The organism is Chitinimonas sp. JJ19 (assembly GCF_036961565.1).
Classification (GTDB): Bacteria; Pseudomonadota; Gammaproteobacteria; order Burkholderiales; family Chitinimonadaceae; genus Chitinimonas.
In genome coordinates this window covers 226,065-283,220 of record NZ_JBAMDD010000002.1, presented here as the reverse complement: position 1 = coordinate 283,220, position 57,156 = coordinate 226,065, and the positions used below count along the sequence as shown (strand labels likewise).

Genomic DNA, 57,156 nt, shown 5'->3' with positions numbered 1-57,156 from the left:
TGGCGGCCATGGCCCTTGCCCTGGTGGCGGCTGTCTATCATGAAGCGGTAGATGGCGTAGTCGCCTGGCTGGCCTTCTTCGGCCAGTGAGACATACATCAGAAAGCCTATCGCTTCCTCGCCCAGATAGATAGCCCGGGTATGGTAGTTCGGGTAGAAGCTGGCCTGAGCGATCGAATAGCTATTGCTGGCGAGATAGTCCTTTTGGTGATCCAGCAGTTGCAGATCGATGATGTCGTCAAAGTTGTCGCGGGTGACTGCGTTAAGGGTAATGGGCATGCTAGGTGTGGTGGCCTGGTACGGTAATGGGTAGGGAAATTCGACAGCAGGCATGGCTGCTGAAATAATGCTGATGGAATTTTTCGTGTGCCGCCTAAGAGCGGTGCGGTTCGCGGTCACACCCATACGGCGGGCATATTCTGCCCGAGCGCTTTCGCGCTGCTAACAAAACCCGGCAAAGCGGTCTGGCTAGGCGTGTATGCGCAGACAGTACCTGGGTACGGCAAGCTTGCGCAACAACGTCAGTAGGGTTTTGTTAGCGGTGCCGGGTGCTGAATAAGATTGCCACAAAGGCGTGCCTACTGATGAAAGAACAACCGGAGATACGCCGCCAGCCCAGCCAGGCTCGCGCGCAGATGAAGGTGGCACTTATATTCGAGGCGACCTTGCGCATACTGGAGCAAGAGGGCCAGGCGGCGCTCAATACCAATCGTATTGCGGCAGTGGCGGGTATCAGCATAGGCACGCTTTACCAGTACTTTCCGGACAAGGATGCTGTGCTGGTGGCGTTGGTGCAGGACGAGATTGGCCGTTGCTGCGATGCCATCCGCGCTGGCTTCGCCCAACTGCCTGCCAGCGCCCGCTATGGCGATGGCCAACGTGCTGATGTGCTGGTCAGGGTGCTGCTGGGCGCGTTTGGCGGCAAGATAGGTGCGCGGCGTGAGCTGGTCAGGGCATTGCACGCGCGCCAGCTGAGCTTTGCATTTGACCAGTACATCATTGAGCAACTGCATGGCATCCTTCCCACTCTGCCTTTGCCCAGGGCGGTACTGGCCATATTGATTCGTTCCCTGTTGCATACGGTGGACGCCACCCTGCTGCACGATGAGGGCATGCTGCAGCGGCCAGGGCTCAAGCTGGCCCTGATCAAAACCGTGCAGAACCTGACGCGCGAGGGCCTGGGCCTGCCGACCGCGCGTGCGCGGGGTCGGCAGCAAGCCCTTACTGCTTGATGAAGTCCAGCAGATCCTGATTGAGCCTGTCCTTATGGGTATCGGTCAGGCCATGGGGCGCGCCTGGGTAGACGATCAGCTTGGCCCCCTTGATCTGGCTGGCAGCGGCCTTGCCTGCCGCGTCGATGGGGACGATCTGGTCGTCATCGCCGTGGATGACCAGGGTGGGGATATCGAATCGCTTCAGGTCTGGACGGAAGTCGGTGGCCGAGAAGGCGGCGATCGAGTCATAGGTGTTCTTGTGGCCACCTTGCATGCCTTGTACCCAGAATGATTGGATCAGGCCCTGCGAGGGTTGGGCGTTCGGGCGGTTGTAGCCATAGAAGGGGCCGGAGGCGATATCGAGATACAGCTGCGAGCGATTCTGCAGCGACGCCTTGCGTATGCCGTCGAACACCGCAAGCGGCAAGCCGCCAGGATTGCTCTCGGTCTTGAGCATCAGGGGCGTTACCGCGCTGACCAGCACGGCCTTCTTGACCCGGCTGGTGCCGTGACGGCCAATATAGCGTGCCACCTCGCCCCCGCCGGTTGAGAAGCCTACCAGGGTGACATCCTTGAGCTTGAGCGTATCGATTACGCTGGCCAGGTCATCGGCATAGTGGTCCATGTCATTGCCGTCCCACGGTTGGCTGGATCGGCCATGGCCCCGGCGATCATGGGCCACTACCCGATAGCCTTGCGATGCCAGGAACAGCATTTGCGATTCCCAGCTATCCGAGCTGAGTGGCCAGCCGTGGCTGAAGGTCACGACCTGACCGTTTTTCGGACCCCAGTCCTTGTAGTAGAGGCGAACACCATCTTGGGTGACGATGTAGCTGGAGGTCTGTTCCAGGCGGCTTGCTTGTTTGGTACCCGTGTCTATGGGAGTGGCGGCCTGCACAGAGAAAGTGGTGGCAAGCAGGGACACGGCGAGGGTGCGGTGTAGCAGGTTCATGGTGTTCCTCTTCGCATGGTTGATGTCGTGTAAGGCATTGCCTGTTGGCAGGAGGAACTGTACTGCTTGCGACAATATGAATGATCACGCAAAGTATCAGTAATTTGATCAGGAGTATTGCTGTGGCAGATAGACTCGCCGCCTTGCTGACCCACTTTGCGGTGACGGCCAAGGTATTTCATACCGGGGTGCTGTGCGGTATCCACGATCTTGCAGATGAGCAGGCCGTTGGCTATCTGCACCTGATCCGGCGCGGACGCCTGGTGGTCAGCCACGCCCAGGGGGCTACCGTGCAGGTAAGCGAACCCAGCTTGCTGTTTTACCCGCTCCCTATGGCGCACCGTTTCATCAGCGATGGCGATCAAGGCATAGACACGGCCTGCGCCCGGCTGCACTTTGATGGTGGTGCGGCCAATCCCATCGTGGCCGCGCTGCCGGCGTTTTCCTGCCTGCCGCTGGCCGAGCTTGAGGGGGCTGAAGGCATACTGGATCTGTTGTTCAACGAAGCCGCCAGGCAACACTGTGGCCGGCAGACGGTGCTGGACAGATTGTTTGAAGTGCTGTTGATCCAGGTGCTCAGGCATCTGATGGAGCACGGGCAGACGCAAGCGGGCATGCTGGCGGGCATGGCGCATCCACGCCTGCGGCACGCCTTGGTGGCCATGCACGAACAGGCGGCTGGCGATTGGTCGCTGGAGGCGTTGGCGGTACAGGCGGGTATGTCGCGCAGTGTGTTTGCCCATACTTTCCGCGAGGTGGTGGGCTGCACACCGGGCATTTACCTGCAGCGCTGGCGCATGGCGCTAGCCCAGAAACTGCTGCTGCAGGGGAGCCCGCTCAAACTAATAGCGGGCGATACCGGCTATGGCAGCGAGGCGGCCCTGTCGCGCGCCTTCAAGGCGCAAACCGGTCTGTCGCCCAGGCTGTGGCTGGGCCAGCGGAATCCGAAGCAGTCCTCTCCTCCGGCAGTTCCGTAGCGCAATGCGGCGACAAACCTGAGCAAGCCACGTCGTTAGCGGGTTCAGGTAATCCGTATTTTCATGTATCTAATTGATATTAAATAGTTTTATGTCTTGTTTTTCGCTCTGGCGAATGCGAGTAGACGAGTACCTTTCCGGATTCTAGATTATGCCTTCGTCATTGCTCGTGCCACGGGCTTGCCGATGCCATCGTGCGTTCCGGATTCGCCGGGACGAAGGGCAGATTGGGCGCGTTATCTCTTCAACCGGGTGCCGCTGGCCGGCACAACAAGGAATTCGTCATGATGCTTTTCAAGAAATCTTTAATACATGCCTGTGTGGCCGGCCTGCTGGCTGCCACCCAAACCGGCGCGCTAGCGGCCGATACGGTGCCGGAGAACAAGGCGCTGGCCCGCCAGATGGCCATCAGTGAGGTACAGGCACTGGAGGGAGCTGGCCGGTTTGATGAGACTCAGGTGCTGGTCAAGTTCCGCCCCGGCGCCAGTGCGGCGGAGCGGGAACGGGTGATCCGCTCATTTGGTAACGGTGCCCGGCGCCTGGGTGGTCAGGGCAAGCAGGTGATGGCTGCGGGTGAGTTCTACGTGGTCAAGCTTGGGCGCCGCTGGTCGGTGGCATCGGTGATGTCGCGTATCGCAGAGGATGACAGCGCCGTCGACTATATCGTGCCGGACTGGATACTGAAGCTGCAGGCAGAGCCTGCCAATGACCCGGACTTTGCCAAGGTATGGGGGGTACAGGGGCGCAATACGTCACCAGCCAGCCCCTTTGGTACGGGCGCGGCCGAGATGTGGGCCAAGGGCTATGTGTGCAAGTCGGCCGCGCCAGCCTATGTGGCCGTGCTGGATACCGGTGTACGGACCACCCATCAGGACTTACGTGACCAAGTGTTTCTCAATCCGAACGATGCCGTGGTGGACCAGCGTGACGACGACGGCAACGGTCTGGTGGATGATGTGAAGGGCTGGAATTTCTACGCCAACAATAGCAATGTCGAAGACGACCACAGCCACGGCACCCATGTGGCGGGCACCATTGCGGCAAGGCGCAACAATGCCTTGGGTTCGGTTGGCATGTGCGGCGACGGTGGGGTGAAAATCATCCCGGTCAAGGTGTGCAGCAGCGGTGGCAGTTGCCCCACCAGTGCCGTGCTGGCGGCTATGAACTACGTGGTTGATTTGAAAAAGAATCGTGGCATCAATGTGGTGGCGGTCAATCTTTCGCTGGGCGGGCTCACCAGCACGCCCAACCTCGCCGGCATAGAGTATTTCCAGGCGGCGCAGGAGGCCGGCATCATGGTGGCGGCGGCTGCCGGCAACAATGGTGTCAATACCGACGACCGCTTTATGTGGCCGGCCAGCCTGCCGGTGGACAACATCATCTCGGTGGCCAATCTGAAGGCGGATGGCCTGCTGTCGACCTCTTCCAACTATGGTGCCAGCTCGGTGGATATTGCGGCGCCCGGTTCGAGCATCTATTCCACCGTGCATGCCTCGGATAGTGCCTACAACTGGAAATCGGGTACCTCCATGGCGGCACCCCATGTGGCTGGCGCCATAGGCTTGTACCGGGTGCTGCACCCGCAGGCAGGCGTGGTGGAGACCCGCAATGCACTGTTTGGCACGGCTGCGGTAGAGAGCACCCTGCAGGGCAAGGTGGATGGCGCCCGCCGGCTTGATGTCTCTGGCTGGCAGTGGAATACCGTGACCACCAGCTATGTGGCCCGTTGCGGCCTGAATGCCAGCAAGACCGGCTTCTGGTTCCTGGTGAACGCCTATACCGACGACAGCCGCCGCACGGTGCTGCGCTATATGGGGATCACCTACAAGGCCTATGACCCGACGGGCAAGCTGCTCAATACCTATATCGGCCGCACCAACAACAACGGTGCCGCGCTCTGGGCATTCAACCGTAGTGCCCAACCCTGGGGGCAGCAGTTCACCGTGCAGGTGCAGACCGATGACGGCGGTAGCCGTACCTACAGTAGCAGCGAGTTGAACTGCCCCGTGCCTTGAGCCATTGGCCGGCCATGAGTGGCGACCCCGTTAGGATATGACAGTGCCGCCATGGGCGGGCGCGACATGGATGCGACATCCATTTGCGGCAACGCAACAGCCTATCAAACGATTGTTTGAAATCCGAACGGCTGTGCTACATTGCGTCCTGTAGTCGCAGTGCAGCTCGCTACGAGTTGCCCTGCGAGGCCGCCGGGCTAGCCCGGCCGGTTTGCCTACGCTTGGGTACTTAGGGCACGTCGGTCATCACCGGCGTGCTTTTTTTCTTTGTGCGCTGCCTGGGCGCATACAAGGTAAAATCTCGCGGTTTACTCATCCATAAGCGCGTATAGGTAATGGCCAAACCCACCAAGCCCGCCAGTTTCGAGGCGGCCATGTCCGAACTGGAAACCCTGATAGCCGAGATGGAGCGTGGCGACGCCCCGCTGGAGACAGCCTTGCTGTCGTACAAGCGCGGCGGTGAGCTGATACGTTATTGCCAGGAACAACTGGCTGCTGCCGAGCAGCAGATCAAGGTACTGGATGGCGATAGCCTCAAGCCTTTGGACCTGGAGGAGGCAGAATGAGCGCGCAGCACGATTTCCAGACATGGTCGTTTGCCATACAGCAACAGATGGAACTGGCGCTCGGTGGTTTGCTGCCACCTGCCAGCCAACTGCCGCAGCGGCTGCACGAGGCCATGCGCTATGCCGTGCTGGGTGGCGGCAAGCGGGTCCGGCCGCTACTGGTGTTTGCGGCTGGCGAACTGGTCAACGCACCGGTCGAGCGCTTGCAGCATGCCGGCAGCGCGGTGGAGATGATCCACGCCTATTCGCTGGTGCATGACGATATGCCCTGCATGGATGATGACGTCCTGCGCCGTGGCAAGCCCACCGTGCATGTGGAGTTTGACGAGGCCACGGCCTTGCTGGCCGGCGATGCCCTGCAGACGGCGGCGTTTGAGGCCTTGACCATGCAGGCCTTGGCGGATGAGCCGGCCGATCAGTTGCGCATGGTCAAGCTGCTGGCCAATGCATCGGGTGCTGCGGGCATGGCTGGCGGCCAGGCCATAGACTTGGCTTCGGTGGGGCAACCCTTGAGCCTGCCCGAGCTGGAGCATATGCACATACTCAAGACCGGCGCCTTGATACGGGCATCGGTATTGCTGGGCAGCTATTGTGGCGAGCCGCTGGCGCCGGCCCAGCGCGACAAGCTTGATCGCTTCGCCAAGCTGATGGGCCTGGCCTTTCAGGTGGTGGATGACATCCTGGATGTAGAGGCCGATACGGCGACCCTGGGCAAGACGGCGGGCAAGGATGCGGCGCATGACAAGCCCACCTATGTCTCGCTGCTGGGGCTGAAGGAAGCCAAGCTGCGTGCAGCCGAGCTGGAGACCGAGGCCTTGGCCTGCCTCGATGAATTTGGCACGCGCGCAGCCAGGCTGCGCGAACTGGCGCACTTTATCGTGCACCGGGCTTTTTGATTTCGAATCACTACAGGCGGCCCATGTGTACCCCGGTGCCCGCCGCCTTACCTAGTTGAACGTCATGGCTTATCCGCTTCTCGACAATGTCAATCTGCCTGCCGATCTGCGCGGCTTCGACCAGGACCAGCTCAAGCAGTTGGCCGGCGAGCTGCGGGAGTTCCTGCTGGATTCCATCAGCAAGACCGGTGGTCACTTTGCTTCCAATCTGGGCACCATAGAGCTGACCATTGCCCTGCACCATGTGTTTGAGACACCGCACGACAGGCTGGTGTGGGATGTGGGCCATCAGACCTATCCGCACAAGGTGCTGACCGGCCGCAAGTCGCGTATGGATACCATGCGCAAGTACCACGGCCTGGCGGGCTTTCCCAAGCGTGAGGAAAGTGAATACGACACCTTTGGCGTGGGCCATAGCTCTACCAGCATAGGCGCGGCGCATGGCATGGCCGAGGCCAGCAAGATACAAGGCCAGCGCCGCAAGGTCGTGGCGGTAATAGGCGATGGCGCCATGACGGCGGGGCAGGCATTCGAGGCGCTGTTCAACGCCGGCGACAAGGATACCGACCTGCTGGTGGTGCTGAACGACAACGAAATGTCGATCTCGCCCAATGTGGGCGCGTTCAATGCCTATCTGGCCAAGCTGCTGTCTGGTCGCTTCTACCAGGGCTTTCGCTCCACCGGCAGCAAGGTGCTGGAGAACGTGCCACCTTTGCACGAGCTGGTGCGCCGTGGCGAGGAGCATGTCAAAGGCCTGTTCTCGCCCTCTACGCTGTTTGAGGAATTTGGCTTCCATTATGTGGGCCCGATAGACGGCCACGATCTGGATGCACTGATACCGACCTTGCAGAATCTCAAGAGCCTGTCTGGGCCGCAGTTCCTGCATATCGTTACCAAGAAGGGGCAGGGCTACAAGCTGGCCGAGGGCGATCCGGTGAAATACCATGCCGTGACCCCCTTTACGCCAGCCGACGGCATGGCAGCCAAGGCGGCCAGCAAGCCTTCCTATACCCAGATATTTGGCGACTGGCTGTGCGATATGGCGGCCCAAGATGCGCGCCTGGTGGGGATCACCCCGGCCATGCGCGAGGGTTCGGGCATGGTGCGCTTCGAGCAGTTGTTCCCCACGCGCTATTACGATGTGGGCATCGCCGAGCAGCATGCGGTGACGTTTGCCGCTGGCCTCGCCTGCGAAGGGCTAAAGCCGGTGGTGGCCATCTATTCCACCTTCCTGCAACGCGCCTACGATCAGCTGATACATGATGTCGCGCTGCAGAACCTGCCCGTGGTGTTCGCCATAGACCGCGCCGGCCTGGTGGGGGCAGACGGTCCCACCCACGCCGGTAGTTTTGATATCACCTATCTGCGTTGCATACCCAATATGGCCGTGCTGTGCCCGGCCGATGAGGATGAGTGCCGCCAGATGCTGTACACGGCCTTCCAGCTTGATCAGCCCAGCGCTGTGCGGTACCCGCGTGGTACCGGGCCGGGCGTGGCGGTGAACCAGGCCTTCACGGCACTGCCCGTGGGCAAGGGTGTGGTGCGCAGGCAGGGCAAGCGTATTGCCATCCTGGCATTTGGCTCCATGCTCACCCCTGCCTTGCAGGCAGCCGAGGCGCTGGACGCTACCGTGGCCAATATGCGCTGGGTCAAGCCGCTGGATGTGGAACTGGTCAAGCAGCTGGCAGAAACCCATGATCTGCTGGTGACGGTGGAAGAGAACGCCATCATGGGCGGTGCCGGTTCGGCGGTGATCGAGGCCATGGCGGCACAAGGTCTGCTTAAACCCGTGCTGCAACTGGGCCTGCCAGACCGTTATGTAGACCATGGCGACCCGGCCTTGCTGCTGGCCGAATGTGGCCTGGATGCAGCGGGAATCACCGCCAGCATCCGCCAGCGGTGGGCGATTTAAACCCGCTGCCTGGTGCCATCGCCCTTGTTGTCCCATTGCGGTGGACGAGGCGATGGGGCTGTCTTTTTTACCCCACTTTTTTTCTGACAGATAGCCGGGGGTATGCGAGCTGTGACGATGGCGCGGGATTCAGCGCTAGAATCGTCACCTCGCCCGAAGGCCGTCGGGTTTTATTTCACGAGGTGCATGTGTTTCTATCCCGCTTCCAATCCCTTTATGCCTTGACGTTGGCGCTGCTGCTGGCAACCCCGCTGGCCAGCCAGGCGACGACTGTTCGCCTGGAAACCTCGCTGGGCCCGGTGGATATCGAGTTGTATGACACCGAGGCGCCCAAGACGGTGGAAAACTTCCTGGGCTATGTGAAGCGGGGCGATTACAACAGCAGCTTCATGCATCGCAGCGTTCCGGGTTTTGTCGTGCAGGGTGGTGGCTTTGCCTGGCGTAACAGCACCAACGCCGTGGATGCCATTCCTACCCAGCCTGCCGTGGTCAATGAGTTCAGCACTGCCCGCTTGAACAAACGGGGCACTGTGGCGATGGCCAAGCTGGATGGTCAACCCAATAGCGCCACTTCACAATGGTTCGTCAACTTGGCTGACAATCCTAGCCTGGATAGCCAGAATGGTGGCTTCACCGTGTTCGGCAAGGTGAAAGACACCAGCATGGCGGTGATTGATGCCATGGCTAAACTGCAGCGTGTCAACGCAGGCAGCCCTTTCAATGAGCTGCCCATTACCAGTATGCCTAGTGGCTATCTGGGCCGCAGCAACCTGGTGATGGTGAACCGGGCAGCTGTCTACGATGCCAACTACGATGCAGACCGGGTGTTCGATTACCTGGAAGCGACTTACCCACAGTATCTTGGCACGGTTAAATCGACCTCGGCTTCGGCTGCCGGCTACTACCTGCGTTACTACCCTGGCAAGGAAGCCTATATTGGTACAGCCAATGGCACGCTGTATTACCTGGTGCCCAGCATCAGCCCCAATGTAGAGTCTTTGGGCTCGATGGCAGACTGGATCAAGGCGGTTGCCGCCGCCGGTTACTGATACCAACCGTTCTAGCTGCGTAATCGAGAAAAGCCTGCTTGATGCAGGCTTTTTTTTTCATGCTGCGTGGCAAGTATGTGGGGACACTAGCAAGGATGACAGGCCATGCGCTGCGGGCTGTAAAACAGCTTGCAAATAGAAATGGTTATCATTATCATAATTTCAACTTGCTCAGTTAGCCCGGCGGTTGCGATCGGGAAGCGAATGGCCATGCTGATTGAGAAGTGCGAGGCGACATCCTGCTGCCTCACAGTAGGTTGCTGCAACGTTTGTCACCACCCAGTACGGACTGAAGGCCCCACTTGTGGGGCCTCTTTTTTTGCCCATGACAAAGCAGGGGCGGAGGGTGGGGATGCAATCAGGTGGCGCTGACCGCCAGAGCGAGGGTTGCCCCGGTGCCTGCTTGGTCTGTCATCAACCGGCTATGTCTGGCGTCCATAGCAGGCGCTCACTCACCGGGGTAGCGCACGCCAATCTGCGCGCGGATGGTGTCCAGGGCCTGCAGGGTGGCCAGGGTGTCCGCCAGGGGCATGTGTGGGCTTTCCAGCAGGCCCAGGCGTAGGCAGCGGTGGACTTCTTCCAGCTCGTAGCGATAGCCATTGCCACTGATGGGCACATTGATAAGGCGCGGAGCTTGCCCTTGCTGCTGCAGGGTCAGTTGCGACGGGAAATAGAACGGTGCGTGCAGGCGTAGCGTGCCCTGCGAGCCCAGCAGGATGGCTTCGGTAGGCGAGGGGGCGCGTAGGCTGCACCAGCCGGAGGAGAGTCCGCCGCCGGCATGCTGCAGGGTGAAGGCGGTCTGTTCGTCAACGCCGGTCATGCCCAGTTCGGCCATGCTCTGTATACGGGCTATCTGGCCCAGGAACAGGCAGGCCAGCGACAAGGGATAGATGCCGATGTCCAGCAAGGCGCCGCCGCCCAATGCCGGATTGAATACCCGGTGGGCGGCATCAAACGGTTGCCGGAAACCAAAGTCCGCCTGCACCCCTTGCAGCTCGCCTATGGCGCCCCTTGCCACCAGCGACTGGGCTTCGATGATGGCAGGGATGAAACGCATCCACATTGCTTCCATCATGAAGACCTGCTGTTCGCCGGCCAGTGCGATGGCCTGTGCCGCCTGCTGGGCATTGAGGGTGAACGGCTTCTCGCACAGCACGGGCTTGCCTGCGGTGAGGCAAAGCTGCAGGGCATCAAAATGCTGGGCGTGCGGGGTGGCGATGTAGACAGCGTCCACCGCTGGGTCGGCGACCAGCTCGGCATAGCTGCCATAGTGCCGTGCCGCGCCAAAGGTCTGGGCAAAGCTGGCGGCCTTGGCCGCCTCGCGTGAAGCGACCGCGTATAGCCTGGCGTCATCCAGTTCGGCCATCGCCCTGGCCAACTGGCTTGCAATGCCGCCGGTGCCGAGTATGCCCCATTGCAGGATGGTCATGATGGGTGGGTGGCCTGTCTGATGAAAGTGTTCGTCATATCGGTGGGGTACGCCATTCTGCCGTTCAGGCTGTGTTGTGGCCTAGCACAGGGTATCAACAGCGCCTGCGCAGGCCTCTCCCACCATCCATGATCTGAGTTCATAACCGGCGCTATGCATGGCTATGGGTACGCAGGAAGGCCAGCAGCCGGGGGAAGATGTCGGTGGCTACATTCTTGCCCATGAAGATGTCCTGGTGGCCATAGCCGGGGAAGACATGCAGTTGGTGGCGGCCGGGGACGATTTGTTCCAGCCGCTGATGGCAAAGGATGTTGGAATCGGCGAACACCCGGTTCTCCTGCCCCTGTACCAACAGCATGGGCGTAGTGACCTTGCTGGCCTGTGAGAAGTAATTATCGGGCAGGGCTGCATAGCGTGGATTGCCGGGCTCGAACTTCACTGCGTCGTGGTTGGCGTTCACCATCTTGAGCACATGGCGGTAGTAGTTGACGCTGATGCCGCCAAACAGATCGCCCAGCCTGTCGTGGGTCTCTTTGGCCATGTTCTCGTGCATGAACAGGGCGGGTTTGCCGGCGCCCCACATAAAGCTCAGCATATGGCATTCGGACGAATCGCATTCATGGTGGAACCAGTCCACGCCCATGGCCAGCAGTTTGCCGGCCGACCAAGCCGGCTGGTGCCGCCAGCGCGGATTGACATATTCCACCCCCAGCAGCCAATCACAGGCAAATGGCCCCAAGCCCAGTTTCAGCTTGGAAAAGGCAGGCACGCGGGCGGTCAGGGCGATGCTGTTGAGGATCACGCTGCTGACGCCGCCCACCTGGCCGGCGAACAGGCTCATGCCGAAGGTGAGGGCGCCGACGCAGTGCGCGATCACATGGATGCGCTTATGTGGGCCGACCAGCTGGCGCAGGGTGGCGATGGCTGCGGGGTGGTCGTACAGCGCCAAATCGTCCAGGTTGGCGCTACCCCGGACCAGGTTGTAGGGAAAGCGGTTGCTGCCCCGATGATCGAGTGTGAAGACATCCCCATAGCCCTGATCCAGCAGGTGCTGCACCAGGTTCTCGTGCTCGGGCATGATGAACATATCGGACGAGGTGGTCAGGCCGTGGATGATCAGGACCACATCATCACAACTGGCGCGCTGGAAACGGGTCAGCGATAGCCCAAGGCCGTCGCCGGTGGTGAAGGCATGTTCGCTGATGCTGGCGCCTTGTACTCCCTCCGTGGTGTAGCGCGGGTAGAGCCGGGGTGCTTCATAAGGCCTGGGGGGCAACGAGGGGCCGTAGATTTGCCAGAGCGAACCGGCGAAGAATTCGCCAAAGGCAGCCAGCCCGGCCAGGCTGTTGTTGCCTGCTGCATCGGTCGCCCGCACGGTGCGTAGCACCTTGGCAAAGTCCACCACGCCCAGGCTCAGTATGCCGGTGGCCAGCAGATCGCTCTGCGGCGCCTGCTCGGGCGTGACATGGCCGACAAACAGGTTGGTATAGAGCGTGGTGGTGTCGTGCCACAGGTCAAAGCCGAAGTGGTGCTGCACTTCCTTCTCACCTGCCAGGGTAAAGCGTTCGCCATCTTCGTTGCGGCAATAGACCCGGTAGTTCATCACCTTGCGGTCACGGTCTGCCGTGTTGGGCATCAGCATGAAGCGGCCAGACTCCACCTCGGCCCTGCCACCCACCAGCGGGCCTTCGACATAGCCGGTCAATTGCGCTGCGTGCTCGGCCGTATCGAGAAAGGTTTTCAGGTCATCGACATCGACGTTGACATGCAGGGACAGCGGCAAGCCGGCAGCGCGTCCTTCCTCGAAGCCATCGCTGAAGCTGCTGCCGCCCAGGCTGGCGTAGCCGCTCATGGTCTCGGCAAAATGTATGCGTATGCCGCTGAGATGTTCGTTCATGCCTCTCTCCTTCTGTTCTTATGCTTGGGGCCGCTAACAAAGCCCAGCGAAACGGGTGCCGGCCAGGGTGGCAGCGCCTGCGCTGCATGCATCGCTACAACAGGCTGTCTGTCGGCGCTTGGCCGGTAATGCCATGGGCTATCCATTCTGACAGCGCGGCAATGGTGGCGGCAGGGTTGGCACCCAGTGCGGTAGGCATGATGGCGCCATCGGCAACATACAGTCCCTGGTAGCCGAACACCTGGCCCCGATCGGCCTCGGCAGCGCTGACCACGCCTGCCTCGGGGCTATCGGCCAGGGTACAGCCCCCCAGCGGGTGGACGGTAACATTGTTGCGCATGGGGCGCAGCCAGGTGGGCAGGGGCAGGAACACCTCTCCGCCGATAAAGCGATTGAAGCGCGCCCCCAAGGCCAGGATGGCGTCGTATAGCGGCTGGCTGGTCTTTTGCGGCCAGTCCAGGTCCAGGTAGCCTGCCGGGTTCAGCGAGAAACGGCCGTCGGCCTGATCCTGCCCCATGCACAGCAACACGGCGCTGTACTGGGTGATATCGTGCTGTAGCAGGCGATTGAGCAGAAAGCCGACCTGCTGGTTCTTGCGGCCCGGGTAGAACGAGCTGATGGCTGACCATGCTACCTGCAGCAAGGCCTTGAACTTGTCCCAGGGGTGCAGTACCGGCTGCAGGGCTGCCATGGCCCAGGCAGCATGGGTGGGGACGCTGGCGTCTTCCAGCAGAAAGGCGCGCTGCGGGTCGTATTGCTCGAACAGATGGTGGTCTGTGTACTGGGTGATGACCGGGCCGTAGGTGGAGTTCACCGGTACTTTGCTGTCGAGGGCGAAGGAGAGGAAATCACCGTTGCCGGAAAAACGGTAGCCCAGCCGCTGGCTGATGGCGGGCAGGCTGCGATGGATGTCGCGGCAGCGCAGCAGCAGTTCGTTGCTGCCCAAGGTGCCCGCCGAGACGACGACCCGCCGACTGGTCACGGCGGTCACGGTATCGTGCTCGAAGTCGTCGAAATACACACGGTAGCCATGCTCGCCCCTGGCGTTGGCATCGTCCTCGCCCTGGGCATTGAGCGGCACGATGCGCTGGGCCTGGGCCTGGGTCTGTACCCTGGCGCCATGTACGGTACGCGCCACGTGCAGGTAATTGAGGTCGGTGGTGTTCTTGGCATGCACATTGCAGCCTATATCGCACTCGCCGCAGTAGGTGCAGGAGGTCTGTACGGCGCCGTAACGGTTGGGCTCCTGCAGGCCGATCTGGGTGGGCTGGGCTTGCTTGCCATAGCTGTAGCCATTGCCGAAATACACGGCAATATCGGCCAGCTTGCTGCTGAGCTTCTGCTCGGCGGCAAAGCGCTGAAACTGGTGGGTGCGCAGGATAAAGCGGCGGTCGGACTCATCCTGATGGGGAGGGATGGTACGGGCGCCCAGGACGGACTGGGCCACATCGTAATAGGGGGCCAGGGTGGCGAGCTTGAGCTGGCTGGGCCAGTGCTGGTTGAAGGTGTGCTCGGGCGGGCGCAGGAACACATTGGCGTAGATCAGCGAACCGCCGCCCAGGCCGGCGCAGGTAACGGTGTCCATATGCGCGAAGCTGCGCACATCGAACATGCCTAGCAGCTTGCCCTTGGCCACCTTCTGCTTGCGTACATGGTGGGGGCGATTGCCGGCGGCATCATCAGGACACCAGAAATTATTCGCCAGATCCGCCGGGCTGCGCGGGAAACTGCCTTGTGGATAAGCCTTGCCGCGCTCCAACAGCAAGACCTGGCCGGGCCAGCGCTTGCTCAGTCGGGCGCACATCACCGCGCCGCCGAATCCACTGCCGATGATGATGGCTTCATATTCTGGAGCAAAGGACATGTTGCGGGCTCTCACTGGGTAACAAACTGTGCTGGAGTTTAGTTGAGCCTGGTCAACAAGCCAGCATTAGAAAAGGGTGCCTGATCTGCTAGGATGCAGTGTTTCCCTTGCTTGGCAGGGCGCCTACCTCGGCCTCGGTCTCCCACTGCGGCGATGCGCAGGGCCTATGTCGCCCCCCGGCCGTGTGGCGGTGAATGCGCAGGCACTGTTTGCGCCATACCGCCGGGGGATTACCCCTAGCCCGACGGCCTGGCACCACCAAAGAATATGTCCGTGCAATCCAGATACCACCGTCCCTTCTACCGCGTTCTGCATTGCCTGCTGGTGCTGTGCCTTTGCATGGCAGCAGCCATGGCGGCCGAATCGCCGACGTTGGTCCTGAGCCAGGACAATCCCGATGCGGTGCTGCTGACCAGCTATATCGAGGTGCTGGAAGATCCCTCGCGCAGCCTGTCGCTGATGGATGTGCAGCGGCCGGAATACGCTTCGCGTTTCGAGACGCGACCGACCAAGGGCGATGCGCTCAACTTCGGGCTGTCGGATTCCGCCTGGTGGTTGCGGTTGAAGCTGCGCAATACAGGCAAGCTGCCGGATGCGCGCCTGCTGGAGATAGCCTACGCCCATCACGAGAAGATCGAGTTCTTCCAGCCGCTGCCAGGGCAGGGGTACAGCATGCTGTTGAGCGGCAGCGGGCTGCGCTTTGCGGACAGGCCCTATGCCAACCGGTTCTATGTGTTGCCACTGACGGTGCCGGCAGGTGCGGAGCAGACTTACTATCTGAAGCTGGAGTCGGAAAGCTCCATGGATATCCCGGTCCGGCTATGGCGTAGCGCTGCCTTTGCCGAGCATGAGCGCCGCGATTACATGGGGCAGGCCTGGTATTTTGGCATGGTGATGGCCATGGGGCTGTTCAACCTGCTGCTGTTCGTGGCATTGCGTGACCAGTCCTATCTGCTGTACGTCTGCTTTATCACCAGCGCGGCGATGTCGCTGGCCTGCTACAACGGCGTGGCCTACGAGTTCCTGTGGCCCGATTCCCCCGCCTGGTCCAAGGTATCGACCATGATAGGGTTCGCCACCACCTGCATCATGTTGCTCCTGTTCATGCGGCGCCTGCTGGAAACCGCCAGGAACGTGCCTGTACTCGATAAGGTGCTGCTGGGCGTGGTGGGCCTGCATCTGTTGCAGATCATCGGTTTTCTGTATTCCTTCCGCACTACCATCATGCCCGCCATTGCCCTGGATTCGGCGACCATGTTGCTGGTGCTGGCGGTGGGCATCGTGTGTCTGATCCGGCGGCAACGCAGTGCGGCTTATTTTGTAGTGGCCTTCAGCGTGCTGCTGCTGGCGGCCACCATGACGGGCCTGCGCAGCTTTGGCCTGCTGCCCACCAATTTCATCACCGTCAACGGCATGCAGTTTGGCTCTGCCTTGGAGATGCTGCTGCTGGCCTTTGCCCTGGCAGACCGCTTCAACTCCATCCGGCTGGAAAAGGAGAAGGCGCAGGCCGAAGCGCTGGCGGTCAACCAGGAGCTGGTAGAGACGCTGCAATCCTCTGAGCGGGTGTTGGAAGAGCGGGTGGAGCAGCGCACGCACGAACTGATGGAAGCCAATGACCGCCTGCTGGAACAGGAAGGCGCACTGCGCCGTGCCATGCTGGTGGCAGAGAATGCGTCCAAGCTCAAGAGCGAGTTCCTGGCCAATATGAGCCACGAGATACGTACGCCGATGAATGCCGTCATCGGCATGGCCTATCTGGCGCTCAAGACTGAGCTGACGGCCAAGCAGCATGACTATGTGAGCAAGATACACAAGGCGGGCGTGTCGCTGCTGACGGTGCTGAACGACGTGCTGGATTTCACCAAGATCGAGGCCGGCAAGCTGGAGATGGAGAACGTGGAATTCTCACTGGACGAAGTGCTGTCCAATGTCGCCACCGTTACCGGCCAGAAGGCGCAGGATAAATCGCTGGAGTACCTGTTCCAGGTACCGCCCAATATTCCGCGCCACCTGATGGGCGACCCGCTGCGGCTGGGACAGGTACTGATCAACCTGGCCAACAATGCCATCAAGTTTACCGAGCGGGGCGAAATACACCTGAGCTGCCGGCTGATCTCTCACCATGCGGGCGGCGTGACGCTGGAATTTGCCGTGCGCGATTCGGGTATAGGCATGACGCCACAGCAGGCAGCCCAGCTGTTTCAGCCCTTTACCCAGGCCGATGGCTCGACCACCCGCAAATATGGCGGCACGGGCCTGGGGCTGACCATCTGCAAGCGGTTGGTGAACATGATGGGGGGCGAGATACGCTTGGAGAGTGAGGTGGGCATAGGCTCCACCTTCCGTTTTACCGCCAACTTCGGCATCGCCCGCGACACCAGGCCGGCGCCGTCCGTCCGGCCTGTGGCGCTGCAAGGCTTGCGCGCGCTGGTGGCAGACGACAATCCGGTGGCATGCGAGATACTGGCCGATGCCTTGCTCAATCTCTCGATAGGTGCCGATACGGCCCGTGACGGTGCGGAAGCCTTGCTGGCCATCCATGATGCCGATGCGGATGAACCCTATGACGTGGTGTTCTGCGACTGGAAGATGCCGAGGCTGGACGGGATAGAGGTGGCGGAGGCCTTGAACCGGGCCCAGCTACGCCATCCGCCGAAGTTTGTCTTGGTGACGGCGTTCGGCCGCGAGGAAGTTCGCCAGCACGCCGAGGCCGCAGCGGTGGATGGCTTCCTGCTCAAACCCATCAATCTATCCAGCCTGGTGGACACCCTGATGCCGTTGTTTGATTCGGCGGATCAGCGTAATTTCAAGCCGGCAGCGGCCGACGGCCTGCCACGCTGGCCCGGCTTCAAGGTGTTGCTGGCTGAAGATAACGAGATCAACCAGCAGATTGCAGTGGAGTTGCTGCAGACCGAAGGCTTTGTGGTGGATATCGCCGGCACTGGCCGCGAGGCGCTGACGCTATTGCATGCGCACCCGGCCGACTACTACAGCCTGGTCTTGATGGACGTGCAGATGCCGGAGATGGATGGCCATGAGGCCACCATCAAGATACGCCAGGACGCCCGCTTCAATCGCCTGCCTGTATTGGCGATGACGGCCCATGCCCTGGTGGAGGAGCGGGAGCGCTGCTTGCGGGAGGGCATGCAGGACTGCATCACCAAGCCGGTCGACCCGGACATGATGTTCCGTACCATCGCCCAGTGGCTGACCCCAGGCGTTGCAGTGCCTGCACAGAGCCTGGCCAGCAACGCAGCTGCAGCCGATACCGCAGCGCCCGAGGGGGAGGAAGTGGTGCAGCTGATGGGCTTTGACACCGCCAGCGCATTGGCGCGCATGGGAGGCAGGGTGGAGTTCTATCACCGCATGCTGGCCAAGCTACCCTCTGCCCTGAAGCATACGGTGGCCGACCTGGAAGCCGCCTTGCGGGCCGGTGACCGGGCGACGGCAGAGCGCCTGGCACATACCACGCTGGGCGTGGCCGGCAATATCGGCGCGGTGGAGCTGGCCGAGTTGGCAGCCCAGATGGAATCGGCATTGCGCAAGGGCGCCGAGACGCCTACCTTGCTGCTGGCGTTTGAAGCCGCCATTGATAGCGCTTTGGCGCAGGTGGAGCAGCATTTTCCGGCGGCCTAACGGCGCTGACAACACACTGGGGGCGCAGTTTACACGCTTGCTGCCCCCTGCTATGACTGCCGCGCCCGGCCAGAATCACCAAGCCCTCATGCCTTGCAGCCGGTCTGCCTGAGCAGGCTGCCGGCCGCATAGATCGGTTGTATCAGGCGCGCAGCGACTCCAGTTGCAGGGTCACCTTCAGTTGCAGATCACGAATCTCCTGACGGAGTTCCTCGGCTTCGCTGCAGCAGGGGTTGAGGATGCTGAGCTGTACCCGCATGGCACTGAGCCTGTTCATCATCTCGACTTCTGGCGGGACATAGCCGGCGCTTTTCAGCATCTTGTAACCCATACGGAGATCCTCCGGCGTGGCGTCAAAGCCATCGTCGTTGGCTAGGGGCTTACCCCAGCTCGGCGCCTGGCGCAGCTCGCCGTTCTGCTCGTTTGAACGTATATAGGCGGCAATTTCATCATCGAACGTCTTGAGTTTCTTACTCACTGTATTGCTCCTCCATGATTGATCCTATTGTTGCCACTGTGTGGGTTGCAGGCCAGAGCGTGGGTAAATACTCTAGCGCCGGGCGCTTGGTGTGGCGTGCATCAGGCGGCGCAGTGCCTGATGTCGTGTTGCTTGTTTTACCCCGATTGTATCGATGACTAGGCTGGCTGCGTACTGGCGAGACCAGGCCACTGCTGGTGGTAGGGGGGCAGGATGTTGAGTCGAAGTGCTTTGCTGACACTACAAGCGCTACGCCACCTTGAAATAGTTGACCTGCGCCGTCTCTGGGTATCACACTGTACGCACCTTTCATTCACCACAGGAGCACAGCGCCATGAAGACATTTGACCTTGCCCTCCTGTCGGCCACTGCCTGAGCCTAGCCTCACCCCTGTTTTGCCTGCCTGCCGGCATGTACTGAATCGCCGGTTGGTCTGCGTTCCAAATCGTTTGTAAGCCAGGTGCGTTGGCGCCCGCGTGTTGCGTGGCCGACTTCCGCTCTTCTTTGTGCTGCTGGTCTATAGGCCGGCAGCGTCGCGCGCGGCTGCGCGCAACAAGACCTGGAATACAACGACATCATGATCGAATTCGATTTCGAAACCCTGCGTCAGATCGGCCTTACCCCGCAACTCGCCAGCCAGCTGGCATTCCTGCCCCCGGCCGCGCCGGGTAGTTGTTTGATGCGCATTACCGAAGTACAACGCGACCTGCTGCAGGTGCATGACGGTGTGGCAGAGCACACGGCCCGTGCCTTGCCCGCCCTGGTCAATCTGCTGCAGGAGCAGGGCACGGGCCTGGCAGTGGGTGATTGGGTGGTGGTGGCGCCGCATGCTCACGGCGAGTGGTGGATAGCCCAGCAGTTGCCGCCCTTTACCCACCTGGCCCGACGTGCCAACGATGGCAGGCGGCAACCGTTGGCCAGCAATATCGATACTGCCCTGTTGGTCATGGGCCTGGATCACGACTACAACCTGCGGCGCATGGAGCGCTATCTGGCGCTGGTGCAGGCCAGTGGCGTGATGGGTGTGGTGGTGCTGACCAAGGCGGATATCGGCGATGCCGTAGAGGCACGCATGGCCGAGGTGCACCAGCGGCTACCACGTAGTATCCCGGCCTATGCCGTCAATGCCCTTGCACCCGAGACGCTGGATGAGCTGGCACCGTGGCTGGCGCCGGGGCAGACGCTGGTGCTGCTGGGTTCCTCGGGTGCGGGCAAGTCCACCTTGACCAATACCCTGAGCGGCAGCGCAAGCCAGATGACGGGTGATGTGCGGCGGGGGGATGGCCGAGGCCGCCATACCACCACGGCACGCTCGCTGCATCTATGCCCATCGGGTGTCTGCATAATCGATACCCCCGGTTTGCGCACCTGGCGGCCTGATGCCGATGAGGAGAGCCTGGCGGCAACCTTCGAAGATATCGAGGCGCTGGCGGGGCATTGCTATTTCCGTGATTGCCAGCACGAGGATGAGCCTGGGTGTGCGGTGCGTGGGGTGGTGCCCGATGACCGGCTGCTGAATTACCACAAGCTATTGCGCGAGGTGCGCCGCAGCCAGCAGACGCCATTGGAGCGCAAGGCCCTGCAGGCCAAGTGGAAGGTGATAGGCAAGGCAGGCAAGGCGCGCTCCAATGAGAAGCGGAGGTTTTGAGATGGCAGACCAGCAGAATACGGCGCTGGATTTACGGGTGATGCGCGCCACGCCATCTGATCGACTGCCGCTCCAGCACATGCTGGAGCTGTACCAGCACGATCTGTCCGACTACTGGGACATGGAGCTGGACGAGCATGGCCTGTATGGCTACAGGCTGGATGCCTATTGGTTGAACGCCAATTATCACCCCTTTGTGTTCAGGGTGGGTGGGCGCTATGCCGGCTTTGCCCTGGTGAACGACATGGTCTGCCGGCCGGATAGCCACTACTGGATGGCGCAGTACTTTGTGCTGCGCCGCTATCGCGGCAGGGGTGTGGCGCAGCGTGCGGCACTGCAGATTTTTGATACCTTGCCAGGGCGGTGGGAGGTGGCGCAGGTGCCGCGCAATCTGCCGGCGCAGGCCTTTTGGCCCAAAGTCATTGCCGGCTATACGGGCAATGACTTTGAAGTGGCACGGTGGCAGGATGGCCCTTGGGAAGGGCCGATGCAGTGCTTTGATAACCGTGGCCGCGCCAGTTACCCGCTGGCTTTGGACTGACTGCCAGACGTCGCTCAGTCTGCGGTCTGTGCATGGCTGCCGGCGCCGTCCTCCGTTGCTTGATTGGCCGTGGCCACCCGGTTGCGACCTGCATGTTTGGCATCGTAGAGCGCGGCGTCGGCGGCGTGCAGCACATCGTCGAGGTGGTGGCCATGTTCGGGGAACACGGCTATGCCGATGGAGACGGTCAGCGCCAGTTGTTTGTCACGGTAGGGTACCCGCAGTTGCTCAACCTGCTGGCGCAGTTGTTCGGCACGCTGGCGGGTGGCGTTCAGGGTGGCACCGGACAGCAGAATGGTGAACTCCTCGCCGCCGTAGCGGCAGGCAATGTCACCGGCCCGCAAGCTGCCCTTCAGCAGGCTGGCAAAGGCGCGTAATACCTCGTCGCCCACTTCGTGGCCATAGGTGTCGTTGATCATCTTGAAATGATCCAGGTCCAGCATCATCAAGCCGACCGTGCGATTGTTGCGGCGTGAGCGGCGCTCGGATTCTTCTAGCGCACCATCCAGGTAGCGGCGGTTATACAGGCCGGTCAGGGGATCGTGGGTGGCTTCGTTGAATAGTGCTTCGCGGGTCTTCAGGCTCACCAGGGCCAGGGCCGCGCGCTTGGCCACCCCATCCAGAAATGCCGGATCATGCAGGCCACGTGGGTGGCGCAGGTGCAGTAGGCCCAAGGTCTCGCCATTGCCTATCAGGGGCACGCACACATGGTCGCTGTGGTCGCTGACGTGCTGGCAGTGCAGATTCTGCTGCAAGGGGTCGGCAGGATGGATCTGGCCGCGCCGCAGTGCCCAGCAACTGCCGGGTGGGAAGGATTTCTCTACCTCAGGCATATTGCCCCAGCTGCTTTCCTCGGTGACCAGCCCGGCCTCCTCATCCATCAGGTAGATGGCGCCGGTGGCGGCTTCCAGATAGCCGGCCGAGAAGTTGCTGAGTACCAGCGCCAGCTCGTTCACCGAGACACAGCTTTGCATCAGATCGCCCATCTTGTTCAGCTGCTCTATCTCGGTGGAGCGGGCGGCTTGCTGCCGCAAGGATTCCTCCAGCTTGCGATTGACTACCTGCAGCTCGGTCTGCATGCGCTGGCGATCAGCCACCTCGCCTTGCAGCCGGGTATTGGTCTCGGCCAGTTGGGCCGTACGCTCCGCCACCATGGCTTCCAGATTGTCCGACAACTGCCGCAGACGTTCTTCGCTGGTCTTGAGCTCCAGCTCTTTGTCCCTGCGGGCTGCAATCTCTTCCGATAGCTTGAGATTGGCTTCGGTCAACTGCCTGGGGCTGGGCAGGGCGAGTACCCGGGGGATCATGCGCCACAGGGCGTAGGCGGTAAACAGCGAGATGATGGCGGTAAATACCCTGGCCCAGGCATCTATCCAGTAGATGGGGTACCAGATGCTGATGAGATCAAGGAAGTGGGTAGTGCCGCAAGCCAGGATGAAGGCGGCAAACAGCAGCATGACTTGATTGAAGTGCAGGTCGGCGCGCTTGCGGGCAATGGTGATCAGCGCCAGCGGTATGCTGAAGTAGGCGATGCCAATGGCTGCATCGGAGAGCACCATGGTCCACAGCAAGCCGGGCGACCAGGCAAAGCAGTAGCCATGGGGGATGAAACCCTGGCCTATGAGCAGTTGGGTCAGATTGTCCAGCATAGGCACCTCCGCCATCCCGGATAGTTTCGCTGGTGCGAGCGGTGGAATGGCTATTATTAGTATTCTATGATTTTTTAACTAACGTGGAGTTCCAACATTGTGATGGTGAATGACGTACAGAATGAGCCTAGCTGGCCTATGCCTGTGAGGCCAGCCCTTATTTCTGAGGTGCGCCTGTGCCGTCGACTATCAAAGGGGCATGCAGGTCTCGGGCCTGCCAATCGGTGTGGGTGAGCGCCGTCAGCACATGATCACGCCAGATACCGTCTATCAGGAGGTAGTCGGGCGCGTAGCCTTCCTGCTTGAATCCCAGCTTGGCCAGTACCCGTGCACTGCGTTCGTTGTCGGGCAGATGGTTGGCGGCAACACGGTGCAGGTTGAAGGCCTCGAACAGCCAGTCCAGCGCTAGCCTGAGTGCCTGCACCATGCGGCCCTTACCCCATTCCGATTGCGCCAGCGAGTAGCCGAGCGTGGCGCCGTAATGCGGGTAGCCCGAGATATTGGTGAAATTGACGGTGCCGATGACAGTGCGGTTGTCGGCATCAAACACAAACAGGCAGGCACTACGCCCTTCTTCAAGCTGATTGCGGTGCATGGCCAATCGCATATGACAAGACTCCAGGGTATAGAAGTTGTCAGGCCGGCGTGGCTCAACCGGGCCAAAGGCCGTACGGTTTGCCTGGAAGAACGCCAGTATGGCGGGGGCGTCGCTGGCCTGGCCCTGGCGGACTACCAGGGTGCCATCGCGTAAGTCGGGGCTGGGTCTGTGCATGATGGGGCGGACCAGTACGGCTGGGTATAGGTTGACGATAGTGCAAAAGACAACGCCCGGCAGGGCCGGGCGTCGCGACAGCAGGGAAACCGCGAAGCGATTACCGCTTCATGTTCAGGCTGCTGTCCTGGCTGGCAAACCAGGCCGACAGATTGTCGATATCGGCCTTGGTCAAGGTCTTGACCATGCCGGCCATGATGGCGTTGTTGCGCACGCCGCTCTGATATTGCTTGAGCGAATGCTTCAGGTAGTCGGCATGCTGGCCGGCCAGTACCGGGTACTGCGGATTGGTGCTCTTGCCATCCACATTGTGGCAGGCAGCGCAGAGCTGCTCGGACTTGGTACGGCCTGCGGCCAGGTCGGCGGCGTGTGCAGACAGTGCCAGGCCCGCCAGGGCGGCCACGGTATAGCGTAGTGCGTTCATCGGGCTCCCCTTATTTCTTCTGCGCAGCATAGTAGGCGGCGAGGTCGGCAATATCCTGTTCGGACAACTGCACGGCAATGCCATTCATGGTGGGATGCTTGCGGGCACCCGTCTTGTAGCCTTGCAGTGCCGCCGCGAGGTATTCGGCATGCTGGCCACCTATCTTGGGCACATGATAGACATCCGGGAAGGCGGTCTTGTAGCCAGGAATGCCGTGGCAGCCTATGCACATCGAGTTCTTTTTGGCGCCGTTGGCCGCATTGCCGGCGGCATGCGAGGCCAGCGGCAAGGCCAGCAGGCCCAGTAGCAGCCAGGTTGCGTTGTACTTCATGTCACCTCCCATATTGGTATCTTGCTTCGACGGGGGAGTCGTCGAAATCCGCAGCATTGTAACGACGGGGCGGCTACCCTGCCAGTCAAGCCCGCTGCTTTATTAGGCAAGGGTGTCTGGGCGTGGTTTTTCCGCCCGCGCCGAGGTGGTTAGGGCAGGCATGGCCAGCCTTGCGGATAGCCCATGATGGCTAAACCGACCATTGATGTGCGACGACCAAGGAACGGCGTTATGATGCAGACATCCTCCTGTCCGATACATGTGTACATGCCATGCAAGTAGATCAAACCCTGGGGCTCAACATCAGTGCGGTTGAGCGAGAGACTGGCCTGTCCAAGGAGCTCTTGCGCATCTGGGAGCGCCGCTATGGCTTTCCGCTGCCTGGGCGCGATGCACAGGGGGATCGCGTGTACCCGCCCGAACAGGTGGAGAAGCTCAGGCTGGTCAGGCGCCTGCTGGATAGAGGCCTGCGGCCCAGCAAGATAGTCCGGGGCGAGGTGGCCGAGCTGGCGCAACTACTGGAGCGCATGGGCAGCGGTGGCCGCCACGGCGAAACCGGCGCTGACATCGACCCCCTGATCGAATGCCTGGCACGCCGCGACCTAGCTGAGTTGCAGCGCTACCTGCAGGGCGAGCTGGTGGTGCGCGGCCTGCGCGACTTTGTGGCCGAGTTCATGCCGCAGGCCAACAACCGTATCGGCGAGGCCTGGTTCTCCGGCGAGATCAGTGCCTGGCAGGAACATAGTTATGTAGAACAGATTTCGCAGACGGTGCGCATGGCGGTCAATGGCATCAATCAGCCCCTGGCTGCGCCACGCGTGCTACTGACTACGCCATCGGGCGAGCAGCATGGGCTGGGGCTGCTGATGGTGGAGGCTATGCTGCGCATGCAGGGCTGCCAGACCTGGTCGCTGGGCACATCGTTGCCGCTAGACGATATGGTGGAAGCCAGTTGCGAGCTGGGCTGCGATATCCTGGCCTTGTCGCTGTCGTCGACCTTTCCCGTGCGCGAGGCCGGCGAACTGGTGGCCGTGCTGCGGCAGCGTTTACCGTCGGCGGTATCGCTGTGGCTGGGTGGCGCGGGTGTCGGCGGCTTGAAACGCCTGCCGCCCAATGTGCTGCGGCTGGAACGATTGATCGATATCGCGCCTGCCGTAGGGCAATGGCGGGCAGAGCACTAAGGCTGCCTGGGGCAGCCTGCGGTGTCAGGCTGTGCTGACGGCTAGCGCCAGGGACTCCCTGGCGCCTGTTCAGGCATCACACCCATCAGTACCCTCAACCCATGATAGGCGCGACAACGAGCGCCAGCGAGGCTCCCCCCACGCACCGTGCAACGTGGACTTCCGGCGCGGCGGCGCGGGCGGGGGGAATGGATTCAAACAGGGGGAGAGCCTACGGGTTCAGGCTGCGCAGGCGTTAAGCGCCAGGGTTACCCTGGCGCCTGCTCAGGCGTCACACCTATCAGTACCCTCAACCCATGATAGGCGCGACAACGAGCGCCAGCGAGGCTCCCGCGCGGCGGCGCGGGCGGGGGAGTGGATTCAAACAGGGGGAGAGCCTACGGGTTCAGGCTGCGCAGGCGTTAAGCGCCAGGGCCTCCCTGGCGCCTGCTCAGGCGTCACACCCATCAGTACCCTCAACCCATGATAGGCTCTCAGTCGTCGCGCTGCTCCTGCCGGTCGGGCAGGGCTACCGCCACGGCTCGTACACTGCTGTGGGCTTTTTTCCAGCGTGGGGCGATCAGGCGCATGCCGCGTACCCGTTTGACGGCTTCCAGGCAGTAGATGCCACCCGCTACCGGCCACCAGCGTTGGCCGGCATATTCCATAAATGCAAAGCGGTTGCGCCAGCCGCACTGGGCCAAGGGCGGCAGATAGCAATGGACCTTGCTGGCCCCGGCTTCGAAGTTCAGCAGGGCCATCCAGTCCTTGATGCGTGGCAGGCTCAGGAAGTGTCCCTGCCAGGGCATGCCCTGGCCGCGCTTGCCACGGCGGGCCATGCCCCATAGGCTCCAGGGATTGAAGCCAGTCAGCATCAGGCGGCCTTCTGGCACCAGCACCCGTTCGGCCTCGCGCAGCACGGCGCGAGGGTCGGTGTGGAAGTCCAGTGTGTGGGGCAGCACCAGCAGGTCTATGCTGGCGGTCGAAAAGGGGAGTTGCGCCGGGTCGCAGTTGAGCGCGCAGTGCCGAGAGAGGCCGGCCGTCAGCCGCGTCGGCATACGGTTGCTGCGCAGCAGATCCAGCCCTGGTAGTTCCAGCTGCACCGCGTAGTAGCCGAATACGTCGGCGACTGCGCTGTCGAAGAAACGCTGCTCGTGTTCCAGCACGCACTGTCCCAGCGGGCTATGTAGCCAGTGGGCGAACTGCTCAGGTAGCACGGTATTGAAGGAGTCTTGCATGTCGACCATCCTGCCTGTTCCCATACTCCAGGACAACTATGTCTGGTTGATGCACCAAGCCGGCCATGCCTTGGTCGTGGACCCAGGGGTGGCCGCGCCGGTGGTGGCTCAGCTTGAGACACTGGGTTTGCATCTGAGTGCCATATTGGTGACCCACCATCATGCTGACCATACTGGCGGCCTGGCTGAGCTGGTGGCCCGCTATGGCTGCCCGGTCTATGGCCCGCCCAGCATTGCTGGTATCAGCCACGGTGTGGGTGATGGCGGCAAGGTGAGCGTGCCCGGCATGGGCGTGAGTTTTGCCGTCATGGCGGTACCCGGTCATACGCTTGATCATATTGCCTACCATGGCGAGGGCGTGGTGTTTTGCGGGGATACCCTGTTTGCCTGCGGCTGTGGCCGGCTGTTTGAAGGCACGGCCACCCAGATGCAGGCCTCGCTGGCGCGGCTGGCAGCCTTGCCGGACGAGACGCTGGTGTGCTGTACCCATGAATATACGCTTTCCAACCAGCAGTTTGCGCTGGCTGTAGAGCCCGATAACCCGGCATTGCAGCAGCGCCACCAGGCAGACCGCTTGCGGCGAGCGCAGCAACTGCCTACCTTGCCTTCCAGCATCGGCCTGGAGCGAGCGACCAACCCCTTCTTGCGCTGGGCGGAACCGGCCATCCAGGCGGCAGCGGCCAGCCAGGGCGCCATAGACAACGGCCCGGTGGCCGTGTTCGCCACCCTAAGGGAGTGGAAGAATGTATTTCGCGGTTGAACTGACGAACGGCAAGATGGACTAATACCCGTTCCACCACCAAGGTCATTCCGGGGTGTGATGGTGCTTTGTGTTGATTCATAAGGAAATTTCAGGTTGACGCACTACCGCCATGCTCCTACCATCGCGGCAGTTTTCATTTACTTGGCATGTCCCATCAAAGCATGGGATGCACGAAACACTCGCTGCGTCCCTTCGGCCGGCGGACCTTCAACAGGTGCGGCCCCTTTGTTCGCGACGTGCCTTTTTCATTTGAGCCTATGACCCATATCCATTTCCGACTCGCTCCTCTGTTTGCCCTGGTGGCCGCCCTGTTTGCGCCCCTTGCCCATGCAGGCGATGCCATCGCGGAACAGGCCACCATGACCGAGCCGGCACTGCTTGCCGCGCCGCTTGATGCAGCCGCCGCCGAAACCACCACCGAAACCCTGACGGATGCGGTGCTTGAATCCGCCACTGAAACAACGCCAGCGTTTGCCCCTATCACCCCTGAAAACCCCTTGATGACCTCGCCACCCGCCACCATGGGTGCCGATGCCGATCTATGGGCGCGGGTGCGGCAGGGCTTCAAGATGGGTGAGGTGGATACCCCGGCAGTGCGGGCGCAGGAACGCTTCTATGCCAGCCACCCGGAGTACATGAAGCGGGTGGTCGATCGTGGTCGCCGTTACCTCTACTTTATTGTCAGCGAGGTGGAGCGCCGTGGCATGCCCACCGAGATTGCGCTACTGCCTATCGTAGAGAGCGCCTTTGTGCCCAAGGCGCAATCGCATGCGCTAGCATCGGGCCTATGGCAGTTCATTCCGTCTACCGGGCAGCGCTATGGCCTGGAGCGTACCTGGTGGTACGACGGTCGGCAGGACGTCATGGCGGCCACCTATGCGGCGCTGGACTATCTGCAGGATCTCTACAACCTGTTCGGTGACTGGCAACTGGCCTTGGCAGCCTACAACTGGGGCGAGGGCGGCGTAGGCCGTGCGCTGGCCAAGACCCGCGCCCGTGGCCTGGAAGACGACTTCGACACCATCAAGAAGCCACGCGAGACCGAAAACTACGTGCCCAAGCTGCTGGCCGTGCGCAATATCATCGCCAACCCGGAAGCTTTCGGGGTGAAGATACCGTCGGTGCCGGACAAGCCGTACTTCCAGCCTGTCAGCACCGGCCGCCACATGGACCTGCAACTGGCCGCACAGCTGGCCGGTACCACGGTGGACGAACTGCTGCACCTGAATCCAGGCCTGATACGGCCGGTGTTTGCCCACAAGGAAGACCGCAAGCTGCTGTTGCCGGTCGACAAGGTGGAAAACTTCGAGCGCAATCTCAAGAGCTATGACAAGCCGCTGCTGTCATGGCAGCCCTATGTCACCAAGCGGGGCGAATCGCTGGATGGCATTGCCGACAAGTTCAATATCCAGCTGGCCGAGCTACGCGATGTGAACAAGCTGGGTAGCGCCCGTGCTGCCAATGGCCAGACCATACTGGTGCCCATACGCGGCAATATGGACGTGAGCGAGCGGCAGAACCTGGCTGCCTTGATTTCCGGTGCCATCAAGCCGGCTGACAAGGAAGACGACGCTGCCGAGGAAGCCCCGCTGCCCGCAGCGCGTGCCATGCCGGCGGTGCAGACCACACGGGTCGTGACACGCTACCGGGTACAGCGTGGCGATACGCTGTTTTCCATCGCCAAGCGCCACGGTATGACCGTGACCGATATCAAGGCGCTCAACGACCTCAAGTCCAATAGCGTGACCGTGGGCAAGATGCTGAACCTGGACGTGGAAAGCGGGCAGGAGCCGGAGGTAAGGTTGGCCAGCAGCAAGAAGCAGGCCGATAAATCCAGGAAGGCGCGTGATCGCCAGCATGTGGTGCGCAGTGGCGATACCCTGGACGAGATCGCACGCCGCTACGATGTCAGCGTGGCCGACCTCAAGCGCTGGAATCGGCCGGCGGCCAAGGGCGTGCTGCGCGTGGGTTACAAGCTGCAGATACGTAATGCCAGCTGATACCGCCGTATCGGGTAGGTGAGTGCCAAACAAACAGCCCCGCATCGCGGGGCTGTTTGTTTGTTCCCTTTGAACAGGCTCCTACAGGTCGGTGGCGGCCACAAAGCGGGCCAGCAGCTTTTCCAGCCCCAGTTTGTCGTCGGCGCTGAAACGGTGGGTTTCCGGGCTGTCGATATCAAAAACACCCACCAGTCGCCCGTCCTTGATGACGGGTAGCACGATCTCGGCGTTGGAAGCCGCATCACAGGCGATATGGCCGGGGAAGGCATGGACATCGTCGACCACGATGGTTTCCCGTTGCTGCGCGGCGGTGCCGCAGACACCGCGACCAAAGGGGATGCGTACGCAGGCTACCTTGCCCTGGAAAGGGCCCAGTACCAGTTCTTCGCCACGCGCAAGATAGAAGCCTGCCCAGTTGAGGGCATCCAGCGTCTGGTAGATAAAGGCGGAGAACTGCGCCGCATTGGCGATAAAGTCCCGCTCGCCCTCGAACAGGCTGGCCAACTGGCGGTCCAGCTCGTCGTAGTTGGGCGTGCGGCTCTGGTCGGCGGTGTGGAACATGGCGGTATCCTGATTGAGAGGCAGAAATGATAGCACTGCGGGGAACGTCTTGAGCCGGGTGGGGGTCAACAGGCCAGCATAACAAGTCTATAGGGGGAAGCATGCGGTACGGGCGTCGCGCCATGTGGGTGGGGATGGGCGTATCCATGGGACTGCACATCGTTCTATTCTGGGTCTGGCCCATCATGCAGCAGCAGCGACGTGCTGGCTTGGCCGACGAGCCACCTACGGTACGGCCCCGGCCTGCCATGCAATGGTTGTGGCTACCCACACCGCCGAGCAGCCGCGCCGAGCCTGAAGCCCGCGCTGCACCATCGCCCCGGCCAGCCAGTACCCGATCATCTCGTGTGGTGGCCCGTACGGTGACCGGTACGGGAACCCGTGCCGCCCCTGTGCCAGCAGTACCACCGACTACCGCCGTGACGCCGCCGCCAGTAACGGCACCCACGGCAATCACCGCTGACCCCTTTGCCGTGGCGCCGGATGAAAGCCTGACAGAACGCGCCTTGCGCAGTGCCGGCTCGACCGACCTGGCCCTGCGGCAAGAAGCCGATGCCGCCCGCCAGTTGCTGCCGGTCAAACCACTGCCGCACAATCTGATCAAGCTGCCACCTATCGTGCAAACCGCCATGGCCAAGCTGTTCGAACGCGAACTGGGTGAGCTGGTGGTGCTGAATGTGGTGACCACGCAGGAGGGGAGTAGTCGTGTGACCCGCGTCTATACCAATAAGGGTCTGTACTGCGTGAACGTGCCGCTGGTGCGTTCGGCGGCCTTTCGTGGCTCGCCGGTGGTGCCTATGGCAGGCGGCTGCGGGCCGTAGAAGGGGCCCCTGTTCGTGCTGAACCAAGCCAGTGGGGACGGCACGCGCCACCTCTGTCTGGTCTCGCACGGTAGAAATCGTCGATTGGGCTGCACTGGCGCGCGAGCGTGGCGACCCCGACGCGGACAGAGGCGGGGCTGTACGGGTGAACTGGGCGGTGCTTCCCAAACGGTTTGCGGTAGTGCTAGTATTTGCCGCGCTTATCCCTCACTCATCAACCTCACTGTAAAGGAGAAAAACACCATGCAACACACTGTTTCCCCCTTCTGCAGTGCCCGTGCCTAGGTTGATCGAGATCTCCCAGCTTTAGCTGTCCTCTCGTATTGCCCCAGGCTCCGGCCTGCCAAATCAGCGTTTTTATAAATCTGGTATGGAAATACAATGGGCAATTACGTTCAGAATCTGTCTGACCGCGTCACCTTGATCGCGGCGGAAGACACTTGGATCGAAGGCGATGCGATCCAGCAATTACATAACACGGCAAAACTGCCAGGCATGAACCTGGTGGCCGGCATGCCCGACCTGCATCCCGGTCGTGGTTATCCGGTCGGCGCGGCCTTCTTTGCCGCCGAACATCTGTACCCTGCCTTGATCGGCGGGGATATAGGCTGCGGCATGGCGCTATGGCAGACCGATATTGATGCCAGCAAAGCCAGTATCGGCAAGCTGGAGAAGAAGCTGGGCAATATTGATGGCCCGCTGGATGACAGCTGGCAGGCCACCGTTGCGGCATTGGTGCCGGCCGACATGGGCTTTCAGCAAGCGCTGGGCACCATAGGTGGTGGCAACCATTTTGCCGAGCTGCAACGGGTGGACGAGGTGTATGACCCAGCCGCCCTGGCGCAGCTAAAGCTGCAAAAGGGTGTGCTGCAACTGCTGGTGCACAGTGGTTCGCGCGGCTTGGGCCAGCATATCCTGCGCCAGCATATAGACCGGCATGGCCACCATGGGCTGGCGGCAGACTCCGCAGCGGCGCGCGCTTATCTGCAGGAACACGATAAGGCAGTACTGTTTGCCGAGGCCAATCGGCAACTGATCGCCCGGCGCATATTGGCGCGATTGCACGCCGAGGGCGAGCCACTGCTGGATATCAACCACAACATGGTATGCCGTGCGCAGGTGGGCCAGCAGGCTGGTTGGATGCACCGCAAGGGCGCGACCCCAGCGGACCGTGGCGCTGTTGTGATTCCCGGCTCACGCGGGGACTACAGCTACCTGGTGCAGCCCCTGCCCAGTGCGGTCAGCCTGTATTCCTTGGCCCATGGCGCTGGCCGCAAGTGGATGCGCAGCGAGTGCAAGGACAGGCTGGTCAAGCGCTATAGCTATGCCCAGCTGAGCCGTACCCGCCTGGGTAGCCATGTGATCTGCGCCGACCGGGAGCTGATCTACGAGGAAGCGCCCGAGGCCTACAAGCCGATAGACAATATTGTTGCCGCCCTGGCGGGGGCGGGCTTGCTGCATGTGGTGGCTCGCCTGAAACCGGTGCTGACCTATAAAACCCGTGGGGAATGCTGCGAATGATCTTGCTACAACTCTCTGCGGGCCAGGGGCCTGATGAATGCTGCCTGGCAGTGGCCAAGGCGCTGCAGTGCCTGCAAGGCGAGGCCGAGCAAAACCGGGTGGTGACCGATATCCTGGAACAGGAGCCGGGGGACAAGGCCGGAACCTTCCGCTCGGTATTGATCAGCCTGGAGGGTGAGGCCGAAGCCGTGCTGGCTCAGCAATGGGAGGGCACCCTGCAATGGACCTGCGCTAGCCCCTATCGGCCACGCCATCTGCGCAAGAACTGGTTTATTGGTGTAAGCCGCTGCGCCATGCCCGCCAAGGCGCTGGCCAGCGAAATACGCTATGAAACCTTGCGTGCATCGGGCCCGGGCGGGCAGCACGTCAACAAGACAGAGTCTGCGGTACGGGCTACCCATGTCGCCACCGGCATCAGTGTCAGGGTGCAGACCGAGCGCAGCCAGCATGCCAACAAGCGGCTGGCGGCCTGCCTGCTGGCCCACAAGCTGGCCGAGCAGCAGTCAACCGGTGTGGCGGCATTGCGGTCTGCGCGCCGCATGCAGCACTACCAGATTGAACGCGGTAGCCCTAAGCGGGTCTTTGCAGGAGCGCGCTTCCAGGCAGTCATGCCATAGTGGATACGGGCTGGCTGGGGCCGGCCCGGATTCCTTCGTCCTTGATAGAGCAGGTGATCCATGAAGGTCTTGCCACCCATTGTTGCTGTAGCGCTGTTGCTGTCGGATGCCTCAGTGGCATGGGCCGCGACTTTTGCGGATAAGCTGGTCGCGGCGGCGCGGGCCCGCACCCAGCAGCATGAAGTCTACGACGGTGCCTACCAGCGCATTGCCTACCCCATGGGCGATGTGGCCGACAACCGGGGAGTCTGCACCGATCTGGTGATACGGGCCTATCGCAAGCAGGGGGTGGATCTGCAGGTGCTGATACACGAGGACATGGCCCGGCATTTTGGGGCCTATCCCAAGCTATGGGGCATGCGTGCGCCAGACCGAAATATCGACCATCGCCGCGTACCCAATATCCAGACCTTCATGACACGCGCGGGCGCAGCCTTGCCTGTGAGCCAGGAGCCGGGCAGCTACGCGCCTGGCGACCTGGTGACATGGCGCTTGCCCGGCAATCTGCCGCATATCGGCATCGTCTCTGACCAACGGGTTGGCGGCAGCAAGCGGCCCAAGATCATTCACAATATCGGGGCCGGGCCGGTGGAGGACGATATTCTCTTTCGTTATCCCATTACGGGGCATTACCGGTACTTGAAATAGCGCTTTAACAAAAGGGCCACTCGAATCGAGTGGCCCTTTGCTTGCCTACTTGCCAGCCTCTCTTGGCTTGGCCTGAGTGACATAGGTCTCCAGCCAGCGGTCTTGCTCCCACAGCATATGCATCAGTGACTCGCGGGCGCGGTAGCCGTGGCTTTCATGAGGCAGCATCACCAGCCTGGCGGTGCCGCCCAGGCCTTGCAGTGCCTGGTAGAGACGCTCGCTCTGGATGGGGAAGGTGCCTGGGTTGTTGTCGACTTCGCCGTGGATGATCAGTAGGGCATCCTTGATCTTGTCGGCATGGTTGAACGGCGACATGGTCTGGTACACGTTCTGCGCCTGCCAGAAGTTGCGGTCTTCTGCCTGAAAGCCGAATGGTGTCAGCGTGCGGTTGTAGGCGCCGGAGCGGGCGATACCGGCGCGGAACAGGCGGGTATGGGCTAGCAGGTTGGCGGTCATGAAGGCACCATAGCTGTGGCCGCCCACGGCAATGCGGTCGCGGTCGGCGACGCCGCGTTTGACGACCTCGTCTACCGCTGCCTGTGCGCTCTGGGTCAGTTGCTGCAGGTAGCTGTCGTTCGGCTCCTTGTCGCCTTCGCCTATGATGGGCATGGCTGGGTCGTCCAGCACGGTGTAGCCACGGGCCAGCATGACCAGGGGGCCGCCCAGGCTGATGCGGTTGAAGCGGTAGGGGGAGTCGGTAACCTGGCTGGCTGCCTTGGCCGATTTGAACTCCTGTGGGTAGGCCCACATCAGCATGGGGCGGGGGCCGTCACGCTTGGGGTCGTAGCCGGCTGGCAGATACAGGGTGGCCGTCAGGTCTACGCCATCGGCCCGCTTGTAGCGTATCAGCTCCTTCTGCATGCCCTTGAACTGCGGGTAGGGGTGCGGGAATTGCGTCAAGGCACGCGGGGCAATCCGGCGTACCAGATCTCGCAGGTAGTAGTTGGGGCGTTCGTCCACGGCTTCGCGGCTGGTGACCAGCCGCTGGCCTTCATCATCCAGTACGGCCACGGTGCGCTCGTAGTACGGTGCCTCGGAGCGCCACAGGCGTTCGGTCTGCTTGCTATCCAGGTGGAAGCGATCAAGGAAGGGGCGGTCACCTTCCGGGCTGGCGCCTTCGCCGGCCAGAAGCAGGGTGTTGCCGTCCTTGCCGGTTTGCAGCACGGGCCGGCCGTAGCTGTTGAGGCGGGTCAGCGGGGTGCCGGGGTCGCTGTAGCGGTCTTCTGACTTGCGCGACACGATGAGCTCGGCCGCTGTAGCTGGCTTGCCCGGCTGGATGCGCCAAGTACGGGTGTCGCGACTCTTCCACCAGCCTTCGGTGACCAGGGCCAAGTCATCACGCCCCCAACGGATGTCTTCTACTCGTGTGGCGACATCCAGCAGGCGTGTGGCCGGCTGGTCGAACGGTGCTGCCTGCTGGAACAGCGTGTCGCGCACCTTGGCTTCGCGGTTAGGATCGCCGCCGTCCTGGGCTTCGGTCCAGTGTACTGTGGCGGGGGCGTCATCGCGCCAGGCAAAGTCGCGCGGGCCGGGTTGGACGGCATCGTTACCGCTGGGCAGGCGCTCCAGCAGGGGTTGTTCGGCCAGAGTCCGTATCAGCTTGCCCTGGGTATCCCACACCTGGGTGGCGCGGGGGAAACGCGAGACCGGGACCAGATAGGAATAGGGTTGGCGCAGCACGCCCAGCAGCAGGTATTTGCCATCGGGCGAGCCCTGCAGGCCGATGACGGTAGCGGGTTTGCCTACCTTGCTCAGTTTGCCGTCCGTGCCTACCAGGGCAATCTGGGTCTGCAACTGCCATTCCAGTTGCGCTGCATCGGCCGGGTTCTTGAGCATGTCGGCATAAGTGCGGGTCTGCGAGGTCTGGCCGCCGGCTGTCTGCTGTGTATTCGGCCCGGCTGGCACGCTTGAGGCGACGGGGGCCGCGGCTTGATCCTGCTGCGCCAACCTGACCAGCAACTGCTTGTTGCCGCCCAGCCAGCCGAACCCGTTACCGGCGATGGCGTTCAGGTGGTCCTTGATCAGGCGACGGGCCTGTCCCTGGGCCACATCCAGCAGCCACAGTTCAACGCCGTTGTCACCCCAGCGGCTGAAAGCCACCCAGCGCTCATCGGATGACCAGGCGATATCGGCGATGCGCGGATCGGCCGGCAAGCCTTGTACTGGGCGCTGCTGGCCCGTACCCACATCCAGCAGGCTCAGGCCGTTACCAAAATCAAAGCGGCTGGCGGCGCGCATGCGGGGGTTGATGCGCAGCCCCGCCAGGCGCAGCTCTGGCTGTGCCACGGCGCCAATGCTGGGCAGGGCTGCCATGCCTACCAGCAGGGCAGTGCTGCGCTTGGGGCCAAGGTTGAACAGGGGGCCGCGCGGTGCATCGACCAGGGCTTGCAACTCGGCAGGTGGCGTCTGGTAGTGGGTGTCGGCCAGGGCCATGCTGCCGGGCAGCAAGGCTGCGCACAGCAGGGCCAATGAAATCGGGTTGGAACGTTGCATGGGGTCTCCATGGGTTGGAAGCTGGCTTGCCTTTCGGGGCAGCCGTGTACGGTCTTTGAGTGGGGGTGATGGAGTCAAATGATTGCGATGAAGCGTAAAGGGGCACGACGAATGGTGTGGGGATTCCGGCACAGCGTGGCTGGGTGAGGGTTGACATTGTCATTATTGAAATGTGCTGGTCTAATACCATAATGTAACCATACATGACCAGTAAGAGATGTTTTGATAATACCGGTATTGTTCCTGGTCATGGCCGGCTGCAGGGGGCCGGTATACGGCATTACGCCGACGCAAGCGTCCTCACGAGGGGCACCACTATCGCTGCGAGGGGTGGTGCAACCTATAAGCCAGCCGGGCAAGGTATCCGGCTACCTCGCCCAATCTACAGATATGGATGGAGCAACCGCATGAACCCAACCCCTAACTTGGCCAGGCGCTTTGCGCTGCGCACCCTTAGCCTTAGCCTGGCCACGGCCGGTGTGCTGTATAGCCCCAATGCCCTGGCAGCGAGTTGCGCGGCCGCCTGGGCCGAAGGTAATACCTATGCCACGCATGCCCTGGCCAGCTACCAGAGCAAGAACTACAAGGCGCTGCAGGCCCACACCGCCCACGTAGGTGCCAATTGGAACCCCGCCGCAACACCTACGCTGTGGGCCTATCAGGCAGACTGCGCTGGCACGCCAACGCCAACGCCAACGCCAACGCCAACGCCAACGCCAACGCCGACACCGACACCGACACCGACACCGACACCCAACACCTGCTACCAGGTTTGGAGCGCGGCGACGGCTTACACCGGTGGCCGGCGGGTGACTTACAACGGCCGCAACTACGAGGCCAAATGGTGGACGCAGGGTGAGGTTCCGTCCGCCAGTACCGGTAGCGGCAAGCCCTGGAACGATTTGAGTGCTTGTGGGACGCCAACCCCGACGCCGACGCCGACGCCGACTCCGACTCCGACTCCGACCCCCACACCCACACCCACACCCACACCCACACCCACACCCACACCCACACCCACACCCACACCCACACCCACACCCACACCCACACCCACACCCACACCAGGCCTGCCCAAGCACGCGCTGATCGGGTATTGGCATAACTTCACCAATCCCAGCGGCCCTACCATGCGTATACGGGACGTCTCTGACGATTGGGACGTGATCATGATTTCGTTTGGCGAGGATGGGGGTAACGGCAGTGTGACCTTCAACCTGGACCCTGGCGCAGGTACAGAGGCCCAGTTCATTGCCGATATTGCCGAGAAGCGGGCGCGAGGGAAGAAGGTGGTGCTGTCGCTAGGCGGGCAGGAAGGCCGGATGACCTTGAACACGCCGGAGAATGTGACCAACTTCGTCAACAGCCTGCATGGCCTGATCAACAAGTACGGGCTGGACGGTATAGATCTGGACCTGGAAAGCGGCGCCGGCGTGGTGCTGGGCACGCCCATCATCAACAACCTGATCACGGCGATGAAGCAGCTCAAGGCCAGGGTCGGTCCCGGCTTCTACCTCTCCATGGCACCCGAGCACCCATATGTGCAGGGGGGCTATGTGGTGAACTCGGGCATCTGGGGGGCTTACCTGCCTATCATTGATGGCCTGCGTGATGACCTGAACATGATCCATGTGCAGTACTACAACAATGGTGGCTTCACCTATGTGGACAACCGGACTTTGAATGAAGGCACGGTCGATGCACTGGTGGGCGGCAGCCTGATGCTGATTGAAGGCTTCAAGGTCAATTACGGCAATGGCTGGGAGTTCAAGGGGCTGCGGCCTGACCAGGTGGCGTTTGGCGTGCCGTCTGGCCCGCGCTCGGCCAACCAGGGTTTTGTCACGCAGCAGACCGTGAAGGAGGCACTGACCTGTCTCACCCAGCTGGTGAGCTGCGGCAGCGTGCGGCCCAAGCAGGCGTATCCCAGCTACCGTGGGGTGATGACCTGGTCCATCAACTGGGACAGGTACGACGGCTATAACTTCTCGCGGCCCGCCAAGGCCAGCCTACAGGCACTGCCCTGAGCCGGGAGGTGGTTTGCAGGCCAGCACTGCCTGATTGACCAGTAACAACAAGACCCGCCTAGGCGGGTCTTATTGCATGCGGCACTCGCATGCCGCTTAGGTCTTGCTGCGTCTGGTCTGGCGATCAGAAGTTGTGGCGCATGGCGACACCGAACACCTGGGGGTCATCCCCGCGTGCTGGCCGGTACTTGTTGTCGCCGGCTTCGAAGCGTGCGCGTGCGCGTGTATCGTTTTTGAACTGGGCGTAGTAGCCGTAGAAGGAAGTCATCTTGCTGATGGCGTAATTGACTTCGATGGCGAACAGATCCACACCGTCGTTGGCGTTGGCGGCGGATTCATCGGCCGTGCCGATGGAGGCCTTGTAGGTCATGGGGCCGATCTTGTAGGCACCGTTCACGGTCAGGGTATCCACCTTGCGGCCAGCGTCGTTGTCGAGCTGGCTGATGGCGGCACCCAGGGTGAAGTCGCCAAACTTGGCACCGGCAATCAGCTTGCTGGCATGCCAGTCCTTGCCCTTGGCTTCCAGATCCTGCTTGACGTCATAGGCGGCACCGATATTCCACTTGCCGCCATCGTACTCTGCCGACATGGAATACACCTGGCGGTTGGAACCCACTTCGGCTGGGGCAGTGTAGCTGCCCTTGGCCTCATCCGGGCCATAGGCCAGCTTGATCTGGACGCCGCTGAACTTGGGGCTGTGGTACTGGATCACGTTCTTCTGGCGGGTATGGAAGTTCAGTTCCGATGCCTTGCCGTGGGTGATCTGTTCCACCGAGTCGCCCTGGTTCCACAGCAGACCCACGTTCTTGTCCAGGGTCTTGAAAGGCATGTCGTAGTTGCCCATCAGCACCGTACCAAACTCGCCCTTCAGGCCGACAAAGCTGTTGCGGCTGGCAAATGAGCCACTGTTGGCGCTGTCATCGGGTGAAACCCCGCTCTCGATCTGCCAGATGGCGCTCAGCCCGTTGCCCAGGCCCTCTTCGCCACGGAAACCCAGGCGGGAGGAGAAGTTCTGAACGGCAACGCGACGGAGCTTGCCGTCATCATGCAGTTCCATGCCCATATCCATACGACCGTAGACGGTGACATTGCTGTCGGCGGCTGAGGCCACGGTGCCGACCAGGGCCAGTGCGGCGGCAATTGCATGTAGTTTCATTGGAGTGCTCTCTTCCTGATGGGATAAATTGCGTGGATATCAATATCGATTGATGCGGAAAGTACGGGGTATGGGGGTGGCGGTGTTGGCACCGAACCAGCGCTCGTAGATGCGTTCGGCTTCGCCGCTGTCTTCAATCTCGGTCAGGGCACGGTTGATGGCGGTACGGAGCTTGGTCTCGCCCTTGCGCATGCCAATGGCGATGGGGTTGACGTTGATGGGGTAGTCCGGCATTTCGTAGCGCTGCTTGTTCGGTAGTTCGTTCCAGATGCTGATCAGCAAGGCTTCTGCCGCGACGATGGATTGCACCTTGCCGCTGGTCAGCATGGCGGTCAGCTCGGGCTTGTCTGGCGCGGTGACCAGTTCGGCGCTGGGGAACTGCTTGCGCATCAGCTTTTCCAGCGGGCCGCCAGCGGTGACGCCGATGGAGACGGTGTAGTAGTCATCATAGGAACGGATCACGCCCTTCAAGGCCAGCGCCTTGGTCTGGTTCATGAAGTAGCCGTAGCTCAGGTCCACCTGCTTGGCGACATCGGGGGTCTTGCCCAGGCTGGCCATGATCAGGTCTATCTTGCGATCAAGCAGCAGTTGCACCCGGTTGCCGGTTTCCACTGTCTTGAAAACGGGCTTGAGGCCCATGCGCTTGGCAACGGCGACGCCCATATCGATGTCGTAGCCCATGACGGTCTTGGTCTTGGGATTGAATTCACCAAAGGGTGGGGACGAGTCCTTTACCCCGATGACGATTTCGCCCTTGGACCTGAGTTGGTCCAGATCATCGGCCAGTGCCTGTGTGGGCATCAGCATGCTGGCAGCGAGCAGGCATGCGCAGTAGAGGGATTTCATATGCAGTTACTCCAAAGTCCTATGGGGTGGGCGCTCATTTTTTGCAGAAGTCGGCAGAGCGCTTGAAGACAAAGGCGGTCTTGGTGGACTCGACGGGGTCGGGTGTTAGGCCCGAAGGGCTTTGCCACAGCTTGAACCATTGGGCAGCCACCTTGGCCGTAGCTTCGTTGGCCTCGGCATTGCCGTCCATTTCATAGCGGAACGAGGCCTCGATCAGGGCGGGGCGCTCTTCATCGCCGAAGTACCACATTGATAGCTCGGTTTCGGCCCAGCTGTTGCCCAGCTTGATCTCGGGCAGGGTAAAGGTTTCTTCGCGTATGCTTTCCTTGATTACCGGCTGCACTGCCTTGTCGGCCGGTATGCCCAGGCGTTCGAGTTCCGGCAGGTAGGACTGCAGGCTCTTGATGGTATCGAGGGTGGCACTGCTCTCCAGCTTGGCCTGCAGCGCACGCGACTGCTTGATCTGCAGCGGCGGCACCACGTCTTCTTCCTCTTTGACCTTGGCGCCCTTGGTCCAGCTGCCATCTACATCACCGCGCAGCTTGATGGTCAGGGTGCGCTTCTTTTCGTTGCCACGGTCACGCACGATCAAGCCGGCCTTGGTCAGCAGGCAGTCGCCAGGGGTGTCGAGAAAACGCACAGCCCGGGTCTTGTCGCGTGAGGTCTTGCCCCGCGTTTCCAGGCTGATGGGGCCTTTGGCCAGGTTGAGCAGGCTGCGCTCGATGACGAAGGAGATTTCGCTGGGTTCGTAAGCCTCGTAGGCCGAGGGGTCGACGATCATCTTGTATTCACGGCTGGCCGGTGCGGCGGTGGCGCAGCAGGCTGCCAGTGTGAGTACGGTGAATCTGAGCATGGTGTGCTACTCCTGAACGTAACAGTTGTTGCAATATATTGAATGGTAACCGTGGCACAAAAGCACTGGCTTGGTATTACGCCATGGCTTGATCTGGATTAACCGTGTAGGTGCGCTTGGCAGCCGCTATCTGGCAGCCTCCCCTATCTACCTCATGCCTAGACCCTGAAGCCGCTGGCGGTGTGCTTGAGTTCCTGCGCCAGAACGTCCAGCTCGGCAAACGCCTGGCTGATTTCACGCAGCGACAGGTCGGATTCGGCCGTCATCTCGGCGATATGCTCCACATTGCGGGCTATGCTTTCGCTGGCCTGGCTTTGTTCCGACAGCGCCAGGTTGACATCGCGCGTCTGGCCCAAGGTGGCCTCTGCGCTGCCACTGATGCGCTGCAAGTATTCTGCCGCCCGCTCGGTCTGCTCCACCCCGCCGTTGACCAAGCCGGTTACTTCGCCCATGCGGCCTGCGATGGACTGAGTATCGTTCTGCACCGCACCGGTCACTTCAAAGATGTTCTGGGTGGCCACCCCGGTACGCTCCGCCAGCTTGCGTACCTCGTCGGCCACCACCGCAAAACCACGACCCTGCTCGCCCGCCCGGGCGGCTTCGATGGCGGCGTTGAGGGCCAGCAGATTGGTCTGTTCGGCGATCTCCTTGATCACCACGGCAATGCGGTCGATCTCCTTGGAGCGGCTATCGAGCCCTTGCACCAGCTCGACGGCGGCGCGCACGCCATCGGCAATATGGCGTATCTCGGCCGCCGCATCCGATGCCAGCTTCTGGCCTGTACGGGCCAGTTCGGCCGAGCTGGATGAACTGGCCTCGGCCGCCTTGGTGCTGTCGGCCACATGGGCAATGCTGACGGTCATTTCCTCCACGGCCGCAGCCGTAGCGGCCGTGGTATTGGCGGTTTCGCTGGAGCGTTGCTCTATCTGCCCTATGCGCCCGGACAACTGCTCTGACGCCCCTGCCAGCGTGGACGAGGCCTGGTTGAAGCGGCCTACCATATCGCGCAGGCTGGCCTGCATGCGGCTGACCGCCCCCAGCATGCTGTTGCCGCCGGCCGAGCCGCTGATGGTTACGGTCTGGCTGAGATCACCCTGCGAGATGGCCACTGCAATATCGTGGGCGTACTGCGGCTCGCCTCCCAGCTGCTGCAGTATCTTGCGCGACATGGTGAGCGAGAGCGTGGCCAGCACGCCGATGATAAGCAGGCTCAGTAGCACGAACTGCACGGCACGGGCCCAGAAGGCATCGTCGATATCATCGACAAACAGGCCAAATCCCACCATCCAGCCCCAGGGCTCGAACTTGCGTATGCCGTTGAGCTTGGCCACCTTGGGGCCATCCTTCTTACCTGGGCGTGTCGCCATGGTCTCGGCAAAGCCGCTGTCGGCCTTGGCCAGGATGGCCCGGTACTCGTCCGATATATGGCGCCCATCTGGCAGCTTGGCGCCCTTGTCCACCTTGCCGATACGGCTTTGATCGGGGTGGACCAGCAGCACGTCCTCCATCGAGCGCAATATCAGGTAGTCATCGCCCGAGCGCAGACCCCCCAAGGCCACTTTGGCCCGGGCCTGCGCCTCGTCACGGCTCAGGGCGCCGCTGGTTTCCAGCTTGTGGTAGTGATCGAGCATGCCGGCGGCAAGCTGAAGCAGGCGGTCTATCTGTATCTTGCGCTCATCCAGCATGGTGTCGCGCAGGGCGATCAGGCTAAAGGCCGACACCAGCGCCATGCCCAGGACAGAGGCCGAGATAATCAGCCACACACGGGTTTTTAGCTTCATGCTGGTGCTCCTTGGGTATGACGTCCTGCCAACGCACAGACGGCGCTGCAGCAAGGCCTTTGGTCATGGGCCTGCTGAAAACTATAGATTACTTTTTTACAGATTTATTCAAGGTCGGTGCCCGGTATGTATTACGCAACAGCCTGAATTGAAGGCTCGATGCGAGGGCGGTGCCTAATGCCTTTCCTGACTATTGCGGCCTGTCCAGTTTCGGCGCCAGCGGGCAAGCCGTTGGGTATCGCTACGTCCATACGCAATGAGGTGGCACTGAGGATTAAGATTGGGTAGCAGGAAGCTGAAAGTGAGGTGTTTATGGAAGAGTTAGTAGGTGTAACGGGAGTCGTGAAGCAGATACGTACTCGGCCCGAGCAATATTTCTCCTTTAATGGGGTAATAAGCGACGCGCGCTTGCTGGCATGGTTGGTATATGAGGTGGGTGTGCTTGTGCACGCTTGCGATGTAAGGAAGGTGGGAGTTTTTTGGGTCGTACATTCGAAGGAAGACTGGTTTCAGTTGCGGCCCATGGAGCAAGACGCCGATTACTTTAACGTAGGGCGCGGACTCCCGGAGGCAGGGGCAAACATGATGGGGTGTGGCCCGGTTTTACGTGCCTTTGCGAATGTATTGGGCACTGCCGTGGATGGTCGTATCACCTGGGCCGTCGGGGCAGATGTTGTGATGCTTGAAGCGTTGTTGCTTTCAGGTCGCGAGCTGAAAGGGCGTTGTGTATTCTTTTCTTGCGAGACGCTGGTTTTATAGACGCTGCAGCACAAGCAGCGTGTTTACGAGCCGGTAAGCGATTGGGTATGGCAACGGTTACCCAGGCTACCTGCTAGGTGGCGGCACCTGCGGCATAGGTGGTCAGTGCGGCCACCAGTGCATCGAACACCGCCTTGCAGACGCGACTGGCGCGCAGGTCCTCATGCATGGTGATCCAGGTATCCAACTCCAGCGCGTAGGCTGCCGGCAGCACCCGCACCAGTTGATCGCGCATGGCCAATGGCAGTTGGCAAAAGCCTATACCTGCCCCGGCACGTATCAGTGCCAGCTGGGCCAGGTCGCTATCGCTGCGCAAGGCGAAGCGTTCGCGTTGCATACCGGGTAGCATTTTGGCCGCCGCACGGGTGTAAGGGGTGGGCTGGTCAAAGCCGATCAGGCTATGTTGGGCAAGGTCTTCCACCGTGGACGGCAGGCCGCAGCGTGCCAGGTAGGCGGGGCTGGCATGCAGACCGAGCGTGATACGGCCAATGTGGCGGGCAAGCAGTTGGTCTTGCTGTGGGCGCAGCATACGGACGGCGATATCGGCCTCGCGCTGCAGCAGATCCTGTACCCGACTGCTTAATACCAGCTCGACCTTGATCCCCGGATGCCGCTCGCGCAGCTCGGCGAGTATAGGCGGCAGCACTTCCACGCCCACGACATCGCTCGCAGTCACCCGCACGACGCCGGTCAGGCCATCGCCCTGGCTGGCTGCCGCGCGCTGGAGTGCCGCCGCTGTGCTGGCCATGGCCTGCGCGTGGCTGCGTAATGCCTGCGCCGCCTCGGTCGGCAATAAGCCGTGCTGGGAACGGGTAAACAGCACCAGGCCCAGGCTTTTTTCCAGTGCCGCGATATGCCGGCCTATGGTGGGCTGGGTGGCGCCCAGCGCCCGGGCTGCGCCGGAGAGTGTGCCTTCCTGCAGCACGCCAAAAAAGGAGCGGTACAGCTCCCAGGGGATATTGTTGTCCATGCAAAAATGTATAGCGTCTATATCAATCCAGTCAATTCCGTATTGATCACCCACGCCTTAGGATGACGCCATCTGACAAGCGCAAGGAGCAGGATGATGGCAAGGGCACAAACAGCACTGGTATTGGGCGCCACGGGTGGCATAGGGGGCGAAGTGGCGCGGCAGTTGCGCGATGGCGGCTGGGAGGTCAAGGCCCTCAAGCGGGGCATGGCAAGCCAGAGCGAACGACGCGACGGCATTACCTGGTTGCAGGGAGATGCACTGAATGCGGCCGATGTCAGGCGGGCTGCAGAAGGCTGTGCGGTGATAGTCCATGCGGTGAACCCACCGGGCTACCGCCGCTGGGCCGAGTTGGTGCTGCCTATGCTGGATAACACCATCGCGGCAGCAGCTGGGACCGGCGCTACCATCGTGCTGCCCGGCACTGTCTACAACTATGGCCCCGATGCCTTCCCCATGCTGGACGAGGATGCACCGCAGAATCCGGTGACCCGCAAGGGCGCGATACGGGTGGAGATGGAATGCCGGCTGCAGCGCCATGCCAAGCAGGGCGGACGGGTACTGATCGTAAGGGCAGGCGATTTCTTCGGGCCGCAGGCGGGCAACAACTGGCTATCGCAGGGGCTGATACAGCCAGGCAAGCCGGTAAGCCGCATCCAGAACCCGGCACAGCCAGGTGTAGGCCATCAATGGGCTTACCTGCCTGATGTGGCGCGCACCATGGTGGCCTTGCTGGCGCAACGGGAGACGCTAGCGCCGTTTGCTACCTTCCATATGGCTGGGTTCTGGGATGCCGATGGCCGCCAGATGGCCCAGGCGATACAGCGGGTAGCAGCACGGCATGGTGGTGAACCCCGCATCTCGGCGTTTCCCTGGTGGCTGATACGTTGCATTGCGCCTTTTAATACCACGCTGCGCGAGCTGCTGGAAATGCGCTATCTGTGGCGGCAACCGGTGCAGATGATCAACACCAAGCTGCAAGGCGTACTGGGCCAGGAGCCAAACACACCGCTGGACGAGGCGGTAGAGGCGACGCTGCGCGGACTGGGGTGCCTTGGCCCTATCGACAGCACGGAAGCAGGGCGGGGTGTGGTCGCGGCCTGATCGCCAGCGTGCCAGCGCCAGGCCGGCTGGGTTTAGAGCGGCTAACAAAACCCAGCGTAGCGGTTCTGGCTAGGCGTGCGTGCGCTGGCGCGCGCAGCTGACAGTACGTGGGTACGGCAAGCTCGCACAACAACGCCAGAAGGGTTTTGTTAGCTGCTCTTAGCGGCGCCCGCGACTGGCCTGGTACTGCACCACGAGCTCGCTGTATCGCTTGGCAAAGCGGTAGCAGTCGCCAGGCCAACGGGCCGACAGGTAGTTGCCATCCTCTACCACGAAGCCATTGTGGTGATTGTCCGCGCTGTCGCGCAGCGGCAATACCGGGCCGTGCGTGTAGTCGTGTGGGTCGGCCAGGGCGGCCTTGAGTTCGGTGGCCACGGAGCAGGGGTAGGTACGGTAGTAGCGGCCTAGCCATGGCGCGGTGACAAACCAGGCGAACAGCTCCATAAAGGCTGGCAAGCCGGTGGATTTGCGGCCGTGGAGTACGGACTTTCCCGTTGCCGGGTCCAGCGTACGCGCCGGTAGCAATACCCCGTGGCAGACGGCAGCGATGGGCTTGCCGGTCTGGAAGAAACCCAGCGTGATCCGCTTCGCTTCGTCCGAGTCGAGCATGCTTCTGACGCCGGGTGCATGGCCGCCGGGGATCAGCAAGCCGTCGAAGGCGTCGGGGTCTACGTCGGCATAGGGCAGTGGTGCCAGAAAATGCGGGTCCTGCGTCATCTCACGGTAGATGGCGAGTTCGGTGGGCTTGGCCATGAATACCGGCGACATGATGGAAAAGCCGGTATCGGTCAGCCGCCGGTCGGCGTAGGCCGGCGCGCCTGTCGGCGTGGCAAAGCGTACCTGCACGCCGGCCTGCTGCAGCGCCTGCCAGGGCACGGCGCTCTCGGTCGGGTCGTAGTCCAGGGAGGGAAGGATGCAAAGTATCATGCCAATTCCTTTGCCTTGACGCCGTGCAGGCGACGGGTTGTGTCGATTTCTCGCGCCGTCTTGAAACCCTTCTGGCGCACCGTGTGCAGCATCAGGCCCAGCCTGCCCATGCTGAAGAATCGCCGGCCATAGCGCCGCAGCGCCCGCCGGTCTATGTCGAAGCCCAGGCCGGGCGTGGTGGGCAAGGCAAGCTCACCTTGCTGGTGCATGAAGGGCTCGGCCAGTATGGCGTCGCGGGCTTCTATCGTCCACGAGGGCGGGTTGAGTGGATATTCGAGCAGGCCCTGCTCGCGGTTGCCACCCACAGCCATCAGTTGCAGGTTGACCGCAAAACCGATGCCGTTGGTCCAGGTGTGGGGGGTGTACTTGAGGCCGGCATCCTTGCACAGGCGGATGACTTCCAGCGTCTGCGCAATCCCGCCGGTGAACATGGCGTCGGGCTGGAAGTAAGCATAGCAACGGCGCTCTATCATCATCTTCAGCTCTGCCAGGCCACCTGTATGCAGCTCGCCGCCAGCAATCGGCACCCGGCTGTAGGCCGTCAGTTCTGCCTGGGCGGCATAGTCGTCCATGGGCAGCGGCTCTTCTATCCAGGCCACACACAGATCGGCGCAGGCGTCGGCAAAGCGCTTGGCGCGGGCGAGGTCCCATAAGGGAGCATCGGCTATGGCGGTCACGCGCCAGGCCTGGTTGGCATCCACCGCCACCTTCATGCGGTCGCCCACCGCCTTGATCACGGCCTCGACCTGCGCAATATCCTGGCGCTCGTCAAAATCATGCACACGCAGCTTGATGGCAGAAAAGCCTTCCTGATGGCGCGCCAGTGCCTCTTCCACCCGCTCGGCCGGCGATTTGATCTCGCCGGTCGAGGCGTACAGGCGGATCTTGCCTGCCTCGGCGCCCAGCAACTGGTAGACCGGCTTACCGGCCAACTTGCCCTTGATGTCCCAGAACGCCGGTTCTATCCAGGCATTGCGCAGACCCAGGTAGGACATCTCGCGCAGGCGCTGCTGTATCAACGGGATGTCAGTCGCATCCAACCCGATCAGGTAGGGCGCGATCAGCTCGCCAAAGCCGCGCCGCTCCCTGCCCATGGCGGGGCCGGCAGACCAGCCCTCTGCACCACATTCGGTGATCACCCGTATCAGGTCAAAGCGGTTCTCGGTCTGCGGATAGCCGGGTATCCAACTGGGGTAGAACGCCCGCTTCAAGGGATAGGCCACGTGATACAGCTCGATATGGGCAATCTTGGTCATGATGTCTCCTGGTTTGGTGCCGACTGTAGCGCCGATGGCCTGGGTGCGCATTGACACGGCCCGGCGCAAAAATTGACATTTCACGCCAATGTAAGACAGGCTGTTGCCGTAGCCGCGCCCATGGAAGGCTGTGATGCAGGAACCCTATACCGTTGCTGTCAGCTATCTGCGCAGCCTGCTGGAAACGGCCGAGGCGGCGGGGATTGCCCGCGAGGCATTGCTCGATGGCTTGCCCATCACCGAGCGGGAGTTTGCCGCTGCGGGCAACCGCGTGGGCCTGAGCGTCGCCCAGCAGTTGTGGAAGCGCGCCATCGCCTTGTCTGGCGATGCCCTATTTGGCTTGAAGGTAGGTAGCCAGGTGCGCCCATCGACTTTCTATGTGCTGGGGCATGCCATCATGAGCAGCGCCACGCTGGGCGAGGCCATGCAGCTGATGCTGCGCTACCAGCGCCTGGTCAGCGATGGCGGTGTATTGACGTCTGATGCCGCGGCAATGCGTGAATCCGTCACCATTGTCTACACCCCCCGCAGCATGCGCCTGCACCTGCTGCCGCAGCAGATCGAGGCCATCGTTGCCGGCCTGGTCACCATGGCAGGCTGGCTGTCGGCCTCGCACGCCCAGCCGCGTGCCGTGAGCTTTAGCCATGCGCCACAGGCGGCTACCGAGGCATATCGGTCCATCCTCGGCGTACTGCCAGTGTTTGGCGCCCCCGTGCATTCGATCACCTTCTCCCGTGCTGATCTTGCCCAGGCGCTGCCGCATGCCGACGCCAGTTTGTGTGCCATGCATTGCCGCCTGATAGACGAGCAACTGGTGCTACTGCCGCCAGCAGGTTACCTCTCAGGCTTTATTACGCAGTGGCTGGCGGCCCGCCCGCTATGCGAGGCCAGCGCCGAAGCGGTGGCGACACAGCTAGGCACCACGGTACGCACATTGCAGCGCCAGTTGGCAGAGGAGGGCAGCAGTTGGACCACCCTGCTCGATACGGCCCGCAAGCAAGAGGCGCAACGCCTGATCCTGGCCGGCACCGGCCTGGACGAAGCTGCCCGGCAACTGGGGTATCACGATGCCAGCAGCCTGAGCCGGGCAGTGCGGCGCTGGTTCGGGATGGCGCCGGGCAGGATGCGGCGCGGCGCAGGGGCGTAGACGCCGCTAGGGCGAGAAGACGCGACGTGCATGGCGCGCAAATTTTTTAGTCACCTGCGAACCGTTTTGTTGGCTCGGTTCCTCTTAACAAGTGAGGGATGTCCTCGAACCAGCAATAATCAAATGAGCTTGCAATGTTCTACGTGAAGAATGTCCCCAATTGGGAACGTACCCTGCGCATTGTCATCGGCGCAATGGCGCTGGTATTCGCCGCTATGAATTGGGGGGCATCGAATCTCGCCGTAGGCACCGGCATCATGGGTGCCGTGATGGCCATGACCGGCTTGGTGGGTTTTTGCCCTATGTGCGCGCTGGTGGGCCGCAAGCTGGGCAAGGGGCGCTGAACCATGGTCGACAGCGTGATCGAACGGGAGCGTCTTATCTTGGCAACCCAGGCAGGCGACGTGGCAGCGATTGCTCGTCTGCTCGCGGTCTGCCAGGCAGATGCTCGCCGCTATGCGCGCAGGCACTGCCATGTCAGCGATGTGGATGACGCCGTACAGGAATCGCTGTTGATCATTTCGCGCAAGGTCACCAGCCTGAAGGCGACGGTGGCCTTTTCCGCTTGGCTGTTCACGATCATCAAGCGCGAGTGCCACAAGCTCGGACGCATGATGTTCAGACATGAGCCGCTTGAGGATGAGATGATGGAGCAGCAGTTGGCCCGCCGCACTGACGATGCCTTGAGAGTTGACCTTGCGCACGCACTCGAATCCTTGCCTGCGCACTACCTTGAAGTGGTGCTGCTGCGGGACTTTGAAGAACTGACGATTGCGGAAATCGCCGAGCGCCTAGGTGAGCAGCCCGGTGCGGTGAAGAGCCGGCTGCACCGGGCGCGCGAACTGGTGCGGGAGTATCTGCTGAGCGCATAACAACCGACCGGTATCAGGTGTGGGTTAAGGTTCGGGTCAGCCGGTCAATTTGTTTCGGATCGTATTAGCAATGCGACTTTATTGTGCGAAGGTCAGCGCTACCGTGAGTGGATGCCACAATCCACCCAAGTTAAGGGCTATGTAGATTCTGACGCGACTCCCAAGTTCGCTTTGGTAAACAAAGCGCGGTACCGGGGCGTCTCTTTCAAACGACTTGCTAGAGCTCACCTTGGGAGCGACAGCAGGAAGTTGTCGGCAAGCTCAAACAGACAATCGGCGGGGTCTTCCCCACGCTCTTTCATGTGCAGCATCTCGCAAAGCTTTTCGTCATTAACGATGAGCATTAGCTTGCCATGTTCACGCATGGCACCCTGAGTCATTTTAATCGCATGCGGTTCCGCGCCTGCTCTAGTCAGGATGATTGCCACGCGCCTGAGGCCTCGTTCGAGAAGATACTTTTCCGTCGTGAGAATCTGTCCTTGCTTGATCTTCCCTGAGTAGTTCTTGAATTCAAACAGAACGTAGCGGCTGTCAAGATGTTCGATTACGAACCTCCAGAACTCGGTGGTAGGTTTCACCCGACAGACGAAGTCAAATCGGCTCAGGCCATCATCGGTCCGCTTTTGGGAATGCCATCCATGGAGATCGGTCGGGAACAGGTACTTGAGTATCTTTGCACAGACTCTCTCATATCGCGCCCACGCTTCCTTTCCTCGCTTTATGGCCTTGAGTTCGTGGCACAGATCCGTTCCCCTTTTGTCTTCGGGTGCGGTCGATGCCCTACTCAGTGGTTGACTCCTTTGTCGAGGATCTTCGCGCGTAGTGCGTGTAACCAGAGATTCACTCGGGTCGGCCTCAATCAGTGCCTCCAGTTCTTCAGTCAGTTCTGAGGCAGCAGCAGCCCAAACTCGCAGGTCACTTCGGTCGACACATGTGACACTGAACTTCTCTTCCAGCACCTCACGTAATTCGGGCGGCAGCACGCAGGAGACTACAAGCATGCCCTTTTGCACTGGAACCGTGACACCATTGTTCACAAGGCGCATTGCCGCAGCTTCGATGAGAGTAGGCTGTGCACGTACCGTACGGTAGTACTTAACCTCTATCGCCCATCGCTCGTTCCCATCGGTACCGAGCAAATCGAAGCCCCTGTCCCCACGGCCCGAGTTGACTGTGACTTGGAAGTTGTTGGCTTCCAAAATGCGCCGCACAAGATCCTCAAACAATTCCCATGTTGGTGTGGGCTTCTGCATATTTTGAGCTCTAACGTTTGAATTCACCTACCTGCACTGCTTTTTGCGCAGATCCGGTTGAATGATGGGCTCGGCATTGCCGAAATAACATGCTTGCGTGGATTCATTACTTGCCGATGTACGTCGGGCACCCCCCTAGCCGTTCGAGTTCGGCGACACCAGGATTGCCGAGCCAAGTCATAAAATCGGCCGCAGACAGCGTTCCGCCGTGAACACGCAGCAGGCCTTCCATGAATATGCTGTGTTCAATCAGCGTGATGTCCATAGAAGCCGCTGCTTTCTTCTTCGAGGTCTCGTCGAACGCCGGTTTACCTAAGGTCACTCGCCGCATCGCAGGGTCAAAGTCCGCCCCCTTTTGAATGACTGCCCAGGCTTCTTCCTTCTTGATAAGAGGGGGTGACTTGGTGCAGGTTTTGCATTCCAGCAAGATTTGCTGGGCGCCTAGCGCGATGAGCAGATCCGGCACATTGGCGCGCGTACCGTCGTCCAGTACGGTTACGGCCCAGGCAGCTTCGACTTGGAGAAGCGCAACCACTGCCTCTTCATACTCAGTACCGAGAGCCTCGTCGCAGGCCTTGACCAGATGCTCGATGCCCAACTCATGTCCAGTCTTCCGATGGGCGGAAGCCAGCCTACTTGGCCCTAGTCCTACGGCGCTAGAAACCGCATCGAGCAATGCCAGCGCGCGCGGCTCGCTTCGCAGCAACTGCACAAGCCTGTCCTTTGCAGTTGCAAGTACGTCGTGCAGGGTCGCGATCCCTTGCGCGACAAGACCCATTGCACGCTGTCTGCCAAAACCCGGCACGCTATGACGCTCGGCAACCCGAAGCACATCCAGCGCCTCTGGCGGCGCGCCCCAACGGACCCGACGGGCCAGCATCGCGATTTGGTTGCTAACCGTTTGCGGACAACCGAGGTCGGGCGTTGTCGATAGCTTGTGTAGGCCATCGAGTACCCAAGCAACGTCCAGCGCAAGGCGATGAATAGTGCCACCTGGCACCTGTGTCATGTAGGCGATCTTCCGATCTGCCAGCCCTTCTGCATAGAGCACAATCGCATGGGCACACTGCGCCAACTTCACGTCGTTTCGGTCAAGCTGCACCGGAAGCGGCTTCGTTCCCCAGAACGTAACCGACTCGTAGTTGCTTTTCGAAGGGAAAGGAAAGAATCGAGACGGTCGTTCGGTCCTGAATTCATCGCTGGCACAGGCCGCATAAATCAGTCCGGGAATCCACTCATCGAAGCTCGCTGTTAGCTTAGGACCAACGATATGCAGCATGGCAGCTAGTTGAACGGCCGTGGCTGGGAGCAGTCCAGACATCGCTGCAGCGTTGCCCAACGAAGTGACAAGCAAGGTGTCTGCCTCATCACGAATTAATGCGTTGGCCGCCAGCCAATCCACTGCAGATCGGCTTTCGGCCGCCAAAGTGGCTAACTTTGCGGGATTACGATTCAGCGTTTGATACCAGTACAGCGTGTTTTCGAAGAATGTCATCACCTCGGCAAAGCTGCTCGCCAGCCCTGAGGCAACCAATGTCAGGATCGTCTTGCGGATGCTCAAGTTCACCAGCTGTGAATTGAGTCGATCGTTGTCGGGTAGCACCAACATGTTGGCGTGTGCAAGTTCGACATTGTTCTGCGGCAACAAGACTGCAAATCCTTCGGAGTGCATACCGAGTCTGCCCGCCCGGCCGGACATGTTGCGGTAGTCGGATCTGCCAACTGGACTCCCCGCTCTCGCGCCCCAGCGATAGGTTAGCTTGGAGAAAACAATGGTTCGAAATGGAAAGTTCACGCCAGCAGCGAGGGTCGAAGTGGCAAAGCACACCTCGAACTTTCCGTCAGTAAAGCCGCCTTCGATGACCTGACGTTCCTGCGGCGATAGGTCTGCAGTGTGAAAAGCGACGCGGCGCTCTGCGTTCTCACGGAGCCGATCCGACGATTCGGTCGGCTCGGAAAACAAATCCAGCTGCTCCGCCACCTCGATACCGACTCCGACGCGGGGTCTACGCTGCCCAAATGAGGTCGCAAAAGTGACTGCCTCCCCACGACTCTCTGTGAACACTAGGACGGGGCCGCGGTCGAGGCGGAGGAGGTGGTCTACAACCGCGCCAATATCGTTTGTTGGGGTGGCGCCACCGGGCACATCCAATCCGCTATCGTCGCCGAACTTCGTGCGATGAGCACGGCCGCCATACCAGATTTCTTGATAGAGCGGCACATCCCGATGCGTACTGCGAACGAGGTCGCATACCATCCATCCGGCGATGTCCTCTGGGTTCTCGACGGTCGCCGTCAACGCCACAAATTGCCTGATGCCGCGCTGCCGCAATGCCGAGCAGAGCGCTTCAATATCCGGTCCGCGCCCGGATTCGCCGAGAATCTGCAACTCGTCGGCGACGACCAGCGCATTGTTCGGCCTGAGCTGACCGCTGAGGAATAGACCAAGTGCCTTCTCGTAGGTCGCAACCATCAGTTGGGCGTCAATGTCACCCTCGGTTCGGTCACCTGTGTTCAGGCCGACCGACCCGATAGGCTCTACCGCACCTTCACCGAAGCGGGCGACGAAATCGAGGTACTTCTGATTGGCGAGAGCTTTGTGGGACACGAGATAGATGGCACGGAGCCCAGCGCGCAGGGCACAGAGCACGGCAATCTCTCCCACCAGCGTCTTCCCCGACGATGTTGGTGCGCTCACGACCAAGTTGCGGCCGTCAGCGGCTCCGGCAGCTAGCGCGCGTTGCTGAACATCGGTCAACCAGTCGACCCCCCAACCCCGCAGACGTTGCAACAACCAAGCATCGACTCCCGGTCCTTGTGCATCGGTCGTTCTCATTTCTTGCGCTCCCCCGAAATTGCTATTGCACTCAATATATGGCAAGGAATCAGCGAAAGGCCATTCGCGATAGCAGGGTTTTCCCAACGAATTACGACATTGGCTTAACTTGGGTGGATTGGTGGATGCCATCCCTCCCTTAAAACAGGCCATCAAAATTAACTTTGGCTGGCTACATGCCAATCGAAGGGCTGGTTTACGCTGTTACTGACGTACCGGTAGCGGACTGAAATAGCTGGTGATGACCGGTTAGGTAATACCTATTTGGTCCGTACGAGGCACCTTCGCCCTTGGTATCGCGCTCCCGATTGATGTCTGCCAGCAACCCGCAGGCGGTAAGCATTACCAAGGCCTTGTGCATGTGGCGTTTCGGAACACCCGTTTTTTCCGAGATATTCTCGTAGGAAGCAAGCGAGAAGCCTTGATTGTTGTCTCGACGCGCCGCTAGGTACAGGTAGACTTTCAGTGCGTGAAGCTCGTGACGAGACCTCAACGTAAAGTTCTCGAATGGCGATATGACTCCCGCCCGCATGATCGCTTGGCACGGTAGCTTGAACCAACCTGGCTGGGAGCAGGTAAGTCGATAGCGTCTTTTCTGGTGAGATCCCAAACGAGCTAGCAGTTTCAGTTGCTCAAGGCGACGCAAGCCTTGTGAGATCAAGCTACGTGATTTCCCCCCGGTAGCAAGCATCAAGTCTTCATAGCTCGCGGTCGCGATACGGGCGGAAAGGCTAATGCCCTCTGGCCCCTCCTCAAGCTCATCCTGAGCCATGAAATGAAGGACTACGTATAGCATCAGCGCGATTGTGCTTGATGCAGGAGAGAGTTCGTCATCGCTAGACCATGTGAGCTTCGGCAACACGCCCACCGTCGTTTCTGAAGGCATCTTGTGCCAGTACATATTCCGAATCACTTCTTCTTCCCTTTGTCGCGAGCGATCACGTGTATGGCGTACCCAAGGGCACCAACAGCCAGCACAGGAAGTAGCGCCTGGAGAATCTGCACAAGTTGCGATGCGTTTGCAGCAATCCACGCGAGACTAAAGAACAGAATGTCGTCTTTCTTCATTTCGAGCCCCTTTCTTTTCAGAACTAGGCTCTTTATAAAACCTCACAGAGATACTCTCTAGACACAGGTGCAGATGGTAGGTGGAAAATAGTTATAAAAACATATAATAAACAGCATGTTACGGATGAATATATCGGTTCGTGTAATATCTATCTTAGTTCACAAAGATAGGGTTGGCGTGACCTGCCGGTTTTCTTCGGACCATCTATTCCTGAAGAATGGCCTCGGTTATCGCAGTTGACCCGCACATCTCCCTGAGCGCTGTCGGCGTCAGGAACTTCAGACTCGAATGCGGACGCACTTTGTTGTAGTGTCGGCGCCAGCTTTCGATCAATACCTTCGCTTCTGCACGCAAAGAAAAACCCCGTCAAGACAGGGTTTTTCACTGCTGCTCTAACCATCTCTAAATTAGATGTGTCTTAGAACGGAATATCGTCCTCGAAGTCGTCGAAGCTCTGCGGCTTTTGCGGAGCAGGGCGCGATTGGCCGCCTGCTGGGGCGCCGCCGCCGCGCTGGGCGGGTGGGGCCGAGGGGGCGTCGTTGTAGCTGGGGGCGCTTTGGTCGTAGTCGGCGCCGCTGCTCATGCCGCCGGACTTGCCGCCCAGCATCTTCATTTCGTCGGCGATGATCTCGGTGGTGTAGCGATCCTGGCCGGTGGTCTTGTCCTGCCACTTGCGGGTTTGCAGGCGGCCTTCGATATAGACCGAGCTACCCTTCTTCAGGTACTGGCCGGCGATTTCGGCCAGGCGGCGGTACATGGTGATGTTGTGCCACTCGGTCTTTTCCTGCTTCTGGCCGCTGTTCTTGTCCTTCCAGGTTTCGGTGGTGGCGATGCTGAAGTTGCAGATGGCCGAGCCATCCGGCATGTAGCGCATCTCGGGGTCGCGGCCCAGATTGCCGATCAGCAGGACTTTGTTGAGCGATGCCATATTGCGTTTTCTCCAATGGATAAGGCGGCACGGCACTGGATTTGCCGGCCACCGTCGTATGTGTTTACTGAATGACTAAAAATCTGCTGCCTGCGCGGGCATACCGGCGCGGGCATGCCAGCGCGGCGCAACGGGTTCAGGCGATGCCGAGCAGCGCATGCGCGCCGGCTTCGTCCCATCCCTCGCGCATGACCTTGAGGTAGGCCACGCCTTCCTCTGCGATCACCACGGCTTCTTTTACGCCGGCCAGTTGGGACAGCTGGCGGGCCAGTTCGGTGGCGTTGCCCAGTTGCGCATCATCGATATGGTACATCATGGTGCGCACCGGCATGGGGGGTTTAAGCCCTAATGTGACTACCAGCCAGATGCCAATCAGGGCGGCGCAGAACAGGTGGACGGTCAGGGCGCCGCCGTGCTGGTACAGGGTGGCGCCAGCCGCCGAACCCACGGCAAAACCCAGCGACTGGGTGGTGTTGTAAACCCCCATGGCGGTGCCCTTGGCATCGGCCGGGGCGATCTTGGAGATCAGGCTGGGCTGGGTGGCCTCCAGGATATTGAAGGCGATGAAATAGAGGCCCAACCACACCATGATCTGGGTCAGCGTGCCAAAGCCACTGGCCATGCCCAGTTGGGCCACCAGCATCAGGGCGACGGCGGCGGTGAACACCTGCTTGAGCTTGTTGCGGGTCTCGCCCACGATGACGGCGGGCACCATGAGGATAAAGCCGATGGTCATGACCGGCAGGTAGACCTTCCAGTGCTCGCCTGCCGCCAGGCCCACGGTCTGCACCAGTGCCAGCGGCAGGGTGACAAACAGGGCCATCTGGGCGGCATGCAGGGCGAACACGCCGTAGTTGAGTCGGCGCAGTTGTGGATCGCGCAGCACGGCGCCCAGGCGCTTGGGGTTGGCTTCGGCGTCGGAATGGAAGCGGCTTTGCGAGGGGTCGGGGATGATCTGCCAGACGCCGATGATGGCTGCCAGCGCCAGCCCGCCGGTCAAGAGGAAGATGCCTGACAGGCCTATGCTGTCTGCCAGGGCTGGGGCGGCGACCAGGGAGATGGAGAAGGTGATGCCTATACTGCCGCCCACCATGGCCATGGCCTTGGTGCGGTTTTCTTCACGCGTCAGGTCGGCCAGCAGGGCGGTGATGGCGGCCGAGATGGCGCCGGCACCCTGCAAGGCCCGGCCTATGGTGAGCCAGAGCAGGTTGTCGGCCATGGCGGCGATCACGCTGCCTACGGCCAGCATCAACAGGCCGCCATAGATGACCGGCTTACGGCCTATGCGGTCGGACAGCATGCCC

The 57,156-nt window shown here is 61.1% G+C and carries 49 protein-coding genes and 1 pseudogene (2 of these 50 running past the window's edge); 23 read left to right on the top strand and 27 right to left on the bottom strand.

Features of this window, described 5'->3' with window-relative positions:
* Positions 1-278: the 5' portion of a GNAT family N-acetyltransferase gene (locus V7714_RS03760; protein ID WP_335388278.1), read on the bottom strand. 169 nt of this gene lie to the left of the window's left edge; only the first 278 of its 447 coding nucleotides appear in the window; its start codon is at positions 276-278; the stop codon falls past the left edge of the window.
* 305 nt (positions 279-583) lie between these two features.
* On the opposite strand from V7714_RS03760, the gene V7714_RS03755 reads away from it, so the two are divergent.
* On the top strand, positions 584-1,231 hold the full coding sequence (locus tag V7714_RS03755) for a TetR/AcrR family transcriptional regulator (protein ID WP_335388275.1): 648 nt from the start codon (positions 584-586) through the stop codon (positions 1,229-1,231).
* Here the strand turns inward: V7714_RS03755 and V7714_RS03750 are convergent.
* A complete protein-coding gene (locus V7714_RS03750) occupies positions 1,221-2,165 on the bottom strand; it encodes an alpha/beta fold hydrolase (RefSeq protein ID WP_335388272.1) in 945 nt (314 codons plus the stop codon). The two genes, V7714_RS03755 and V7714_RS03750, sit on opposite strands and share 11 nt — an antisense overlap.
* A gap of 122 nt (positions 2,166-2,287) precedes the next feature.
* Here V7714_RS03750 and V7714_RS03745 point away from each other — a divergent pair, with 122 nt between their 5' ends.
* The 6 genes from V7714_RS03745 (at position 2,288) to V7714_RS03720 (ending at position 9,580) form a co-directional block, all read left to right on the top strand.
* Complete coding sequence (locus V7714_RS03745; protein ID WP_335388269.1) at positions 2,288-3,142, top strand: AraC family transcriptional regulator; 855 nt, start codon at positions 2,288-2,290, stop codon at positions 3,140-3,142.
* A gap of 284 nt (positions 3,143-3,426) precedes the next feature.
* Positions 3,427-5,157: a S8 family peptidase gene (locus tag V7714_RS03740; RefSeq protein ID WP_335388267.1), complete on the top strand. Its 1,731-nt coding sequence runs from the start codon at positions 3,427-3,429 to the stop codon at positions 5,155-5,157.
* Between the two features lie 335 nt (positions 5,158-5,492).
* The gene (locus V7714_RS03735) at positions 5,493-5,723 is read left to right on the top strand and encodes an exodeoxyribonuclease VII small subunit (protein WP_290333178.1); all 231 of its coding nucleotides are present in this window, start codon (positions 5,493-5,495) and stop codon (positions 5,721-5,723) included.
* Complete coding sequence (locus V7714_RS03730; protein ID WP_335388264.1) at positions 5,720-6,619, top strand: polyprenyl synthetase family protein; 900 nt, start codon at positions 5,720-5,722, stop codon at positions 6,617-6,619. Before V7714_RS03735 ends, V7714_RS03730 begins: the two co-directional genes overlap by 4 nt.
* Before the next feature lie 64 nt (positions 6,620-6,683).
* Entirely contained in the window at positions 6,684-8,531 is a 1,848-nt protein-coding gene (gene dxs, locus V7714_RS03725; RefSeq protein ID WP_335388261.1) for a 1-deoxy-D-xylulose-5-phosphate synthase, read from the top strand.
* A 188-nt stretch (positions 8,532-8,719) separates the two neighbouring features.
* Entirely contained in the window at positions 8,720-9,580 is an 861-nt protein-coding gene (locus V7714_RS03720) for a peptidylprolyl isomerase (RefSeq protein ID WP_335388258.1), read from the top strand.
* Positions 9,581-10,028: 448 nt separating this feature from the next.
* Here V7714_RS03720 and V7714_RS03715 read toward each other — a convergent pair whose 3' ends face one another.
* The 3 genes from V7714_RS03715 to V7714_RS03705 all read right to left on the bottom strand — a co-directional run bounded on the left by V7714_RS03715 (position 10,029) and on the right by V7714_RS03705 (position 14,770).
* Positions 10,029-11,009: a Gfo/Idh/MocA family protein gene (locus V7714_RS03715; RefSeq protein ID WP_335388255.1), complete on the bottom strand. Its 981-nt coding sequence runs from the start codon at positions 11,007-11,009 to the stop codon at positions 10,029-10,031.
* Positions 11,010-11,160: 151 nt separating this feature from the next.
* Entirely contained in the window at positions 11,161-12,906 is a 1,746-nt protein-coding gene (locus V7714_RS03710; protein WP_335388253.1) for an alpha/beta fold hydrolase, read from the bottom strand.
* Positions 12,907-13,000: 94 nt separating this feature from the next.
* The gene (locus tag V7714_RS03705; RefSeq protein WP_335388251.1) at positions 13,001-14,770 is read right to left on the bottom strand and encodes a GMC family oxidoreductase N-terminal domain-containing protein; all 1,770 of its coding nucleotides are present in this window, start codon (positions 14,768-14,770) and stop codon (positions 13,001-13,003) included.
* Positions 14,771-15,043: 273 nt separating this feature from the next.
* Between V7714_RS03705 and V7714_RS03700 the strand changes: the two genes are divergently transcribed.
* Positions 15,044-18,406, top strand: a complete 3,363-nt coding sequence (locus tag V7714_RS03700) for a 7TM diverse intracellular signaling domain-containing protein (RefSeq protein ID WP_335388249.1) — start codon at positions 15,044-15,046, stop codon at positions 18,404-18,406.
* Positions 18,407-18,548: 142 nt separating this feature from the next.
* Here the strand turns inward: V7714_RS03700 and V7714_RS03695 are convergent, their stop codons facing one another.
* On the bottom strand, positions 18,549-18,884 hold the full coding sequence (locus tag V7714_RS03695) for a DnaJ family domain-containing protein (protein ID WP_335388247.1): 336 nt from the start codon (positions 18,882-18,884) through the stop codon (positions 18,549-18,551).
* A 577-nt stretch (positions 18,885-19,461) separates the two neighbouring features.
* Here V7714_RS03695 and rsgA point away from each other — a divergent pair.
* Together rsgA and V7714_RS03685 are read left to right on the top strand one after the other, a co-directional pair.
* Complete coding sequence (rsgA, locus tag V7714_RS03690; protein WP_335388245.1) at positions 19,462-20,532, top strand: ribosome small subunit-dependent GTPase A; 1,071 nt, start codon at positions 19,462-19,464, stop codon at positions 20,530-20,532.
* A gap of 1 nt (position 20,533) precedes the next feature.
* Positions 20,534-21,073 (top strand): GNAT family N-acetyltransferase, encoded by a 540-nt coding sequence (locus tag V7714_RS03685; RefSeq protein ID WP_335388243.1) that lies wholly within the window; start codon positions 20,534-20,536, stop codon positions 21,071-21,073.
* Positions 21,074-21,087: 14 nt separating this feature from the next.
* Here V7714_RS03685 and V7714_RS03680 read toward each other — a convergent pair whose 3' ends face one another.
* The 4 genes from V7714_RS03680 to V7714_RS03665 all read right to left on the bottom strand — a co-directional run bounded on the left by V7714_RS03680 (position 21,088) and on the right by V7714_RS03665 (position 24,249).
* Positions 21,088-22,722 carry a diguanylate cyclase gene (locus V7714_RS03680; protein ID WP_335388241.1) on the bottom strand — a complete coding sequence of 545 codons (1,635 nt, stop codon included), beginning with the start codon at positions 22,720-22,722 and terminating at the stop codon, positions 21,088-21,090.
* A 157-nt stretch (positions 22,723-22,879) separates the two neighbouring features.
* Positions 22,880-23,494, bottom strand: a complete 615-nt coding sequence (locus V7714_RS03675; RefSeq protein ID WP_335388239.1) for a GNAT family N-acetyltransferase — start codon at positions 23,492-23,494, stop codon at positions 22,880-22,882.
* Between the two features lie 100 nt (positions 23,495-23,594).
* The gene (locus tag V7714_RS03670) at positions 23,595-23,918 is read right to left on the bottom strand and encodes a c-type cytochrome (RefSeq protein ID WP_335388237.1); all 324 of its coding nucleotides are present in this window, start codon (positions 23,916-23,918) and stop codon (positions 23,595-23,597) included.
* Between the two features lie 10 nt (positions 23,919-23,928).
* A complete protein-coding gene (locus V7714_RS03665) occupies positions 23,929-24,249 on the bottom strand; it encodes a c-type cytochrome (protein ID WP_284194786.1) in 321 nt (106 codons plus the stop codon).
* A 272-nt stretch (positions 24,250-24,521) separates the two neighbouring features.
* Between V7714_RS03665 and V7714_RS03660 the strand changes: the two genes are divergently transcribed.
* Positions 24,522-25,430 (top strand): MerR family transcriptional regulator, encoded by a 909-nt coding sequence (locus tag V7714_RS03660; protein WP_335388234.1) that lies wholly within the window; start codon positions 24,522-24,524, stop codon positions 25,428-25,430.
* A gap of 473 nt (positions 25,431-25,903) precedes the next feature.
* Here the strand turns inward: V7714_RS03660 and V7714_RS03655 are convergent, their stop codons facing one another.
* Complete coding sequence (locus V7714_RS03655) at positions 25,904-26,647, bottom strand: class I SAM-dependent methyltransferase (RefSeq protein ID WP_335388232.1); 744 nt, start codon at positions 26,645-26,647, stop codon at positions 25,904-25,906.
* Here V7714_RS03655 and gloB point away from each other — a divergent pair.
* The gene (gene gloB / locus V7714_RS03650; protein ID WP_335388229.1) at positions 26,646-27,407 is read left to right on the top strand and encodes a hydroxyacylglutathione hydrolase; all 762 of its coding nucleotides are present in this window, start codon (positions 26,646-26,648) and stop codon (positions 27,405-27,407) included. The two genes, V7714_RS03655 and gloB, sit on opposite strands and share 2 nt — an antisense overlap.
* A gap of 260 nt (positions 27,408-27,667) precedes the next feature.
* On the top strand, positions 27,668-29,410 hold the full coding sequence (locus V7714_RS03645; protein WP_335388227.1) for a lytic transglycosylase: 1,743 nt from the start codon (positions 27,668-27,670) through the stop codon (positions 29,408-29,410).
* 81 nt (positions 29,411-29,491) lie between these two features.
* Here the strand turns inward: V7714_RS03645 and V7714_RS03640 are convergent, their stop codons facing one another.
* Entirely contained in the window at positions 29,492-29,971 is a 480-nt protein-coding gene (locus tag V7714_RS03640; protein ID WP_335388224.1) for a GAF domain-containing protein, read from the bottom strand.
* A 101-nt stretch (positions 29,972-30,072) separates the two neighbouring features.
* On the opposite strand from V7714_RS03640, the gene V7714_RS03635 reads away from it, so the two are divergent.
* The 4 genes from V7714_RS03635 (at position 30,073) to V7714_RS03620 (ending at position 33,578) form a co-directional block, all read left to right on the top strand.
* Positions 30,073-30,792, top strand: coding sequence for a hypothetical protein (locus V7714_RS03635; protein WP_335388222.1), 720 nt, complete (start codon positions 30,073-30,075; stop codon positions 30,790-30,792).
* Between the two features lie 381 nt (positions 30,793-31,173).
* Positions 31,174-32,313: an RNA ligase RtcB family protein gene (locus V7714_RS03630; RefSeq protein WP_335388220.1), complete on the top strand. Its 1,140-nt coding sequence runs from the start codon at positions 31,174-31,176 to the stop codon at positions 32,311-32,313.
* A complete protein-coding gene (gene prfH / locus V7714_RS03625) occupies positions 32,310-32,930 on the top strand; it encodes a peptide chain release factor H (protein ID WP_335388218.1) in 621 nt (206 codons plus the stop codon). Before V7714_RS03630 ends, prfH begins: the two co-directional genes overlap by 4 nt.
* 60 nt (positions 32,931-32,990) lie before the next feature.
* Positions 32,991-33,578 carry a DUF1287 domain-containing protein gene (locus tag V7714_RS03620; RefSeq protein ID WP_335388216.1) on the top strand — a complete coding sequence of 196 codons (588 nt, stop codon included), beginning with the start codon at positions 32,991-32,993 and terminating at the stop codon, positions 33,576-33,578.
* Between the two features lie 45 nt (positions 33,579-33,623).
* Here V7714_RS03620 and V7714_RS03615 read toward each other — a convergent pair whose 3' ends face one another.
* The gene (locus V7714_RS03615) at positions 33,624-36,071 is read right to left on the bottom strand and encodes a S9 family peptidase (protein WP_335388213.1); all 2,448 of its coding nucleotides are present in this window, start codon (positions 36,069-36,071) and stop codon (positions 33,624-33,626) included.
* 407 nt (positions 36,072-36,478) lie between these two features.
* On the opposite strand from V7714_RS03615, the gene V7714_RS03610 reads away from it, so the two are divergent.
* Entirely contained in the window at positions 36,479-38,095 is a 1,617-nt protein-coding gene (locus V7714_RS03610) for a chitinase (protein ID WP_335388210.1), read from the top strand.
* Between the two features lie 124 nt (positions 38,096-38,219).
* On the opposite strand, the gene V7714_RS03605 is transcribed toward V7714_RS03610, so the two are convergent.
* The 4 genes from V7714_RS03605 to V7714_RS03590 form a co-directional block, all read right to left on the bottom strand.
* Entirely contained in the window at positions 38,220-39,251 is a 1,032-nt protein-coding gene (locus V7714_RS03605) for a porin (RefSeq protein ID WP_335388207.1), read from the bottom strand.
* Positions 39,252-39,290: 39 nt separating this feature from the next.
* Positions 39,291-40,097: a transporter substrate-binding domain-containing protein gene (locus V7714_RS03600; RefSeq protein WP_335388205.1), complete on the bottom strand. Its 807-nt coding sequence runs from the start codon at positions 40,095-40,097 to the stop codon at positions 39,291-39,293.
* A 34-nt stretch (positions 40,098-40,131) separates the two neighbouring features.
* Complete coding sequence (locus V7714_RS03595) at positions 40,132-40,950, bottom strand: hypothetical protein (protein ID WP_335388203.1); 819 nt, start codon at positions 40,948-40,950, stop codon at positions 40,132-40,134.
* A 158-nt stretch (positions 40,951-41,108) separates the two neighbouring features.
* Positions 41,109-42,731 (bottom strand): methyl-accepting chemotaxis protein, encoded by a 1,623-nt coding sequence (locus V7714_RS03590; protein WP_335388200.1) that lies wholly within the window; start codon positions 42,729-42,731, stop codon positions 41,109-41,111.
* Between the two features lie 312 nt (positions 42,732-43,043).
* Here V7714_RS03590 and V7714_RS03585 point away from each other — a divergent pair, with 312 nt between their 5' ends.
* Positions 43,044-43,490 (top strand): hypothetical protein, encoded by a 447-nt coding sequence (locus tag V7714_RS03585; RefSeq protein ID WP_335388198.1) that lies wholly within the window; start codon positions 43,044-43,046, stop codon positions 43,488-43,490.
* A 73-nt stretch (positions 43,491-43,563) separates the two neighbouring features.
* On the opposite strand, the gene V7714_RS03580 is transcribed toward V7714_RS03585, so the two are convergent.
* Complete coding sequence (locus V7714_RS03580) at positions 43,564-44,460, bottom strand: LysR family transcriptional regulator (protein WP_335388195.1); 897 nt, start codon at positions 44,458-44,460, stop codon at positions 43,564-43,566.
* A gap of 96 nt (positions 44,461-44,556) precedes the next feature.
* Here V7714_RS03580 and V7714_RS03575 point away from each other — a divergent pair, with 96 nt between their 5' ends.
* Entirely contained in the window at positions 44,557-45,564 is a 1,008-nt protein-coding gene (locus V7714_RS03575) for an NAD-dependent epimerase/dehydratase family protein (RefSeq protein ID WP_335388194.1), read from the top strand.
* 159 nt (positions 45,565-45,723) lie between these two features.
* On the opposite strand, the gene V7714_RS03570 is transcribed toward V7714_RS03575, so the two are convergent.
* Positions 45,724-46,491, bottom strand: a complete 768-nt coding sequence (locus tag V7714_RS03570; protein WP_335388192.1) for a type 1 glutamine amidotransferase domain-containing protein — start codon at positions 46,489-46,491, stop codon at positions 45,724-45,726.
* Positions 46,488-47,747, bottom strand: a complete 1,260-nt coding sequence (locus tag V7714_RS03565) for a mandelate racemase/muconate lactonizing enzyme family protein (RefSeq protein ID WP_335388190.1) — start codon at positions 47,745-47,747, stop codon at positions 46,488-46,490. Before V7714_RS03565 ends, V7714_RS03570 begins: the two co-directional genes overlap by 4 nt.
* A gap of 133 nt (positions 47,748-47,880) precedes the next feature.
* On the opposite strand from V7714_RS03565, the gene V7714_RS03560 reads away from it, so the two are divergent.
* The 3 genes from V7714_RS03560 (at position 47,881) to V7714_RS03550 (ending at position 49,766) form a co-directional block, all read left to right on the top strand.
* Positions 47,881-48,894: an AraC family transcriptional regulator gene (locus V7714_RS03560; RefSeq protein ID WP_335388188.1), complete on the top strand. Its 1,014-nt coding sequence runs from the start codon at positions 47,881-47,883 to the stop codon at positions 48,892-48,894.
* Between the two features lie 134 nt (positions 48,895-49,028).
* Positions 49,029-49,238, top strand: a complete 210-nt coding sequence (locus V7714_RS03555) for a YgaP family membrane protein (RefSeq protein WP_335388186.1) — start codon at positions 49,029-49,031, stop codon at positions 49,236-49,238.
* Positions 49,239-49,241: 3 nt separating this feature from the next.
* A complete protein-coding gene (locus tag V7714_RS03550) occupies positions 49,242-49,766 on the top strand; it encodes an RNA polymerase sigma factor (RefSeq protein ID WP_335388184.1) in 525 nt (174 codons plus the stop codon).
* Between the two features lie 224 nt (positions 49,767-49,990).
* Here the strand turns inward: V7714_RS03550 and V7714_RS03545 are convergent, their stop codons facing one another.
* The 7 genes and pseudogenes from V7714_RS03545 to V7714_RS03515 all read right to left on the bottom strand — a co-directional run.
* Entirely contained in the window at positions 49,991-51,019 is a 1,029-nt protein-coding gene (locus tag V7714_RS03545) for a restriction endonuclease (protein ID WP_335388182.1), read from the bottom strand.
* 106 nt (positions 51,020-51,125) lie between these two features.
* Positions 51,126-53,855, bottom strand: coding sequence for a DEAD/DEAH box helicase (locus tag V7714_RS03540; RefSeq protein ID WP_335388179.1), 2,730 nt, complete (start codon positions 53,853-53,855; stop codon positions 51,126-51,128).
* 196 nt (positions 53,856-54,051) lie between these two features.
* Positions 54,052-54,756, bottom strand: a complete 705-nt coding sequence (locus V7714_RS03535; protein WP_335388177.1) for a helix-turn-helix domain-containing protein — start codon at positions 54,754-54,756, stop codon at positions 54,052-54,054.
* Positions 54,757-54,764: 8 nt separating this feature from the next.
* The gene (locus tag V7714_RS03530) at positions 54,765-54,923 is read right to left on the bottom strand and encodes a hypothetical protein (RefSeq protein WP_335388175.1); all 159 of its coding nucleotides are present in this window, start codon (positions 54,921-54,923) and stop codon (positions 54,765-54,767) included.
* A gap of 265 nt (positions 54,924-55,188) precedes the next feature.
* Positions 55,189-55,272, bottom strand: a pseudogene (locus V7714_RS20595) (integrase core domain-containing protein); the annotation flags it as partial.
* A gap of 70 nt (positions 55,273-55,342) precedes the next feature.
* A complete protein-coding gene (locus V7714_RS03520) occupies positions 55,343-55,852 on the bottom strand; it encodes a single-stranded DNA-binding protein (RefSeq protein ID WP_335388173.1) in 510 nt (169 codons plus the stop codon).
* A 136-nt stretch (positions 55,853-55,988) separates the two neighbouring features.
* Positions 55,989-57,156, bottom strand: partial view of an MFS transporter gene (locus V7714_RS03515; RefSeq protein ID WP_335388171.1) — the 3' portion only. Its footprint extends 191 nt past the window's final position; only the last 1,168 of its 1,359 coding nucleotides appear in the window; the start codon falls outside the window, past its right edge — the gene reads right to left on this strand; the stop codon is at positions 55,989-55,991.

Coding starts and splice junctions, on each gene's coding strand:
- V7714_RS03755 (WP_335388275.1), top strand. CDS start 584: ATGAAAGAACAACCGGAGATACGCCGCCAGCCCAGCCAGGCTCGCGCG.
- V7714_RS03750 (WP_335388272.1), bottom strand. CDS start 2,165: ATGAACCTGCTACACCGCACCCTCGCCGTGTCCCTGCTTGCCACCACT.
- V7714_RS03740 (WP_335388267.1), top strand. CDS start 3,427: ATGATGCTTTTCAAGAAATCTTTAATACATGCCTGTGTGGCCGGCCTG.
- V7714_RS03735 (WP_290333178.1), top strand. CDS start 5,493: ATGGCCAAACCCACCAAGCCCGCCAGTTTCGAGGCGGCCATGTCCGAA.
- V7714_RS03730 (WP_335388264.1), top strand. CDS start 5,720: ATGAGCGCGCAGCACGATTTCCAGACATGGTCGTTTGCCATACAGCAA.
- dxs (WP_335388261.1), top strand. CDS start 6,684: ATGGCTTATCCGCTTCTCGACAATGTCAATCTGCCTGCCGATCTGCGC.
- V7714_RS03715 (WP_335388255.1), bottom strand. CDS start 11,009: ATGACCATCCTGCAATGGGGCATACTCGGCACCGGCGGCATTGCAAGC.
- V7714_RS03710 (WP_335388253.1), bottom strand. CDS start 12,906: ATGAACGAACATCTCAGCGGCATACGCATACATTTTGCCGAGACCATG.
- V7714_RS03705 (WP_335388251.1), bottom strand. CDS start 14,770: ATGTCCTTTGCTCCAGAATATGAAGCCATCATCATCGGCAGTGGATTC.
- rsgA (WP_335388245.1), top strand. CDS start 19,462: ATGATCGAATTCGATTTCGAAACCCTGCGTCAGATCGGCCTTACCCCG.
- V7714_RS03685 (WP_335388243.1), top strand. CDS start 20,534: ATGGCAGACCAGCAGAATACGGCGCTGGATTTACGGGTGATGCGCGCC.
- V7714_RS03680 (WP_335388241.1), bottom strand. CDS start 22,722: ATGCTGGACAATCTGACCCAACTGCTCATAGGCCAGGGTTTCATCCCC.
- V7714_RS03675 (WP_335388239.1), bottom strand. CDS start 23,494: ATGCACAGACCCAGCCCCGACTTACGCGATGGCACCCTGGTAGTCCGC.
- V7714_RS03670 (WP_335388237.1), bottom strand. CDS start 23,918: ATGAACGCACTACGCTATACCGTGGCCGCCCTGGCGGGCCTGGCACTG.
- V7714_RS03665 (WP_284194786.1), bottom strand. CDS start 24,249: ATGAAGTACAACGCAACCTGGCTGCTACTGGGCCTGCTGGCCTTGCCG.
- V7714_RS03660 (WP_335388234.1), top strand. CDS start 24,522: ATGCAAGTAGATCAAACCCTGGGGCTCAACATCAGTGCGGTTGAGCGA.
- gloB (WP_335388229.1), top strand. CDS start 26,646: ATGTCGACCATCCTGCCTGTTCCCATACTCCAGGACAACTATGTCTGG.
- V7714_RS03655 (WP_335388232.1), bottom strand. CDS start 26,647: ATGCAAGACTCCTTCAATACCGTGCTACCTGAGCAGTTCGCCCACTGG.
- V7714_RS03645 (WP_335388227.1), top strand. CDS start 27,668: ATGACCCATATCCATTTCCGACTCGCTCCTCTGTTTGCCCTGGTGGCC.
- V7714_RS03640 (WP_335388224.1), bottom strand. CDS start 29,971: ATGTTCCACACCGCCGACCAGAGCCGCACGCCCAACTACGACGAGCTG.
- V7714_RS03635 (WP_335388222.1), top strand. CDS start 30,073: ATGCGGTACGGGCGTCGCGCCATGTGGGTGGGGATGGGCGTATCCATG.
- V7714_RS03630 (WP_335388220.1), top strand. CDS start 31,174: ATGGGCAATTACGTTCAGAATCTGTCTGACCGCGTCACCTTGATCGCG.
- prfH (WP_335388218.1), top strand. CDS start 32,310: ATGATCTTGCTACAACTCTCTGCGGGCCAGGGGCCTGATGAATGCTGC.
- V7714_RS03620 (WP_335388216.1), top strand. CDS start 32,991: ATGAAGGTCTTGCCACCCATTGTTGCTGTAGCGCTGTTGCTGTCGGAT.
- V7714_RS03615 (WP_335388213.1), bottom strand. CDS start 36,071: ATGCAACGTTCCAACCCGATTTCATTGGCCCTGCTGTGCGCAGCCTTG.
- V7714_RS03610 (WP_335388210.1), top strand. CDS start 36,479: ATGAACCCAACCCCTAACTTGGCCAGGCGCTTTGCGCTGCGCACCCTT.
- V7714_RS03605 (WP_335388207.1), bottom strand. CDS start 39,251: ATGAAACTACATGCAATTGCCGCCGCACTGGCCCTGGTCGGCACCGTG.
- V7714_RS03600 (WP_335388205.1), bottom strand. CDS start 40,097: ATGAAATCCCTCTACTGCGCATGCCTGCTCGCTGCCAGCATGCTGATG.
- V7714_RS03595 (WP_335388203.1), bottom strand. CDS start 40,950: ATGCTCAGATTCACCGTACTCACACTGGCAGCCTGCTGCGCCACCGCC.
- V7714_RS03590 (WP_335388200.1), bottom strand. CDS start 42,731: ATGAAGCTAAAAACCCGTGTGTGGCTGATTATCTCGGCCTCTGTCCTG.
- V7714_RS03585 (WP_335388198.1), top strand. CDS start 43,044: ATGGAAGAGTTAGTAGGTGTAACGGGAGTCGTGAAGCAGATACGTACT.
- V7714_RS03580 (WP_335388195.1), bottom strand. CDS start 44,460: ATGGACAACAATATCCCCTGGGAGCTGTACCGCTCCTTTTTTGGCGTG.
- V7714_RS03575 (WP_335388194.1), top strand. CDS start 44,557: ATGGCAAGGGCACAAACAGCACTGGTATTGGGCGCCACGGGTGGCATA.
- V7714_RS03570 (WP_335388192.1), bottom strand. CDS start 46,491: ATGATACTTTGCATCCTTCCCTCCCTGGACTACGACCCGACCGAGAGC.
- V7714_RS03565 (WP_335388190.1), bottom strand. CDS start 47,747: ATGACCAAGATTGCCCATATCGAGCTGTATCACGTGGCCTATCCCTTG.
- V7714_RS03560 (WP_335388188.1), top strand. CDS start 47,881: ATGCAGGAACCCTATACCGTTGCTGTCAGCTATCTGCGCAGCCTGCTG.
- V7714_RS03555 (WP_335388186.1), top strand. CDS start 49,029: ATGTTCTACGTGAAGAATGTCCCCAATTGGGAACGTACCCTGCGCATT.
- V7714_RS03550 (WP_335388184.1), top strand. CDS start 49,242: ATGGTCGACAGCGTGATCGAACGGGAGCGTCTTATCTTGGCAACCCAG.
- V7714_RS03545 (WP_335388182.1), bottom strand. CDS start 51,019: ATGCAGAAGCCCACACCAACATGGGAATTGTTTGAGGATCTTGTGCGG.
- V7714_RS03540 (WP_335388179.1), bottom strand. CDS start 53,855: ATGAGAACGACCGATGCACAAGGACCGGGAGTCGATGCTTGGTTGTTG.
- V7714_RS03535 (WP_335388177.1), bottom strand. CDS start 54,756: ATGTACTGGCACAAGATGCCTTCAGAAACGACGGTGGGCGTGTTGCCG.
- V7714_RS03530 (WP_335388175.1), bottom strand. CDS start 54,923: ATGAAGAAAGACGACATTCTGTTCTTTAGTCTCGCGTGGATTGCTGCA.
- V7714_RS03520 (WP_335388173.1), bottom strand. CDS start 55,852: ATGGCATCGCTCAACAAAGTCCTGCTGATCGGCAATCTGGGCCGCGAC.